Source organism: Treponema saccharophilum DSM 2985, assembly GCF_000255555.1.
Lineage (GTDB): Bacteria > Spirochaetota > Spirochaetia > Treponematales > Treponemataceae > Treponema_D > Treponema_D saccharophilum.
In genome coordinates, this window is the sequence record NZ_AGRW01000025.1 from 1 (window position 1) to 57,671 (window position 57,671).

The following is a 57,671-nucleotide window of genomic DNA, read 5'->3' on the forward strand; positions in this document are numbered from 1 at the left end:
AAAACCACGCGCGCTTGTCAACAAAGGGCGCACGTTTCCCGAACGTGCGCACAAAGCCGCTCCACTTCGCGGGAAAACATGTCCCGAAAACAATGCGGCTTTCAGTTCCCAAGCTGCTGCATCAGCTGGTTCCTCAGCCCCTTGTTTTTCGTGAGTTTTTTCATCATCAGCTTCGTCTTCTCGAACTGCTTTATGAGCTTGTTGACTTCGGCGACGCTCGTTCCGCTTCCGCGGGCGATTCTTTTCCGGCGGGAAGGCCCGATTATAAGGTGGTTCGCGCGCTCCTTTTTCGTCATCGCCTGGATGATTGCCTTCTGGCGTTTCATAGCGCCGAGGTCAATCTTGCTCTCGTCGATTTTTCCCGAAAGTCCCGGAATCATCTCCATGAGGGAGGAAATCGAGCCCATCTTCCCGACTCGCTCGAACTGGTCGAGCATATCGTTGAGGGAGAATTCGCCGCGGGACATCTTCTTTTCGAGGCGCTGCGCCTCCTCGATGTCGACAGTCTCCTGCGCTTTTTCGACGAGGGAGACGATGTCGCCCATTCCGAGAATCCTGCTTGCGATTCTCTCCGGATGGAACGGCTCGAAATCCTCGGTCTTCTCGCCCGTGCCGATAAAAAGAATCGGCTTGTTCGTTATCGTCTTGAGAGAAAGCGCCGCACCGCCCCTCGCATCGGAATCGAATTTCGTGAGGATTACGCCAGTAAGCCCGAGCTGCTCGTCAAAGCTTTTCGCGATGTCGACGGCATTCTGGCCGGTCATCGCGTCCGCGACGAGAATCGTCTCGACAGGGGCAACAGCCTTCTTCACATCGACGAGCTCAGCCATCATCGCCTCGTCAATCTGGAGGCGTCCGGCCGTATCGACAATCACCGTGTCGTATCCGTTCTTCTTCGCGAACGAAAGTCCGCCCTGCGCCACCTTCACGGCATTTTTCTCGCCGTCCTCAAAGTACACGGGAACGTTTATCTTCTCGCCGAGCTGGCGGAGCTGCTCCACGGCTGCCGGGCGAACGAGGTCGCAGGCGACGAGAAGCGGGCGACGGCCGTTTTTGACAAGGCGGGCGGCGAGCTTATGAGCCGCGGTCGTTTTTCCCGCACCCTGAAGGCCGAGAAGGAGGACGACAGACTGCGAATTCGGCTCCTTCAGCTGCAAATCGACCTTCGTGTCGCCGAGCATCTTCACGATTCTGTCGTAGATTATCTTGACGAACTGCTGCCCCGGGTCAACGGCGCGGAGGACTTTCTCGCCCTTCGCCTCCTCGATTGTCGCGTTCACGAACCTGCGCACGACGCGAAGGTTTACGTCAGCCTCAAGGAGCGCCATCTTTATCTGCTCGACGGTTTCCTCGATATTTTTCTCAGTTATTGTGGACTTTCCGCTGACAGTCCTCACGATGTCGCTGAAAGTGTTCGTTATTTTCTCAAGCATTATTCAAACTCCGCTAAATTTTCTCTTCCTGTGTCAAAAGTTCCCGAAGGAAATCCATCGGTTTTATTTCCTTGTTGAGGATTCTGTAAAGACCGTCGCATATGGTCAGCTTGAGACCATGGCTCTGCGCTATTTCATGCACGAATTTGCACGCGACGGCACCCTCGGAAAGATACCCGACTTCCGAGATTCTGCTGATGAGGTCATCAAGGTTCTCGAATTTGTCGAGGATGTCAGTCTTTATGATGTCCTGCCCGAACCGCCTGTTCCGCCCGTACTTGGAGCGGCATGTAACGTCGAGGTCCCCGACGCCGGCAATAGAAGTGAATGTCTCCGCATGGGTCGCGCCCATAGCGAACCCAATCTGCTGAATCTCGTTCAGACCGGCGGCGAGCAGAAGCGACTCCGCGTTGTCGCCGAACATGTCGGAATGCTCCGAAACGGCATCAAGGCTGCCGTAGACGACCGCGATGACGTTCTTCGCGGCAGCGCAAATCTGAACGCCGATGACATCCAAACTCGAGTACGCCATCAGCCCGGGAACGCGGAGAAGCTCCCTGAATTTTATGGAATTCTTAGGACTCTCGCTCGCCGCAATCAGACCGGTAATCTTCCCCATGGCGACTTCCTCGGCATGGCTCGGCCCGGCGATGTAAACGAGCGATTTCGCATAGCAAGGAGGAAGAACTTCCTCAAGGGTCTCAAGAATCAGGCGGGGCCCGGTCGAGGACTCAATAAATCCCTTTGTCAGGACACCGATGACGGTTTTTCCTTCCTTTATTGAAGGAATGTCGGCAATCTGACGCGCCGTAGAGGCAAGGTACAACGACGGGCTTGCGAGAATGAGGAATTCTTTCCCTGATGCGACCTCCTTTATGTCGAGCGACGCAGTCATGTTCTCCGAAAGCGGATATCCCGGAAGGTATCTCTTGTTCTCATGCTCCTTGTTGATACCTTCAACGACATCCGGCTCCCTTGCCCAGACCTGAACCTTGTGACCGCCGCGAGCCAGCGCCTGAGCCAAGCCTGACCCCCATGCTCCCGCACCGATTACACCTACACTCTTTGATTCCATTCTAGCCTCGATATGCTTTTCCATTGGTTTTTTATGCGCAACACGCGGATTCCGTTCAGAACCAGCAGGACGCGCTGTCCTCCCAGTCGAGAATCTCGCAGGGCTTGAAGAAAAGACCTATCTCACGTTCCGCGCTGGAATCGCTGTCCGAAGCATGGATTATGTTGTGGCTCGTATGGGAGCAGAAATCGCCCCGTATCGTTCCGGGCTGAGCCTCGCTCGGCTTCGTAGCTCCGACAACTTTCCTGACGAGCGATACGCAATCGTCCCCCTGCCAGACCATCGCGACGACGGGCGCGCTCGTTATGTACGAGACAAGCTCATCATAGAACGGCTTGCCTTTGTGCTCGGCATAATGCTGCGCGGCAAGCTCGGGGGTAATCTGCATCATCTTAAGCGCGACAAGCTTGAGCCCCTTGTTCTCAAGACGCGTAATGACCTGACCAACAAGCCGCCTGTTAAGAACTCCCGGCTTGCACATAGTAAAACATCTTTCTGCCATAGTTTTCCGATTATACTCCCAATAAATGTTTTTTACAAACGTATAGAACGAACGCGCTCACGCCTGCAAAACGGAGCGCGACACGAGGCACTCCTCGACCTCATCGATAACGTCGTCGGGCGTGCTCGCGCCAGCCGTCAGCCCGACGCATCCGAGCGAAAAGAATTCCGCTGGAATCTCCGCCTTCGACTCAATCAGCGCGGCATGGGCGCACCGTTCCGCGGCGACGGCGAGCAGCCTGTTCGTGTTCGCGCTGCTTCTGCCGCCGACGACGAGGATTCCGTCAGCGACGGAGCAGAGCCGCTCAAGCGCCGACTGCCTTTCATGCGTCGCGGGACAGATTGAGCTGACGATTTCCGCGTCAGGGACGATTTCCGAAAGACGCGCGCTGATTTTCCCGAACATCGTGATTCCAAAAGTCGTCTGGCTCAAAAGAACCGTCTTTTTCGAGGGGACGATTTTCCCCTGCGCGGCAAGCGAATCGACGTCGGAAACGTCGCGGACGAGAAGGAAATCGGGCGCGAAGCCGTTTTTCGCATACGACTCGACGGCGCACCCTTCGATTCCGACAACCTCGCCGTGGTTCGCGTCGCCTGCAAAGACGACCGTGAAACCGCGCGACGCGTAATCCGCCGCCCGCCTCTGGCTCTGCATCACGAGCGGGCATGTCGCGTTCACGATGCGGCACCCCGTTCCGGAAAGTTTTCCCACGATTTCCGGGGGAACGCCGTGCGCGCGGATGATTACGGTATCCTCCGCGCGCACGGAACCGATTCCGCCAGCGGAAAGGACGCGGAGCCCCCGCCGCGCAAATGCATCGAGGACAATGGGATTGTGTATCAGCGGCCCGAACGTGTAGACGGTCCCCCCCGAGGAGGAATCAAGCGCGTCCGACGCCGAATTCACGGCACGGCGCACACCAGAACAGAACCCGAGTATGTCGGCACGAACTACCTTCATCAAACTTCTCCTTAAAAAAGAAACAAAAACTCCCGGCGGACTGCCCGGAAGGCGGATTCAAAAAACGGGCGCCACTCAAGCAAAAGCAAAAAAAAGGCAGGAAATGAAAGCCATTCACTTCCTGCCGTAACGAACAGTCAGAAAATCAAGACTGCGGCTCGAATTTCGCCACGTGAGAGATGTCGACAGGCATCTTCGCCGGCTTCGCGAACCGGAAATTCCTGCGCGTGAACGAAATGAACGCGCCCGCGATGAAAATCGACGAGTAGCATCCGCTTATGAGACCGACCGTAAGCGAAAGCGCGAAGTCGTGTATCGTTCCCGTCGTGAAGAAGAACAGCGCGAGGACGGCGAAAAGCGTCGTCACCGTCGTGATTACCGAGCGGCCGAGAGTCGCGCTGAGGGCGGAGTTGAGGACATCGACGAACGAATCGGCCTCGACGACGCGGATATCGCTTCTCACGCGGTCGAGGATGACTACCGTCGCGTTTATCGAATATCCGATTATCGTAAGGATTGCCGCGAGCGTCGTCGTGCTGAATTCCATCTGGCTCCATGAAATGAACGAAATCATTATGAGCGCGTCATGGATGATTGCGATGACAGAAGCAAGCGCAAAATCCCACTTGAAGCGGATTGTCGCATAGATGAAGATAAGCACGAGCGTCGCAAGCACGAGCACGACGGAGCCGGATATGAGCGAGCGGCTGAACTGCGCGCCGATGAAATCGGACTTCACAACGACAACCTTGTCAGCGCCGAACGCATTGTAGAGCGCGTCTGTCGTAGCTGACTGGAGCGCCTTTCCTCCGGTCTCGCCGCTCGCGCCCATGCGGACCTGGAAACTTCTGTCGGCATCCGTCCCGACAGCTTTGACGTCGACATCGTCGAACGTCCTGAGCGCGTTCCTCACCTCATCCGCGGAAACGGCGCCCGCATTCCCCTGCGTGAACACTTTGAGGGGCGTCGTTCCGAGAGAAGACGACACGACGGAGCTCACAAAAAGCGCGTTCTCCGAAAGGGGAACATTCCTGACGACGCTCGCCGTAACGCCCTCTACAGCCGAAAGCCGCGACGCGAGGGAAGACACGTCGGACACTTCCGCATACGGAATGACGACCGTCTTGTTGTCCGCGCCGATTCCGCTCACGACGACCTGCACGTCGTCCGAATTCACCTCAAGCTTAACGGTCGCGCTTCCGCCGTAGCTGACGTCGAGAACGTTGTCAGCTATCTTTATTTCCTCGATAAGACCGGGCTTGAAATCGAGGCCGAAATTCACGCCGCGGACGATGACAGAGACAATGCCGGCAACAATCAGAACAGCGCTGAGCACGACGGCAGCCGAAAAGTATTTGCTGAACTTTATTATTTTTCTGGAAGCCATTACTTCACCCTCCAACTGATGCTCATGTTCTTCTTGCCGACGACGTCAGTCTGGAAGTCGAACATGAGGCGAGAAACGATGAGCGCCGTGAACACGGACGAGCAGACGCCGATGGAGAGGGAGACCGCGAACCCCTGGATGGAGCCGGTTCCGAGCTGCGTAAGGAATGCCGCCGCGATGAACGTCGTGATGTTCGAGTCCATGATTGCCCAGAACGCATTGTCAAAACCAGAGACGATTGCCGCCGCCCTGCTCTTTCCCGCGCGGAGCTCTTCCTTGATGCGCTCGAAGATGATTACGTTCGCATCGACCGACATACCGACGGTAAGAATCATACCCGCGATTGACGAGAGCGTAAGCGTAAGGTTGAACGCGCTGAGGACGGAGAACATGATGTACATGTTGAGAATCTGCGCGACGACAGCGTTCACGCCCGCGCCGAGATAGAACATGAGCATAAAGCCGAGGACGAGGAGAAGGCCGACGGCGAGCGCCATCATTCCCTGATGGATTGCCTGGTCTCCCAAAGACGCCCCGACAACCTGCTGGCTTTCGACCTCAAGCGGAACCTCAAGCCATGCCGTCTGGAGAATCTTCTGGATGTTCTGCGCCTCCTCGACGCTGAACCCGCCAGAAAGCGAGACGGAGCCGCCGTTTATTGCCTGGCGGATTGTCGCCGCGGACTTTATCTTGTCGTCGCTGACAATTGCGAGCCGCTTGCCGACATTCGCAGCCGTGAAAGTCGCGAAAATATCCGCGCCCTCAGAATCGAGGACGAAGTTGACTTCGGGCTGGTTCGTCGTCTGGTCGGCGGTGACGAGCGCTTTCGTAACGTGCTTTCCGTCGAGCGCGACGGCTTTCTTCACTGCGAGATATGCGATTCTCTCGTCGAGGCCGTAATCATCCTTCTGGTAGAGGCCCATGACCTCGCAATCCTCCGGAATGACGGACGGGTCGCGGAGCTTTCCGTCTGCCGTGAACGCATTCGCCGCGTTTGCCGCATAATACGAGTTGAAAGCGGCCGTGGCATCCTCGTCGACGAGGCGGAAATTGAGGATTCCCTTTCCCATGATTATCGTGTTGACGCTCTCGCTGTCGGCAGCGCCAGGAATCTCGATGTAGATGCGGTCCTCGCCCTGCTGCCTGATGACGGGAGATGTGAGGCCGAATTTGTCGATGCGCCCCGTCAAAGTCTCGATAGCCTGCGCCATCGCGTCCTTCTTGAACTGAGCCTCGTCGGTCACCTCGTCAGGATTCTGCGCCTTGAGCGCCGCGTCGAGGTCCGCGCGGACGATGATGTTCATACCGCCGCTCAAGTCGAGGCCGAGCTTGACCGAGCTGTTGTACCTTTTTTTCGCCTTGAGTATCTCGTCGCGGTATTTTCCCTCGATGACGGACTGTATGGCGCCGCTCGGGTCGTAGCTCATCGAGAACGAGTTGAGAACCGCGCTGACAGTCATCACGGACGGAACTGCAGGAGCCTCCTGTCCCGCAGACTTGTACACCTTGGCGGCTTCCTTATAGTTCTTCTTTGCCGCCTTTACCAAATAACCGTAAGAATCGTCGAGGACCGAGTCGGGATTCTCCTTCGCAAGAGAAATAAGCGCATCGACCTCCTCTTTCGCCTTGAGCGTCGTGTAGTCCTTGATTTTCTCAAGGGAGCCGAGAGCCAGGCTCTGCTGGTCCTTCGGTGTGCGGACATACCAGCTGATTGAAGGCCACAGGAACCAGAAGCACGCGGCAAGCACCGCAAGAACAAGAATGAAACGGGTTCGTTTTTTCATTTTCGCTTAAACCACCTTTTTACAATTTCCGAATTCATTAAACCCGCCCGGAAAACGCGCAGCTTCGGGCAGGCCGTTTTGAAATGCGACATCCGAAACCGCGCGTTCCCGGCAATCTCGGACTCGTCGGCTTGTTCGGCAACGAAGTTGCCAAGCAAGCCTATTTTCCTTCTGAATCAGAAGAGGATTCCGCGCCCTCAGCGCTTTCGGCAGTTTCCTTCGGCTCGTCCTGCTCTTCCTTCTCAAGCTTGACTTCCTTCTTAGAAGCCGCGTTCCTGTCGGACACGACGGCGGAAATTGCGGAGCGGTCGAACTCGATGCGAGAGCCGTCCTCGACCTTGAGGATGAACGTGCGCTCCTTCACCGAAGCAACCGTTCCGTGGACGCCGCCGATAGTGACAATCTTGTCGCCCTTCTGGATGGAATTGCGCATCTTCTCGGCTTCCTTCTGCTTCTTGTTCTGCGGACGAATCATGAAGAAATAGAAGATGACGATGATGAGAACGAACGGGAGCACGCTGAAAAGCATGCTCTGGCTGCCCTGTGCTCCAGCAGCACTGGCATCTTGCAACAACGGTATAAAAGACATTTTATCCTTCCTTGTGTATTTAAAGTGATTTGAGAGAATATCATTTTGAATCGCCTTTGAGAAGTAAGTCCAACGACGCGTTCAGAGAAAGCAGCTCCTCGTCGGTCGGGGAGAGCGCGACGACCTGCTTGAGGTAATACTGCGCCTTCCTGAATTCCTTCTTCCGGTAATAAATCTGGTAAAGCTTGAAAAGCGAGTCCTTGTTGCGCGGGTTCGAGGTGAGGCTGAGCCGCAGGTCGTTGAGAATCTGGTCCTCCGCCTTGTCGATGAAGCTTTTCTGATAATAGGCGAAGCTTTTCATCTTGGGAGAGCCTGAAGCAAGCAGTTTCCCGATGAGCTCGGTCGCCTCCGCGCGCTTTGACATCGCGACGAGGACGGTAAGGTAGGACTGGATATTATCCTCGTCGGACGGATTCTCCCCGTATATTTCCGTGACAAGATTCCACGCCTCGTCTGATTTTCCCAGCGCGAGGCAGATTTTTATATGGGCGAAGACATCGGCCTTCCCGCATTTTTCGCCCGAGACGATGGCAGCGCTCAACGGATAGGCATCGCTCCACATCCGCCGCTGCACGAAATCCCCGACCTGGATTCTCCGCGCGTCGGGGTCGTCCGGCCGCATGGACAGAATCATCGCGGCAAGGTCGCCCGCGGAAAGCCCGAGCACACGCCCTCCCGTATCTGACGCGAGGCGGGCAGCCGCGAGCATCACCTCGGGGTCGTCGGGATACAGCGCGAGCGCAGTCTCAATCGTCGTCGTCGCCGCCCTCACGTTGCGGTTCCAGTCCTTCTGTATTTTCGAGCGAAGGAGAAGGTAGTCGCGGGATTTCGAATCGGTGCGCGCATATACGTCGAGAATCGAAGCCGCGCGGATGTTGTCGCCCTTCTCCATCAGAATCCTCGCACGGAAAAGCATGTACGACGCGTTGTCAGGCTCCTGCTGGAGGACTTTCGCGACGAATTCCTCCGCGTCGTCGAGGTTCCCCAGCGCGAACGAATTCTCGGCGCACAGCTTGAGGACGTTCCTGTCGTACGGCTCCGACGAGACAAGCGCCGACGATATCTTCCACGCCTCATCGTACCGCCCAAGCCCGTACAGGCTCGACGCGAGCGCGAACGAAACCTCGAACGTCCCCGCCTTCTCCGCCTTCCTGAAAAACGCGACGGCATCCTCATCGCGCCCGGTGCGGCGGCAGAGAACGCCGTAAAGGTAGTTCGCGATTACGGAACCGGGAGATTTTTCAAGCGCGGCGGAAAGCGCGGACTCGGCATCGGCGTAGTAATCGTCGCGCGACGACGAGCCGGCGAGGACGAGCGACGGGAGGATGAACGAGAAGAAGTCGGAGACGCCCGCGCTCGTGTCGTAGACGCCGTCATACGCGAACATGACGGGGCCGACGTACGGATTCGCCTTGAGGTCGTCCACATTCACGGACGCGAACCCAGGAATCCGCTCGCGCTGCCAGCAGAGCTCGAAAAACGCCTCGATTATGTAGATGAGGACGCGCTCGGCATCGGAATACGCGCTGTTGTTCCGCCGTATGAGGGAATACGCCTCCCTGAGCGATTCGGGAGAGCCGTATTCGACGAGGGACATCACGCGGCTGTCAATCGAGCCGAAAAACGAGACGTTTTTCCGTTCGGGGAGCGCCAGCGTCACGACCTTCGGCGCGCTCTTCTCATTCTTCTTCTTTGCGGATAACGGAGCCTGTATTATCGAGAAAAACATTATCGCGGCGGCGACTTTCCGGAAGGCACGCCACCGCTCCATCAGGAACATGCTCCATCTTGCTCGGAATCAGCCTCGCCGCCATCGTACGGGAATTTGTTTCCCGGAGTCTGCTGGTAAAGGAAAATGGAGACAAGGATTCCCCCGAACACGATGAGCATCAGGGGCCACCATTTCGACATGAAATTGACGAACGGAATTTTCACGACATCGAACGAGAACAGGAGGCAGACGCCCCCGAACGCGAACAGGAACGCCCCCGGAAAAGCGTACACGCACCGGAGACGCCTGTACCGGAAGAGGCTCGTCAAAAAAAGGCTTACGGCGCACAGCACAAGCCCCGCCGGCCAAAGCCGGATGACCGAAATCCCGCCGGGAAACGCCGACACGACAAGCCACAGAACCCCGACAAGAAAAAGATATATCCCCGAGAAAAAAACAAACGCGTTATGCCTGAACGCAAGCGCGACATAAACGAGCGCCGCCCCCGCGACAGGAATCGCAGCGGACAGGAACCGCAGCTCGACATCATCGCCGCCGACAAACTGAAATGCGAAAAAAATACCCACAAGGATAAACACAACGCCTATCGCAAGCAGAAGGTTCAGTATTGATGACGGCAGCTTCTTCATGCCGTTCAGAATACATCAGAACCACCCCTAAAACAATACACCCCCGCACGTGCCGCGCGCGCACGCTCCAAGAAACAAACGACAAACGCGCGCTGAACAATGCGTCCCCCCCAAAAAAAATCCTCACATCACACATTTCTCCAAACGCTCTCAAAACAAAAACTTCCCTCCCCACATCCACCAAGACGCACACGTGCCACGCACGTGCTGCGCGCGCACGCTCCAAGAAACAAACGATAAACGCGCGTTGAACAATGCGTGCGCCCATTTGACAAGATAACTTTCAAGAGGGTACTATCAGAAAAAAAAATCGCTTAAGGAGGATTTCAGATGATTAGGAAAATAGTTACTTTGCTTGCGGCGCTCTCGATTACGACGGCTGCGGCGGGCGCGGAGGTCTGGGCAGGAGTGCGCGGCATAATGCAGCTCAGCGCGGGAAGCTCCGTCTCCGACGACATGAAGGACAGCACAATCAGCAAAATAAAGACTTCCAGCGAAATCAGCGGAGGCGGCGCGGCATACATACACGTGCCCATCGGCGAAAGCGGGCTCGCAATCCAGCCGGAAATCGGGTTCACGCACAACAAGACAGGGCTCGACTTCGACTGGCACGGGGGAAGCACGGACGGAAGCTTCGCGTTCAACACGATAAACATCCCGCTCCTCGTCGCGTACGATTTCGAGGCCTCTAGGTTCGCGACGCTCACGCCGTTCGCAGGCCCGCAAATCGGGTTCATCGTCGGGGACGCCACATACAAGATTGACGACGAGAAAACCGAGATGTCGCCCGACACATCGATTTTCTTCAGCCTTGTCTTCGGCCTCGCGTCGACGTTCAAAATCGACTTCACGAATTCGATTGTCGCCGACATCCGCTACAACCTCGGCATGAACGAGCTTGAGTACAAGGACAAGGGGCTCGTGACGTTCCGCGGGCTGCAGATTGGGCTAGCGTACCAGATAAAATTCTAGGAGAAAGAAGCGCATGACCTTTTCCGGCCATGCGTTTTTTTTGCCATGTCCGGATTTTCGTAGGACACATGATTCCCGGCGTCATTCCGAATCAAGTCATGACAAAACAAACCTTTTTTTCAGACAGAGCCGTTTTTTATGGCAGCAGTTTTTCCGGAAGCGGAAGCATTTTCAGTGCAAAACATCGCGATTTGTGATACGGTGGAAAAACCATGCTGAAAAAACTATCATGCGCACTATTCGCGGCCGCAATCGCAATCGCCCTCCCGTCGTGCGGGAATGCGGGCGCCGGCGACGGAAGCGAAATCGACAAACTGCTCGCGCTCCTCGACGGCGGCACGCTCTCGGAGCAGTCGAGGTACGCCGCGATGAACAAAATAGCGACGACGCTGCACGCGGACAACCCGGACGATATGGTCCTGTTCCTTACCGATTGGGTGGAGAAGAATCCCGGGGACACCTACAACGCGTACTGGCTTTTCATGGTCGCGCTCGAATACTACAAGCGGGAGGACTCGGGGCCGGTCGCGGAATACTACTTCGAGCGGATTCTGCGGAACTACCCCGACTTGATGGTCAACGGGCAGTCGATACATTTCGCGTGCCTGCAGAACCTCATAAAGATAAGCAAGAACACCGCGAACAGAATCAACTATTTCAACACGCTCATAAACAACTTCCCGAACAACGTCAGCATCACGGAGATGTACGTCAGGCTCGCGCTCGAATACGAGAACGAGGGCGAATGGAACCAGGCGCTCAAGGCGTACTCGCTCTTCCTCGAGCAGCCCGACGCCTCGACAATCCAGATTCCCGGAATCCCGGACGCGCACGCAAACGCGCGGAAGATGGTCGATTTCTCGCGCTCCCCGAAAAACTGGACGTTCGAAAGCCTCGGCGCGCTCGAGCGCGCGGTGAAGAACGCAATCTCGAACTACGACTGGAAATCGCTCGACTCGTACCGCTCGAAGGTCAACTTCTTCACGATGAGCTGGAAGACGAGCGAGTCCGACGCCAACGCGCGCGAGGAATTCTCGATGCGGAATTTCATGCGCGGGAACAGAATCCGCTACAACGCGGAGCTTGACGACACGACGAACCCGAACGAGGCATACCTGAGGACGACGGGCTGGAGCACGTACGTCAACGTCTGGTACCTGTATTTCCGCAAGGTGAATTTCCCCGTAGACCCGGAAATCCACGGAAGATGGGAATGGGCGGGAATCTACCTCGGCGAAAAAATGTAGGAAAACGGCAGAAGCAGGCGGAACGGGAACGGAAATAAAGCGACGCTTCCCGCACGCCGAATCAGCATATAAAAAAAATGGAAGGAACCTTTTTACGATGAACGCGACAATGAAGATTGCGGCGGTTCTCGCCGTCGCCATATCCGCATTTCCGGCGGCAGCGAAGAACGCAGACAGCGCGGCGGCAGATGCGGGGACGACGCAGGAGATTGATGCGGGCGCGAACCTCGAAAAGCTCGAGGCGCAGATTGAATCCGAGATAATCGAGGCGGAGAAGAACACGGAGCCGGGCGAAAAAACGGCCGCGGAAGAACCGATTCAGGCAGAGGCTGTCGCCGACGGCACAATCGACGTGCAGATTGAGGTCGTCGCAGAGGAAATCCCCGCGAAGAAGGACGACATCACGCACGTCGCGGGGCTTGACGTGGAGCAGACGGACTACGCGCAGTCGATGGTCAGAAAATACATGGCAATCTACACCTCGGAGAAAGGAAGCCGTACGCTCAGGGCAATCCTCAGGAACGGTGAGGAATACCGCATTTTCGTCAGGAAAAAGCTTGCGGAGGCGGGGCTTCCGCGCGCGCTCGAATACCTTCCCGTAGTCGAAAGCGAGTACACGATTGCCGCGACATCGAAAAGCGGCGCGAAGGGAATGTGGCAGTTCATGGAGAATTCGATAAAGCCGTACCTCAAGAAAAACGACTGGATTGACGAGCGGCTCGACCCGTGGAAGAGCACGGACGCGGCAATAAGGAAGCTCAAGGAGAACTACGACGTCTTCGGCGACTGGGCGCTCGCGCTCGCGGCATACAACTGCGGGGCGGGGGCGATGCTCAAGACGACGAGGGAAAACCCGGACAAATCGTTCTGGATTCTCGCCGAGCAGGGCTACCTCAAGAAGCAGACGGTGCATTACGTTCCAAAGCTCATCGCGATTGCGGAGCTTTCCGAGAACCCGGAAAAGTACGGGCTCGACCTTCCCGTCCTTGAGGACGACGCCGAAATAGCCCAATACGACTTCGTGAAGACGGGGCGGCCGGTCAGCCTCATGAAAATAGCGTCGGAGATGAACATCGGCGTCAAGACGCTCAAACGGCTGAACCCATCGCTCGTCCGGAACGTGACGCCGCCCATGCAGGGCTTCCCGCTCAGGGTTCCGCTCGGCACCGCGGAAATCGCGAAGAAGGCCGTCGAGAAGCTGCAGAAGGAATCGGGCGGAGCCTCGTCTTTCTACGTGGAGCACAAAATCATCTCGGGCGACACGCTCTGGGGGCTTTCGCGCACGTACGGATGCAAGGTCGACGACATCTGCGACCTGAACGGAATCTCGCAGAAGACAATCCTCAAGTTGGGGAAAGTCCTCTACATTCCGCTCAAATAATGCCGAAATTCAAAAGAGGTTCCCCAATCGGAACGGGGCCTTATCTTTTACCGAGGTTTTTATTTTGAAAAAATTCGCAACATTGAACGCCCTTCTGGCTTCGGCCCTCGTCATCGGCTTCGCCTTCCCGCTCGGGGCGCAGAGCACGTGGAACGCACAGGAGGGCGCGGAAATTCTCAGCGCCGGAAAGAAGAACACAATCACGTCGGAAAGCTCGATAGACTGGTCGAAGGCAAAATTCATATCGAACGTCAGCCTCGACACGGAAAAAGCGGGAATCGCGATGCCGTCCGGAAAAAAATCGGCGACGAACACCATAAACACCGAGCTTCCCGTCCTCATAAAAGACCCGCTCCTCTCGCTTTACGTCAACAACAGGCAGCAGCTCGGCGACCTCGTCATGGAGGACACCGTGACGCTCGAGCAGCTGACGCAGATAATCGACGACGGCGACAAGACCCCGGGCGTTTTCGCGAACGGGACGCTGACGCTCAAGACGACGCATTCGGTAAACCTCCTCGACATCGAGGCGCTGATGATAAAGCACCACGTACCGTACAAGAACGCGAAGCCGATAGAGCAGACGTCGTCGCGCATCTACACAGGAATCGTAATCGACGCGCGGGGAACGCTTCCCGTCCACGGCGAATTCGTCAAGGACAGCACATACCCCTGCTTCTTCCCCGAGATTTGGGACGAGAACATGAACCTCATCTACGAGCGCAACATGGGCGACCCGCAAATCGAGAAGGCAATCGGCATGATTCATTACGACTGGGAGGACGACGAGTCGAAATACCAGGACAGAATCGGGCTCGACCCGATGCACATCCGCGCGAGGAAAGTCTACGGCGAGCAGAGGACAGACCCCGTCATCTCGAGGAACGACGCGCTCAAAATCCTGACCGTGCCGGAAAACCTCAAGCTCCTCCGCGAAGGGAAAATCGTCATTCTCCTCGACAAGGAGAACCTCGTGCACTCGGTGAGCGCGCCCGTGAAGACGGAAAGCTACTACACCGCCCTCCGCGAGATAAAGCGCATTCTGAAAAACAACGACGAGGACGACGACGTAATCGACGGCTGGGAAGGACTCACCGTCCTGTCGAACCTCCAGTTCGTGGCGGACAGCGCGCGGCTGCTCGACAGCGAGCTTCCGAAACTCGCGAGCATTGCCGAATCGCTCAAGAAGCTCATAAAGACGGGGAACTACACGATTCTCGTCGAGGGGCACACCGCGGACGTGAACAAGCCGACGGGACAGCAGAAGCTTTCGGAGGAGCGCGCGAAGGCGATTGTCGACACGCTCGTCGGGAACGGGCTTCCGAGGAAAATCTTCACGTACAAGGGACACGGCGGAACGGAACCCGTCGCCACGAACGACACCGCGGAAGGAAGGGCCGCAAACAGGCGCGTCGTCATCACGGCGAAACCCACAGCCCGGACGTTCATACTCAAAAACTAGGCATTCATTCGCACGCCGTCAAAAAAAAACGCCCGGAAAAATTCCGGGCGTTTCTCATTCACAGGCAACGGTTTTCGGCAAAATCCCGCATCACTTCCCGAGGATTCCTGCCAAAGCGCAGACGCCCTCAACCATCGCCTCGTGCTCGAACGGCGCGATGCGCGCATACAGGGAATCGGGCGTGTCGCCCTCGACAACGGGAACCTTCTTCTGGACGAGAATCCGCCCCGTGTCGCATCCCGCATCGACGAGGTGGACGGTGCAGCCCGATTCCTTCTCCCCCGCCGCAAGGACAGCCTCGTGGACGTGGTGGCCCCACATGCCGACGCCGCCGAATTTCGGAAGGAGCGCCGGATGGAGGTTCACGATGCGCCCTGAAAATTCGTCGATTATCCGCCCCGAAAGAACCGTCAGCCAGCCGGCAAGCACGATTGCGTCCGCGCCCCGGGCCTTCGCCGCCTCCATCGCCGCATCGGAAACGGCGACGCGCTTCTCATCCTTCGTGGCGGACTTCGCGCGCTCCGCGCCCATCACGGAAAACGGCGAGCATATATCCGTGGGGATGCCGGCATTCCGCGCGCGTTCAAGGGCAAACGCGCTTTTTGTGTCGGCGACGACGGAGACGATTTTATAGGGGCATGACGGAACGGAGCGCTCGTAATCGATAAGTGCCTGAAGGTTTGTTCCGCCGCCGGAAACGAAAACTGAAATATTCATTGTTTTTTCCCGAATGTCATTCCATAAAAAAGACAGGAGGCACACGCCGAAAAAGCGATGCGCCTCCACAAAAAATCCCAAAAAGATGTCCTATTCAAGAATAGTCGCGTCATGCGAACCTTTCAGCTCGCCTCCGAGCACTTTCGCGCTCTTCTCGACGCCGCCGATGCGGTATGCCTTGAGGTCGGGAATTCCGAGCCGCTTGTGCACGTCCGTCGCCCATTTTCCGGCATTCGCGTTGATGTGCGCGACAATCTCGTCCGCCTTGTCCGCGCTGACGGCAAGGACAAGCCCGATTCCCATGTTGAACGTTCCCCACATTCCCTCGGCATCGGCACCGCGCCGCTCAAGCTCGGCGAAAATCGCGGGCTTCTCCCACGAATCCTTCTTTATGCGGGAGACGAGCTGCGTTCCCTTGGGATACATTCTCGGAACATTCTCGTAGAATCCGCCGCCCGTGATGTGCACCATTCCGTGGACGGCGCTTCCGAACGACTCGAGAACGTCCATCACGGGACGCACGTAGATGCGCGTCGGGGTGAGGAGCACGTCGCCAATCTTGCGCCCGCCGAAATCCTCATTGAAATCCGTGACGAGCTTCCTGACGAGCGAGTATCCGTTCGAGTGGCACCCTGTGGAGGAAAGACCGATGAGGACGTCACCCTCGCGGATGTCCTTTCCCGTAATCATAGAATCCTTCTCGCCGAAACCGACGCCGAACCCCGCGAGGTCGTACTTTCCGACATCGTAGAATCCCGGCATCTCCGCAGTCTCGCCGCCGAGAAGCGCGCATCCCGCATCGACGCAGCCGTCGGCAACGCCCTTCACGAGCTCGCCCGCCACTTTCGCGTCAAGCTTCCCGCATGCGACGTAATCGAGGAAGAACGACGTCCTGACGCCGGAGCAGAGTATATCGTTCACGCTCATCGCGACGCAGTCTATTCCGACGGTGTCGTACCTCCCCATCTGGAACGCGATGTCGAGCTTCGTGCCGACGCCGTCCGTTCCGCTGACCGCAACAGGATGCTTGAGCCCAGCCGGAATCTCGAACATGCCGTTGAAGCTTCCGAGCTCCGTAAGAAGCCCGGGGATAGCCGTACGCTTCGCATGGTTCTTGTATTCGTTAACAGCGTTGTATCCTTCCTCGACATCAACGCCCGAATCCTTGTAGTCCATCGTCTTTGAATTCTGTGCCATGATTTTCTCCATAATGAATGTCTCCGCAGGACCGCAGATGACAGATGTTCATCTTAATCGATTGCTTTATCTATTGCTAGTTCCCGGCTCGGGTTTTGTCGGAGCGACCGCGCCCGATTGCATTATCCGCCACTTTTTCCGGACTTTGCGCTGCCGGAGCGGATGGCCGACAAAACGGACAATGCCGCGACGAAAGCGAGGCTTCCGATTATTCCTCCGAGCGTGTCCGCGCACCAGTCGGGAACGGAGCTGGAGCGCCCCGGAGTAAACGACTGGTGGACCTCGTCGATTATGCCGTACGCGGAGACGAAGAGCGCGGGAATCCACGAAGAGCGGAGCGCATGCGCTTTCGCACCGAACGCCGCCCAGAACGCAAGCCCCGCGAAGCACACGGTATGGACGAGCTTGTCCGCGTTCCAGAACGAAGGCATCATCTCGATTCTCGGAAGCGACGAAAGATGCCAGCTGACGCAGACGATAGCGAAAGCCGGCACCCATCGAAGCGCCGCAAACAGGAACTTCGCGCGCATGGATTACGCCTTGTTCACCTCGCCCGGAACCGAAATCGGGTATTCACCCGAAAAGCATCCCGTGCAGAAGCCGAACGACTCGGGGCAGACGGAGCGGCACGCCTCAAGCAGCCCGTCGGGGCTCAAAAACGCGAGGCTGTCCGCGCCAATCATCGCGCAGATATCGTCGGCGTTGTGCGCCGAGGAAATAAGCTCGCCGCGCGTCGGCGTGTTTATCCCGAAGTAGCACGGGAATTTCACCGGCGGGGAAGAAATCCTGAAGTGGACCTCCTTCGCGCCCGCCCTCCTGAGAATCTGCACGAGCCTCCGCGATGTCGTTCCTCGGACAATCGAATCGTCTATGACAATCACGCGCTTTCCGCGGACGTCGCAGGGAACGGCGTTCAGCTTGACGAAAACCATGTTCTCGCGTTCCTTCTGCGTCGGAGCGATGAACGTGCGCCCGATGTACTTGTTCTTGACGATTCCCGTCGCAAACGGAACGCCCGACTCCTTCGAATATCCGAGCGCGGCGCCAATCCCGCTGTCGGGGACGCCCACGACGACATCGGCGGGAACCCCGCTCTCCCGGGCAAGCGCCGCCCCCATCGCGTACCTCGCCTCCTGGACGGCAATCCCGTCGATGACCGAATCGGGGCGCGCGAAGTAGACGTACTCGAATATGCACGTGCGCTTGCTCGTCCGCTCACCGAATTCGAACGAAAGGACGCCGTCGTCGTTTATGATGACAATCTCGCCCGGGCGTATGTCGCGGACGAACGAGCCGTTGACGGCATCGATGGCGCACGTCTCCGACGCGACTATCCATCCGTTGTCGAGCTTTCCGAGGCAGAGCGGGCGGATTCCGTTGGGGTCTCGCGCCGCAATCAACGCGTTCTCCGTCATGACGCAGAGCGCGAAGCTCCCCTTTATCATCTGAATCGTATCCGTCAGCGCGCGCTCAAGCCCTTTTTTGTACGAGCGCGCGATGAGCTTGACGATGACCTCGGTGTCGCTCGTCGAGTTGAACGTACATCCAGAGTCGTCAAGAAGCTCCCTGAGCTGCTCATAATTGACGAGCTGGCCGTTGTGCGCCACGGAAATCGTCCCGAATTTCGACGACTGGACCATCGGCTGCGCGTTCTCTATCGAGCAGCTTCCCGCGGTCGCGTACCTGACGTGCCCGAGCGCAATCCTTCCGCGCAGGCGCCCGAGCGATGCGGTGTCGAACGCCTCCGCGACGGAGCCGAGCGACTTGTGGACGTTCACCTCGCTTCCGTCGGAAACGGCGATTCCGGCGCTGTCCTGCCCCCTGTGCTGCAGCGAATAAAGCCCGTAGTACACTTTCTGGGCGGCGTTCATATCGGCGGCATCGTCCTTCTTCACGGCGTTAAGAAAAACGCCGAAAACGCCGCACTCGTCGCGAAGCTTGTCCTCCTCCGCGCAAAACCAACTGTTGTCTTCCATAGAAAAATCCCCTAAAACCCCAGGAACCTACAGCTCGATTCCGAGACCGCCGTTCTTCTCGACGTCGTCGGCAAGCTTCTTCCTGAAATCGGCAAGCTTGGCGCGAAGCTCCGGATATTTCACCGCGAGGATTTCGACCGCAAGATACGCCGCGTTCTTGGCGCTGTTGATTCCGACCGTGGCGACGGGAATCTGCGGCGGCATCTGGACAATCGAAAGGAGCGAGTCCATTCCCGCAAGGCCGTTGCTTTTTCCCGGGGAGACGCATTCGAGCGGGACTCCGATTACGGGAAGAACTGTTTCGGAAGCGATTACGCCCGGAAGAGCCGCCGCAAGACCCGCGCCCGCGATGATTACCTCGCAGCCGTCGGACTCAACCTGCCGAACCGTGCGCGCGAGAAGAGCGCCCGCCCTGTGCGCCGAAATAACGTATGCTTTGAAATCCACGCCGAATTCGCGCAGAACATCCGCGGCCTTCTTCATCTGCTCGGTATCCGACTTGGAACCGAAGAAAATCGCAACCTTCATGTGAAACCTCCAAAAAAATCCCGCCGAGACCGGAAGGGACGCCCCCATTCTACCGAAATCGACTTATCGTGAAAATTGCGCGAGCGCCGGCTTTTTTTTCAGCAAAAATTCAATTTTCAGTTGTAAAATGGTCTTATGTCTATCACATCAACTCTTTTGAACAACGAGAACACGAGAAATTTCATATTCCGCGACAAATCGATACTGCTCAAGGACGGAAAGCTTCCCGACGCCCCGACGCTCGGGCTGTGCCTGCAGCTCGACGCGGCATCGGACTGGCTTTCCGAGCCGGAGATGTCGATGTCGGCCCTTGAGCTTGAGGGCGGCGCCCCGAACCCCAAGGGATGCGAGGACATCCCGCTCAGGGAATTCTTCCACCGCTGCCACGAATCGGGAGACGAAGAGCTCGGCGCGCTTGCCGCACGGGCGAAGGGGCTTTTGAATTTCAAGGCGAGCAAGCGATTCTGCTCCGTATGCGGCGGGAATTTGCACGACGACGACAAATTCACCGCGAGAACGTGCGGAAAATGCGGAAGGCAGTTCTTCCCGCAGATTGAGCCTGCGATTATCGTCCTCGTGAGCCGCGGGGACGAATACCTCCTCGCGAAGCACGCGCAGCGCAACACGGACGTGTGGACGACGCTCGCCGGATTCGTGGAGCTCGGCGAGACAATCGAGGATGCCGTCCACCGCGAGATTTTCGAGGAGACGGGAATCCGCGTGAAGAACCTCAGGTACGTCGCGAGCCAGGCGTGGCCGTTCCCCGACCAGCTGATGCTTGCGTTCCGCGCGGAATACGAGTCGGGGGAAATCCGCGTGCAGGAAAGCGAAATCAAGGCGGCGCGTTGGTTCAGGAAAGACGACCTTCCCGCAATCCCGCCGGCAGGCTCCGTGGCGCACAACCTCATAACGGGCGTTTTCGGCTGAAAATGCGTTCCCCACGGTGCGCTTCCGGCAGCATTTCCGCCCCTTTATCAATTCCCAAAAAAAAGCTATCCTATCGAATCTATAAGAACTTTTTTTAGGAGCAAAACATGGAGAACATGGAAAACTTGGACTTCTCAGCTGCATTGAAGTCATTTCAGATAGGGGAATCAGTTGAGGGAACAGTAGTCCAGATAACCGACGACACCGTATTCATCGACGTCGGCGCAAAAAGCGAAGGTTTCATCGACAAGGCGGAATTCACAGATAAAGACGGCGCGGTCTCGGTAAAAGAGGGCGACACGGTAAAGGCTTTCTACATGCCGTCACAGAAGCGCCGCGACGAGCTCCGCTTCACCACGAAGCTCGGCACCTCGAAGGGCGACGCTGACGCTGCGGGCGATGCGGCGCGCGACATGCTCGAGAACGCGTTCAACGCGGGAATGAAGGTCGAGGGAAAGGTAAAGGGCGAGATAAAGGGCGGCTACGAGGTCGAAGTTTCCGGAATGCGCGCGTTCTGCCCGTACTCGATGATGGGATTCATGACGAAGGCGGAGCCTGCCGAGTACATCGGCCGCACGCTTGAATTCGTCATCACCGAATTCAAGAACGGCGGAAAGAACATCGTCGTCTCGAACAGGAAGGTCCTCGAGGCAGAGGCGAACGAGAAGCTCGCCGAAATCGCGACGGTCGGAACTACGGTCAAGGCTGTCGTCAAGTCGCTCAAGAACTACGGCGCGTTCGTCGAAATCGCGGGAACGGGCTTTCAGGCGCTCCTCCCCGTCAGCGAAATCTCCCACCAGCGCGTGAACGACGTCGCGGACGTCCTCAGCGAGGGACAGGAAATCGAGGCGAAAATCATCAAGGCTGAATTCGAGGAAGGAAAGAAGCCGCGCGTCTCCGTCAGCATGAAGGAACTCGAGAAAGACCCGTGGGAAGGCGTCGCGGAGAAATACCCCGCAGGAACAAAGCTCACCGCGAAAATCGCCCGCACCGCAACGTTCGGTCTTTTCATCAACCTTGAGCCGGGACTCGACGGCCTCGTCCACATCTCGACGCTCGGCCTCAAGCAGGGAACGAACCTCAGCAAGAAGTTCAACATCGGCGACGACTTCGACGTCGTTGTCGACAAAGTTGACGAGGCTGAGCACAGGATTTCACTCCGCCCGGCGACAAGCGTCGCTCAGGACACGAGCGCGAACGACTACTTCTCCGCACACAAGAGCGACAACTCCGGCGAGACGTACAACCCGTTCAAGGCTCTCCTGAGCAAATAATTCTGACTGTCATTGAGAAATGACGGCACGACGGCGGTTTGTTTTACCGCCGTTTTTTTTTGCCGGTTCATCAAAACGAACCTATATTTTTTAATCATGAGCAAAATCATATCCCCGATAGAAAAAGCGATACGCGAGAACATATCGAATCCCTCGTCCGTCTTCGTGTTCCCGACACAGACAGCCGCGGACATGTGGGCGGAAAAGATAACGGAAGACGAGCAGCACCGCTCCGTCGCGATGGAGCAGTTCGCGGCATGGGACGACTTCAAGGGCAGGTCGATAAAAAGCCGCAACCAGGACAAGACGTCCATACCGTCCCTCATGAGGCAGGTTTTCGCGGCGAACCTGATTCAGCAGAACGCGCAGAATCCGTTCCTCGCCTCGATAATACAGCCGGACTTCGCGTCCGACGCGTCCGGATTCACGAAATGGGTGGCGAAGCTGCTGCCTTCGCTGCGGGCGTGGAAGGAAATGTCGCCCGACGAATCGGAATGGGACGAGGAAGACCGGGATTTTTCGAACATATACGGCAGGTACAAGGAATTCCTCGACGCGCACGGGCTGTTCGACCCGGCATGGGAAACGCCGCCGTTCGAGGACGACGGGCACGAGTATTTCATAATCTACCCGGAAGTCCTCATGGATTATTCCGAGTACAAGGGAATCCTCGAATCGTCGCCAAAAATCCACCTCGTCAGCACGAAATCGATTGAGAAAACGGAAAAAATCCGCGCGAAATTCTACGAGAACTCGCGCGTGGAGCTTCGGGAGACGGCGCTGCTGATACGGAACCTGCACGACAAGGACGGAATCCCGTGGGCAAGAATCGCGCTGAGCGTGCCCGACTTGGAGACGTTCGCGCCGTACATCGAGCGGGAGCTTTCCCTCTACTCCGTGCCGTTTTCGATGAGGACGGGGCGGAACCTTTCGGAGACGGCGGCGGGCAGCTTCTTCGTGCAGGCGCAGGAATGCGTCCAGAACGATTTCTCGCTCGAATCGGTGCGGAACCTTCTCATGAACAACGCGCTCCCGTGGAAGGACCAGAAACTCAACGAGCGGCTCGTCGAATTCGGCAAGGACAAAAGCTGCATCTGCTCGTACAGGTACGGCGGAAAGCACGTGGACGTCTGGGAGGAATCGTTCGAGGGCTGGCTGTGGCGCGCGCGGAAGCTTTCGGAATTGTACAACGGGCTCGGAGCCGACGTCCCCGACGGGGAGGCCATCGGGCGGGAGGATTTCACACGCGCGTTCGGCATCGTTTCAGGCGACGAGGAAAAATGGAAGAAAGTCGTCGAATTCTTCGACGGATGCCACCATCCCCTTCCGGAAGGAATCGGCGCGGAGGAATTCGCGTCGCACAACGAGAAATACGCGAAGCTCGACGAGAAGGAGCTGCGGCGCCTTTACGAGACGCTCCGGTTCATGCTTCAGGGAAAAGTCGGGCGCGGAACGTTCGAGGAAATATACGCGAATTCGTTCAGCGCGCACCGCACGGAAATCGAGTCGTTCCTCGCGGAAAAGGGCGTTCCGATAGGAAAAAACGCGGACGGACGGGAATTCTCCGAGGCGGCGCTCAAGGCGTTCCGGAAAGACGAGAAATCGGCGCGCGAATTCTTCGCCGGAATCGGGCAGGAAATTCCGCAGGGGCTTGTCACGGCGGATTCGTTCGCGGAGATAAACAAATCGTACTTCCGGTTCAAGAGCTATTTCTTCGACATGAACAAATGCGACGGAAAAAGCGACAGAATCATCAGCCGCTGCATAAAGGAGCTCGGCACGCTCGGCGAGCTTGAGCAGGCCTTTCCCGACTGCCCCGTCCCGAACCCGTTCCAGTTCTTCACGTCGCACCTCTCAGAGACGCCCTACGTAATGAAATCGGAGACGAGCGGCGTGCAGGTTTTCGCGTACCGGGCGGCTGTCGCATCCCCGTTCGACGCGCAGATTGTCATCGACGCGAGCCAGGACTCTGTGTCGGTGTCGTCGCTCTACAAGCGGATGTCGTTCCTCAACGAAATGAAGCGCAGCAGGCTCGGCATCGAGGACATAGACCCGACGGAGGATTTTCTGCGGATTTACGGGATGTCGGAGAAGGCGGAAAGCTCGTTCTCGGCGTCGGCAAAGACGTTCGGCGGATACGCATTTCTGCACGGGATGCTCGAGCCGGAAAACCTCATCCCCGAACCGTCGAAGGGAATCATCCCGGAGATGGGCTACGACATCTACGGCGAGGAAAAGGACGCGCTCCTGCAGACTGACGAACGGGATTTCGTCCTGTACAGGCGGAAAAGCGCGGGAATCGGAAAGCCGTCATACCCCGCATTTCTGTTCGGAGAGATGGGGCGCGGCTTCAGCACATGGAAAAATGCCGCGGAAAAAATCGACGGCGGCGCGTCCAAGGAAAAAATCCGCGCGGCCGTCATGGCAAAACTGTGGGACGACGAGCGAAAACGGATAAAAGTCTCGCAGTCGGCGCTCAAGCTGTTCTTCAAATGCCCGCGCCTCTGGCTCTACAGGGCGATACTGAACCTGGAAGCCCCCGACAACGAAGCACTCCTCATCGAGCGGTTCACCATGGGAAACGTCTACCACCAGATTCTCGACACGTTCTGCCAGAAGCTCAAAAACAAAACGGAGAACGGCGTAAAGGGAATCCCGCTCCGCACGGAAAACGGCGCGCTCGACCAGACGCGGCTTGCGCTGCTGATGGACAGCATCGACGAGACGCTCAAGACGTTCCGGGCGAACCACATCCCGAAAATGCTTCTTCTGACGGACAGGGCGGCGATAACGGAGCAGATGGTGAAAACGGTCACGGAATTCTCGAAGGAATTCGAAGGGCTTTTCATTGCGGAGACGGAGCAGACATACGATTACATGCCCGAGGGAAAAAACTATTTCCTCAGCGGAAAAATCGACTGCCTTCTTTTCGACAAAACGAGCGGGGACTTCACGCTCATCGACTACAAATCGACCGCCGGCTCCATCCCCGCGAAGAACCTTTACGCGGACGGTCCAGACTCCGTTCCCGACCCGCAGATTCCGATGTACAAGACAATCCTCGAAAACCAGGGGAACGGGACGGCGGAGAAAGTCACCGCGGCGGCGTTCTACAACATCAAGGACGCGAAGGCGACATTCGTTTTCGGAAACGACAGCAAAAAAACGCCGGACGATTTCGGCGCGACGATAGAGCGGTTCATCGATATGGCGGACGAATACGCGGAGAGAATCGCCGCCTGCGACTTCGGGATAACGGACGAGGCGCAGACGTACCAGACATGCGCCGCAAGCGACTGCAGCGACTACCGCGCCATATGCAGGCGGTTCTTCAACGTAAACAGGAAATAGGAGCGAACATGGCAAAGAAACTCGACGAATACCAGGACAACGCCGTAAAGATGATGAGCAACGTTGTCGTAAGCGCGGGAGCCGGCTCCGGAAAGACGACCGTCCTCGCGAAAAGGGCGGCGCATCTCGTCACGGAGGAGAAATTCAAGATTGACGAGCTTCTCGTCCTGACGTTCACGAAAAAGGCTACCGTCGAAATGAAGTCGCGCATATTCAGCACGATTCGAGAGGAAGCGGAGAACGGAAACCCGTTCGCCCAGACAGCCGTCAGGAATTTCGACGCGGCGCAGATAAAAACGCTAGACAGCTACTGCTCCGAAATCGCACGGCAGGGCGCGCATTTCTACGGGATAACGCCAGGATTCTCGCAGGACAACGACGAGGCGGAGCGAACCATACGGAACATGGCAATTCCGTTCCTCCTCGAGCACAGGGACGACGAGGCTGTCCAGTCGCTCGCGCGCATGATGGACTTCAACAGGATTGCCGAGGACTTCTTCGTGAAATCGATTCTCGACAACTCGACGATAGCGGAGCCGGTAGACTTCGAGGGCGACGCGGAAAGGCAGGCGGACGAGCTTGCGAAAGCGTGGCAGGCGGAATCGGAGAAGGCGGAATCGCTCATCGCGGAAATAGGGAAGCTTTTTGCCGAAGTCGAGAACAGGAGCAAGGCTCCGGCGCCGGCAATCGAGGCGGCGCTCGCCTCGAGGAGCACGGAGGCGGCGCGCATCACGGCGGACGAGATACGGGCGGCGGACAGCAGGAAAATCGACGGAATCGTGCAGTACGCGCGCTCGTTCGCGCCGTTCACGTCGTTCAACAAACCGAGGAAGAACGCCGCCGATATTATGATGGCGGAAATCGGCGTGAAGCTGACGGAGCTGTACGACGTGATAGACAACATAAAGGCGCTCGCAAACGGCATTTTCGGCTACAGGATGTCGGCAAAAGCGGCGCGCCTTCTTTCGGCATTCCAGGAAAAAGCGAACAGGTCGAAGCGAATTTCTGGAACGCTCACCTTCGCGGACGTCGCTTCCCTCGCGCTCAAAACGCTCCGCGAGCATCCCGAAATCCGGCGGCTGGAGAAAAAAAAGTACCGCGCGATAATGATTGACGAATTCCAGGACAACAACGAGATGCAGAAGGACCTCCTTTTCATGCTCGCGGAAAAAGAGGAGCGCGAGGAGAAAGGCGTCCCCGACTACGCGGACGTGGACGGGCGGAAGCTTTTCTTCGTCGGCGACGAGAAGCAGAGCATCTACAAGTTCCGGGGAGCGGACGTCTCCGTTTTCAGGAGCCTCAAGGACACGGTGGGGGGAGCCGACGGCAAGGGAAACCTTGACCTACGGACGAACTACCGCTCGAAGCCCGAGCTTATCGCAGCGTTCAACACGCTGTTCGGCGGGCTTCCCTACCCGCCGGAAAAAGGCGGCGAGGCAGGCGACGCGCCGTCGATTTTCATGACGCGGAAACGGTTCGGCGACATTCCGAAATACGAGGCGGAATACAGCGAAGTGCTCATTCCGGAGGCAAAGCTTCAAGAAGCGGATTTCAGCAAGAAGCGGATGCACGTCGCCCTTTTTGTTGACGAGAAGGACGGCGACGAAAAAGCGCTGACGCCGATAGAGACGGAAGCATCGTTCGTCGCCGACAAAATCAGAATGCTTATCGACACGGGCATCGGCGGAAGGAAATACCGCGCGGGCGAAATCGCAATCCTCCTGAAGCGGACATCGAACCAGCCCGTCTTCGAGCGGATGCTGCTTGCGGCCGGCATTCCCTACTCCACCGAAATCTACAAGGGACTCTTCGGGGACGGCCCCGTAAACGACATCGTGTCGTTCCTCGCACTGTGCGCGTATCCCGAAGACGACAACGCGCTTTCCGTCCTTCTTCCGTCGCCGTTCATCAACGTGTCCGTCGACGATGCCGCGGAATTCATGGCGGCGAAGCGGGAAATCGAAGCGAAGCGCATGGAGAGCGTTCCCCCGTTCGACGAGGAGACAATCGGGCAGGCGGGAATCTCGGAGGAGGCGAAGGCGCGGATTCGGGAAACTGCCGCGCTGTACGAAAAAATCCGCGAATCCGCGAAAACGGAGCCGATTGCGCAGACGATAAGCTCGCTGTGGTACGGGCTTGGATACCGGTACGAGACGATGTGGAACCGCAGCGTGAGCATGTACGCGACGCTCTACGACATACTGTTCGAGATGGCGCGGAAAGCGGACGACAAGGCGCAGAGTCTTGCGGGGTTCGTCGACGAGATGAGGACGTACGCGGGCGAGCAGGAGAATGTCGAGAACCTTGACATCCCGTTCGAGGCGCGCGACGCCGTGAAGATAATGACAATCCACAAAAGCAAGGGGCTGGAATTCCCCGTCGTCTTCGTCGCGGAGGTAAACGGCGGCAAGTCGCTCGACAAGAACGACACGCCCGTTTTCGTGACGAAGGAGAACGGAGCCGTAATAAACACGCCGCCGTGCAAGGCGGTGGAAGAAGTCCGCTCGAAGGGGCACAGCTCAACAAGAAAGAACGTGAACTACTTCTACGACAAACTAAAGAAAGAGAACGACGCGAAGTCGGGCGCGGAACTGCGGAGGCTCGCCTACGTCGCGTTCACGAGGGCGGAGGAGCAGCTTTTCCTTACCGGAAGCTACGACGGGGATCCCGGAAAAAACGGGAGCACGTACCTTCCCGGAAGCTACGACGGAAACGAAACGGGAAAAGTCCCGCAGTCGATATACAACATCATCCAGCCGTTCCTCACGATGGAAAACATGCCGTTCACGTTCGAAAATATAGAAAAGAAGGAGCGAGCGCAATCGTCGCCGGAAAAGACGGCACGGAGCGATTTGCGGGAGAACAGCGACGGCGAGAAAGCGGAGCTGATTTCCGCGCTCGAAAAGACGTATTCCACGGCAAAAAAAATCGAGCCGGAGATTGACCCGAGCCCGTACATCGCGCCGAGCAAAATCGCGGCGGAAGGCGACGATCCGGAAAGCGACACGAAGACGGTCTTCCACGCCGAGTCACCGTTCCAGGAAATCAACGAAATCGTCCGCGATTCGATTCCCCAGGAAACGAACGAAAACGGGGAAGCGCTCGAGCCCGAATTCGGCTTCAGCGACTTCGGTTCCGTGGCGCACGCGTTCATGGAGGCGGCGTTCACGCCCGGAAAGCAGGAGCCGGCGGGAGTCGGCAAGTTCATCGCAGCCCTTCACGGAAACAAGACGAAAATCGACGCCGTTTTCGGCGCGTGCAGGAAGATGCGGGACGTTTTCCTCTCGTCCGAATACGGCAAGCGCGCGAAAGATGCAGACTGGCGGCGGAGCGAATTCAATTTCAGGAGCAGGATTCCGACCGCGAAAAAGGGCGACAGGATTGTGCGCGGAACTATGGACCTCGTTTTCGAGAACGGCGACGGGACGATGACGATTGTCGATTTCAAGACGAACCAAATCGTCGAGCCAAAAATGTACGAGGGGCAGCTCGCGCTGTACCGGCACGCGCTCGCGCAGATAAAGGGCGTTCCCGAAGAAAAGATACGATGCGTCCTGCATTATCTCAGGCACGGAAAATCGGTCGACATAACGGAGAGCTGCGCGCGGATTTCCGTCGAGGCGCTCGCGCTCGGATAAGGAGGCAGAAAAAAGGCGCCCCGGGGAGTTTCCGGGACGCCGCTCTATTTTCAGCTGGATAAAATCACTTGACAATCATTTTCCACTTCCTTTTACGGACGATTCCTTGACGCGGTTGTCGAAATAACCGCCGTCCTCAAGGTAACGCCGCCTTGTTCGTATCAGCTGGATAAGCTCCTGATACATATTGAAATCAATCTCAATGGCCATCGGGAGAAGATAGCATTCGGTCTCATCACAATACCGCTCGATGAATTTCGGGTCCGTGACGAAACCGAGGGAAATCATATTGGAAATCCGGTCGGCGCATTTGAGTATTTTCGCCTTAGGGCTTCCGTTCCTGATTATGCGCTTGAGGAACTGCTGCTTGTCCTCGTCATCGCGCCGCGTGACCTCCAGGACGAGGTCGAGGACTTTCTGCCCTTCTGCATCGGCATTCACAATCTGGTTCCTGTCAAAATTGGGAATATCCTCCACCGTGTCGTGAACGATTGAAGCCTTCAGCAGGACGGAATCGATATACCCGTAATCGATGAGAATCCCCAGCGTGTCCATCTGGTGGCGGAACATATTCCCGCCGGCATGGCGCACTTTTCCAATAAGCCCCGTCGCAATCTGCATGTAAGGAGCCATGAAAATCTCCTTGAGCTGCTGCATCTGCTCCGCTTCCATTTGCATGGGCTTTTCCGTCCGCATTTCGGGCATCTCCATTTTTCTCTGCGTATCTGTCCCCGAATCAGATTCCGCCACGCACGACTTGTTTTCGCACTTGTCACCCATAATAAACCTCCACTGTATATCCAACTGAAAATAAATATCTGGAGAACATCCCGAAAACATGAGTTCTCGGAACCGTTTTTGAAGCGGCAGCCGCAAGACGCCGCCCCAAAACAAACGCCCGCGCGTTCACCGCATTTTCGGGCGGAGCGAAAAAAAACCACGGAGCCACCGTTCCGCCATACGACGAAGAACCATCAGCTCCGTGGTCTTGTACGACTTACAATTCCTTTATGTATGAAGAAAGCTTCTCAATCCTGCGCTTCGTTTCCTCAAGCTTGTCGCGCTCAGCCTGAACGACTTCGGCGGGAGCGTGCTCGACGAATTTGCCGCAGAGCTTCGCCTCGGTGCGCTGCGCATCGGACTGGGCCTTCATCAAGTCCTTCTCAAAATGCTTGCGGAGCGTCTCCTTGTCGATGCTGTCGTCGAGGAGGATGAACGCCTCGAATCCCGTTCCGACCGTTCCAATCGATGACGAAGGCTTCTCGCCGACGAACTCGACATTCGAAAGACCCGCGAGGAGCTTTATCATGTCGACTTTCTCGCGGCAGACCTCGGCATCGCTTCCCGGCACGACGTGTATCGCGATGTTCACCTTGAACGCGGGGTCGATTCCGCATTCGTTGCGAAGGCCGCGCACGTTGCGGATAAGCTCCTGAAGGACGTTGAAGCGGCTCATCACCTTCTCGTCGCGCCGCTCGTCCCTGACTCTCGGGAACGGAGCCGTCGTGAGCATGTCGGAATACAGCTCGTCCGCGAGGATTTTCTGCCCGCCGGCAGCCTTCCTGTTCCCGACGATTTCCGCGAGCGGAAGCTTGGAATAGATTTCCTCCGTGACGAACGGGATGAACGGATGGAGAAGTCGGAGCGATTCCTCAAGGATGTTGAGGAGAACGGAAACCTGCCTGTCCTTCTCGTGCTCGTCGCCGTTCCTGAACGAAAGCTTCGTCGCCTCGACGTACCAGTCGCAGAATTTGTACCAGAAGAATTCGTATACCGCGGAAGCCGCGTCGTTGTAGCGGTATCCCTCAAGGGCGTCGCGCTCCGTCCTGCAGCAGGCGTCGAGCTCGGCGTAAATCCACTTGTCGAGCTCGGTAAGCTCGCCGTCGGATACGGGGATAAGGTTCCTTCCCTCGAGGTTTCCGAGGATGTAGCGGCTTGCGTTCCACACCTTGTTGCAGAATTTCGAGCCCATCTCGAACGTCTTGTTGTCGATGAGAACGTCCTGCCCCTGCGCGCAGAGGAACGACAGCGTGAATTTGAGCGCGTCAGAGCCGTACTGCTCGATTATCTCAAGCGGGTCGATTCCGTTCCCGAGGGATTTCGACATCTTGCGGCCCTGCTTGTCGCGGACAAGACCGTGGATGTAGATATCGTGGAACGGCGATTTTCCGGTGAATTCGAGCCCGGCCATTATCATGCGGCTGACCCAGAAGAATATGATGTCGTATGCCGTGACGAGCGCCGTCGTCGGGTAGAATTTCTGGAGGTCCGCCGTATTTTCCGGCCATCCCAGCGTAGAGAACGGCCACAGCCACGAGCTGAACCACGTGTCGAGGACGTCGGAATCCTGCCTGAGCTTGGACGCGTCGGCGCCGCATTTCGGGCAGCACTTCGGATCCTCGCGGGAGACGATTGTCTCGCCGCATTCGCAATACCACGCAGGAATCCTGTGTCCCCACCAAATCTGGCGGCTCACGCACCAGTCGCGGATGTTTTCCATCCAGTGGCGGTATGTGTTCTCCCATTTTCTCGGATAGAAGACGATGTCGCCGTCCTGCCATGCCTTGAGCGCCTTCTCGGCGAGCGGCTTCATCCTGACGAACCACTGGTATGAGAGATACGGCTCGACGACGGTCTTGCAGCGGTAGCAGTGCCCGACAGAGTGCGTCATCTTCTCCTCGTTCTTGAAGAATCCCGCCTCTGTCAAATCCTCGATGACGAGTTTCCGCGCCTGCTCGCACTTCATTCCGCGGTATTTTTCGGGAACGTTGTCGTTGAGCGTGCCGTCGGGATTGAGGAGGTTGATTATTTCGAGGTTGTGCCTCTTTCCGACTTCCCAGTCGTTCGGGTCGTGGGCGGGCGTAATCTTCACCATGCCCGTCCCGAATTCCTTGTCGACGTAGCTGTCGGCGATTATCGGGATTTCCTTGTTGATGAGGGGAAGGACGACCTTCTTTCCGACAAGATTCTTGTACCGCTCGTCATCGGGATTGACGGCGACGGCAGTATCGCCGAAGAACGTCTCCGGGCGCGTCGTGGCGACCTCGATTCTTCCCGAACCGTCGGCAAAATCATAATAAATATGGTACATCGCACCCTGCGTGTCGATGTGGTCGACCTCGTCGTCCGCAAGCGCCGTACCGCAGCGGGGACACCAGTTCACGAGATACTGCCCCTTGTACATAAGCCCGCGCTCGTACAGCGTGACGAAAACATCGCGGACAGCCTTCGAAAGCCCCTCGTCGTAGGTAAAGCGCTCGCGCGACCAGTCCACGGAATTCCCGAGCTTCTTCTGCTGCCTGACAATCGTGTCGTGATGCTCGTGCGTCACTTCCCACGTCCGTTCTATGAACTTCTCGCGCCCGAGGTCGTTCCGTCCCTTGCCTTCCTTCTTGAGCGCGCGCTCGACGACGTTCTGCGTCGCGATTCCGGCGTGGTCCGTTCCCGGAATCCAGAGCGTGTTGTCGCCCTTCATGCGGTGATAGCGGACGACGACATCCTGAAGCGTGTTGTTCAGCCCGTGACCCATATGAAGGACGCCCGTCACGTTCGGCGGCGGAATGACGACGGTGTAGTTTATGTTCTTCGCCTCGCGGAGAGCGCGAACGGGGTTGTCGCCGTCGGAATACGGCTTGAAATATCCCTTCTCGACCCATTCCGAGTAGATTCTGTCCTCGAATTCCTTAGGGTTGTATGCCTTCTCTAGTTCGATAGCTTTCATGTACTGCTCCAAGAATTTTTTTTTCAGCGCCGCCGCATTTTGTCCGACAAGAAAAAAGGAATTGGAGAAGAACTCGTTCCCCAATTCCCTTTATAGACTCGCATCGAAACTTCCGGAAACGCAATGCGCGCAAGCGGCTCTCCGCTGTGCTGACGGAAGTACCTTTATTATTGTTTTTTTCAAAAGTCCGTCAATGACTTTTTCTGATTTTTACCGATTTTTCCTGAAAAGTTTGCTCATCAAATCGAGCCGCCGTATCTTGGAGACAGCGGAATCAGCCTCGGCGTTCGTGCCGATGTACTCCTTTATGTCCGCCTCGGTTCCCGCGACGAGGAGATGCTGCCCCGTGATGAGCGCGAAATCGGCGGAGCGGACGAGAGAAAGCTCCGTGCCCTCGCCCGTCCTGTACGCGATTACGTTCAGCCGGTATTTCTTCCTGAATTCGACGTCGGCGAGCGTCTTTCCGGAAAGCTCCGGCTTCACGCTGACCTCCGCCATCGAGAAAAGCGACGAGACCTGAAGGAAATCGTAGACGGAGGACGAGACCAAAAGCTGCACGATTTTCTGCGCCGCGTCCAAATCGGGGAGGACGACCTGCGTCGCGCCGACAAGCTTGAGGATTTCGGCGTTCGTGTCGCCCTGCGACTTCACGATTATGTTCTCGATGTTCATCTTGTGGAGATAATTCGTCACGAGAATCGCCGCCTCGGTGTTGTCGTGCCCCATGTCGACAATCGCGTGCGTCGTGTCCTCCGGCACAATCTTCCGCAAAAGGTCGAAGTTGATGACGTCCAGAATCTGCGCGTCCTTCACCTTGTCGCGGTACTGCTCTATTTTCACGCGGTCCTTGTCGGCAACGAAAACCTCGGTCCTGTCGAGCGCGTAAAGCTCGTCAATTATCCTGCACGCGAAATTCCCCAGCCCTATTATCGAAATCGTACCCATAAACTATTCCTCCTTCTGCAAAGCGCGAAAAAATCATCCGACAAGGATTTCCTCGCGCGGGTAATCGACGAAACGCTTGACGTACTGCGAGCGCATCGGAATCGACAGCGAGAGCGTCATCACGCCCGTGCGCCCGCCGTACATCGCGACGATGAGAATCAGCTTGCCGAGAGGGCTGAGCGACGACGTTATCCCGCGCGTCAGCCCCGCCGTCCCGATTGCGCTTATCGCTTCGAACGAAAGGTCGCCCGCGCTCATAACGCCTGCGGAAATCGAAGAGCGCTCGCTCAAAAGAAGCGCGAAGAGGATGACGCTGATGAAAATCATCGCCTTGACGAAAACGGCGGACGCCTTGTCGGTGTCGTCGTACGACACGTCGCGGTGGAAAATCGAAAGGTAGCGCAAATCAGAGCTCGTCCTGAACGCCTGGCACATCACGAGGAAAATCGTCGTCGTCTTGATTCCGCCAGCCATCGAGCCGGGATTCCCGCCGATTGCCATGAGGAGCTCCGTGATGAACGTTCCCGCGGGGGAGAAGCTCCCCTCGCCCACAAGCTCGAACCCCGCCGTCCTGCATGTCACGCTCTGGAACAGGGCGTTCAGCATTTTCGTCCGCACGCCCATCCCGGAAAACGCGCCGTCCCATTCGAGGACTAGATAGACGGCGCTCGGGACGACAATCAGTATGACGGTCATGAGGAAGACTATTTTCGAATGGAGGGAGATGTTGTGCATTTTTCCCTTCCCGGTGATTTTTCTGCGTATGCGCGTCGAGCAGAACGAGATGACGTCCTGCATCACGGTGAACCCCAGCCCGCCGAAGACAATCAGGAACATGATGACGGAGACGAACGGGGCGTTCCCGCTCAGATGGTGAAGGCTGTCGCCCCAGGGCGCGAACCCCGCGTTGCAGAACGCCGACACGGAAAGGAAGAACCCGAAAAACGCGCAGTTGCCCTCGCCGCAGTCGCCCAATATGAGCGCGAGGACAATCCCGCCGAGAACCTGGATGGCAAGGCTGTACACGACAATCCGCTTCACGATGCTCCGGTGGTCCGTCTCGACGTCGGCTACGAAGAAATCCTTCACGACCTGCCTGCTGACGAGCGACAGATGCCGCGCGGGAAGCGCAAGGTATATCGTGAAGAACGCTATGAGCCCCAGCCCGCCAAGCTCGATTATAAGCATGAGGAACGAAAGCCCCGCGATGTTGAACCGCTCGATGTCCATCGGGCAGAGCCCCGTGACGCAAAGCGCCGAAACGGTTGTGAAAAGCGTGTCGATGTAGCTTGCCGGCCTGAAATCCTTGTAGAAGAACGGAATCTGAAGAAAACCGGAACCGACGACGGCTATGACGACAAAATAAGTGAAGATGTTGACGGAAGCCGGAGAAAACGAATTCCGTATGTTGAGGCTCTCGTCGAGGAGTTTCTTTACGCTGCCGTTCATGTCACTCCAGCCCCAAGCTCCGCGCCTTGTCCAGCAGCTTCCTGAACGCGCTGTCGTTCTTCTTCAGTTCGCGAGAGCCCCTCGTTATCTTGCAGAGCGACATGTGGTACTTGTTCGCAATCTCCCGCTGCGTCGTACCCTTGTCAATCTCGCGCACGAGAAGCCATCTCGTGGCGAAATCGCGCAGCTCCGACGCCGTGAAAAGGCATCCGAAGAAATCCGTTATGACTTTCTGGTCGTCGATTTTCGAAAGGAGGAAGCACATCTCGTCGAGGGCTCCGCGCTGCTCTCCCCCGAGGGAATCTTTTTCGGCGGCAGGCTTCTGCCATTCCGTTTCGTTTCTATCCATAGAGTCATATTCTACAGCCCTTGCCGGAATCATTCAATTAAAACGCGCTCCGGAACCGAAATCAGAGGAGATGGCAGCGCACCTTGTGGTTCCCGTCGTACTTCCACGGGGGAAGCTCCGAAAGGCAGACGGAAGACGAGTGCGGGCAGCGGTGCGCGAACGGGCATCCGGAAACGACGCCCGTGATGCTCCTCGCCTCGCCCGCCTTCGCGCCAAATGAATTTCCCGCGCCGCCGAAGAGCATCCTCGAATACGGATGGAGCGCCGTCCTGTACAAGTCGGCGGCGGGCGCCTCCTCGACGAGGAAGCCGCAATACATGACGCCGATTGTGTCGCAGAAATAGCAGCTCACGCGCAAATCGTGCGCGATGAAGAGGAGCGAAAGCCCGCGCGATTCCTTTATGTCCTGCAGAAGGTTCAGAATCTGCCCCTGAACAGACACGTCGAGCGCGGAGACAATCTCGTCGCAGACAAGGACGTCCGGCTTCATTATAAGGCCGCGCGCAATCGATATTCTCTGACGCTGCCCGCCGGAGAATTCGGACGGGTGGCGGTCGGCATCCTCGGGCGAAAGCCCCACCTCGCTCAGGACATCGCGCGCCTCGTCGCCTGCCGCGCGCCTTCCCGGATACACCGACGAATACCGGTACGAATCGGTGATGATGTCGCCCACCGAAAGGCGCGGGTTCAGCGAATGAGCGGGGTCCTGAAAAATGTATTTCACCTTCTCGCGGAAAAGCCTCAGCTTCCGGCGCCCGAGCGACGACACGTCGACCCCGTCCGACGAAGAATCCGGCTTGTACGAGATTGTCCCCGCGTCGGGGCGATGGAGCCCGACAATCATCCGCGCCGTCGTCGTCTTCCCGCATCCGGACTCGCCGACAATCCCGTACGTGCTTCCGCGCCGTATCCCGAACGAGACATCGTTCACCGCGTAGACGCGCCTGTTCCCGCCCGCAAAGAAACCCGCCTCGAGCGGAAACGATTTTGAGACATTCGAAACCTCAACAACGAAATCAGACATCCTGAATCCTCCAGCATTTTGCTTCCGCGCCCGCTTCGCCGCATTTTCCGCACGAAAACGCGCACCTCGGGGAGAACGGGCATCCGGGAACGGGGGACGCCGGGTCAAAAACGCGCCCCGGAATCGGATTCAGCCGCCCCGCCGTGTAATGGGAGCCGAACGAGGGCGTCGCCGACAGAAGCGCGCGCGAATAGGGAGAAAGCGAGCCGTCGCCGGCAGCGCCCGTCCCGCGTATCTTTTCCGCGGGGAACCTGTCCATGACGACTCCGCCGTACATCACTATCACATCGTCGCAGAAATCGGCAACAAGGTGTATGTCATGGCTTATGAATATGACCGAAAGCCCGCGCGTCTCGTTCAGCCGCCTGAGAAGGGAGACAATCTGCGCCTGAATCGTAACGTCCAGCGCCGTCGTAGGCTCGTCGGCGATGAGGAGGCTGCACCCCTGCGCCAGCGCGAGCGCGATGGATATCCGCTGAAGCTGCCCGCCCGAAAACTGGTGCGGGAAATTCCCGAGCCGTTTTTCCGGTTCGGGAAGCCCCACCTCGCGCAGAAGCTCGGACGCGCGGGAATCCGAGTCGGCGCGGGAAATTGTTCCGCAAGCGTTCCTGAACGTCTCGAAAAACGCGCTTCCGATGCTCTGGAGCGGGTCGAAGCTCCTCGACGGCTCCTGAAATATCATCCCGATTTTTCGTCCGCGGAATTCCCGGACTTTTTTTTCGCCGAGACGCAACATGTCGACGATTTTTTCCCCGTCGTCGAACAGGATGCGCCCTGAAACGGACGCGTTCGGACCGTGGAGCGCGGTAACCGCCATCGTCGCGACGGTTTTTCCGCTTCCCGACTCACCGACGATGCCGAGAATCCCGCCACGCCGCACCGAAAAGCTCACGCCGCGGACAGAACGGACTTCCACGCGCTCCATCCCGCGCACAATCGAGAACGACACGCGGAGATTCTCCACGCGGAGGATATCGCCGCCAGAGGAAACGCCGTTTTCCCCGCCGAGGCTGATTCCGCCTGCCGCCTGCCGCCTTCTTCCGAAAACACGGAAGAACGATTCCCGCCAGCCGGGAACGAACGTGTGGTACGGGTCGAAATAATCGCGGAGCGCGTCGCCCACGAAATTGAACGCCATGGTCACGGAAAGGAGGAGGAACACGGGGATGAGGAGCCACGGGAAATTCCGCAGGTTCGACAGCGTCGATATGTCGCGGTTGATGAGCGAGCCCCACGAGACCGCGGGGTCGGCAATTCCCAGCCCCAGATACGACAAAGTCGTCTCGCTCATTATGAAGCCCGGAATCGCGAGCGTCGTGCTGACGATGAGGAGGCTCGAAACCTGCGGGATGATGTGCCTGAATATCACGGCAATTCCCGGAACGCCTTCAAGAACGGCATCCTCCACGAATTCCTCGCGCTTTATGGCGTGCACCATTCCGCGGAGCGTGCGGGCGCTTCCCGGCCACCCGACGAGGGCGAGCATCACCGTGATAATCATGTAGCTTGTCCCGCTGTCCATGACGTTGTTCAGAAGCGAGCGGAGGAAGAGAATCAGGTAGAGGCCGGGGATGAGCATGAAGAACTCGCTCGCCCGCATTATCGTCCAGTCAGCCGCGCCGCCGTAGAATCCCGCCGCGCCGCCGAGGACAATCGCGAGAAGGAGCGAGACCGCGCTCGCCACGAACCCGATTGTGAGAGAAATCCTGCTTCCGTGGACGATTCTGCTGAAAAGGTCTCGCCCCAAATTGTCCGCGCCGAACAGGAAGACGGGATACGCGTTCCCGCTCTCATCAGGCTCGACGCCGAAAAGATGGCGGGAGAAGCGCATCCCCAAAAACGAGTATGGCTCCCCCTTCGCGAAAAACGTTATCTTGTGGTGGAATTCCTCGCCCCGGACTTTCGCGTAGAGGCATTTCGAAGGCTCAAGGACACGGCACTCGCGCGCGACAAGACCGTGCCGCGTCAGCTCGACGTTTCCCGGATGGAACGATGACGAGCCGAACGACGTCGTCGGGGAATACGGGGCAACGAACGGCGCCGCTATCATCGCCGCATACAGGAAAGCGAGCAGGCAGACGGACAAAGCCGCAAGCGGCCTACGGAAAAGGTATCCAAAAATCTTCTTCATTTTCATTCAGTTCTTACCATAACGTATGCGCGGGTCCGCCAGCGCGAGAAGGATGTCGGATATGACCATCCCGAAAAGGACGAGCGCGCCGATGAACATCGAATTCGCGAGGACGAGGTTCACGTCCTGCTGGAGGACCGCCTCGTACATGAGCCGCCCGATTCCGGGATAGGAGAAAATGACCTCAAGCACGAGGGAGCCGGAAAAAAGGCTTGCGAGGAGGTTCGCGCTTCCGGTGATGTACGGGTTGAGCGTGTTCCTGAACGCGTGCGCGAGGTAAATCCGCCGCTCGCTTATTCCGCGCGCGCGAAGCGCGACGATGTACGGCATTCCCATCTGGTCGAGGACGGTCGAGCGCACCATGCGCATCGTCGAGCCGACGCCGCCCAGGAACGACGCGAGGAGCGGGAGGAAAATGTGGTGCGCGAACGAGAAAACGAATTTCCCCGGATTCTCGCGGAACGGGAATTCAGGATACGCGGTAACGGGAAAAAGCCCCGTCGCCGAGGCGAAGAGCTGGAGGAGAATCAGAAGGAGGATTCCCGGAAACGCGTGGAAGAACAGCGCGAAAAACGTCGCAGCGACGTCGATTCCCGTCCCCGCCTTGCTCGAAAAATAAATTCCGAGGAGGAACGAGAAGAACGTTATGAAAACCAGCGAGATTATGTTCAGGAGAAGCGAGTTCGCGATTCTGCTCCTTATGAGGAACGAGACGGGCGCGCGCGAAATAAGGCTCACGCCCAAGTCCCCGCGAAAGACGCGCCCGAGCCAGTCGAGATACTGCATAGTGAACGGCTTGTCCAGCCCCAGCTCGGCGCGGGTACGGGCAAGCTGCTCGTCGGAATAGGCGCCGCCGTCGTTTCCGGCAGATGTCGGCGCGGAAGCCTGCTCCATAAGCTTCTGCGACACAAGCTGGTCAACGATGTCGCCGGGAGCGAGCGCCATAAGCGCGAACATCGCCCACCCGAGAAGAAGGAGGACGGCCGCCATCGTGACGAGACGCGACGAGACGAACGCCGCAAGCGGAAAATTCCGCCGGAACGCCCGCCACGGGTACGAAACACGCGAGAAAAAGGCGGCCCCGAAAAGATTCATTCGCCGAGCGGAGCGCATACAATCTTCTCCACGCGCGCGGGAATCTCCGCCATCTGCTCCTTCGTCAAACCGGCCGTCTCAATCGGATCGTGTATTATCATGCGGACGCTCGCGCTCTGGAGGCGGTTCTTCTCCTCGTAGATGCGCCACGTCCCGTCAATCGTGACCGGAACAATCGGCGCGTTCGACTTGAACGCCAGCTTGAAGCTTCCCGCCTTGAATTCGTGGTGCTTTCCGCCGCGGCTGCGCGTTCCCTCCGGGAAAATCACCTGCGAATATCCCTTGGAGACGTTCGCGGCAGCGTCGAGGATTGCCTGCACGGATGCGCGGGGGCTTTTCCGGTCGATGAACGTGCACTGGAGCATTTTCATCCACGCGGAAAGGACGGGAATCTTGGAAAGCTCGATTTTCGCCACGAACGCCATCGGTTTTCCCGTGTAGCCGAAGAGGAGCGGGATGTCCATCTCCCCCTGGTGGTTCGCGATGAAAACGACGGCGCGGCCGGCCGGAAGCTTCTCAAGCCCCTCGACAGTCACGTCCGATTTCGTCACCTCGAAGACGTACCTCGCCCATGCCGGCACGATTTCGTTGACAATCCTGTCGCGCTCGGCGATGTTTCCCTCCCTGTCGAGCCTGCGAACGAGGCGCAGTTTCGGATTCTGCCTCACCATATAGAACGCGATTCTGATGAACGCCCAAATCGTCCTTATCATATATTTCAACTCCTTACGAAATTTGATTCCGAAAAATCACTGCGCGATGAACACGTGCGAAAGCTCCGCTCCGTGAACATTGTCGAACGTCACGTTCTCCATGTCCCACCTGTTCTGCAGCGCGAAGAAACTCCGCGGGCGGACGAGATAGATGAGCGGGCACTCCTCAAGGAATATCCGCTGGTACTCGCTCCAGAGCGGGAACGCCTCGTCCTTGTCGACGGTGCACGACGCCTTCCGGAAAAGCTCGTCGACGCGCGCCTCCCATTTTGTCGCGGGCGTCTTCTGCAGCGGATTCCACAGATGGAGGTTCCCGGACGAAAGCCAGACGTTGCTTCCCTGCGTCGGGAAATATCCCCCGCTGAAGCCGATTATGACGGACTGCCAGTCGTATTTCGACATCAGCTGCCCTATCAGGCTCTGGAAATCCACCTGCCGCACGTTCACCGTAACGCCCGCCTTCCTGCATTCGTCGGCGATTATCTGCGCGATGTCGCTTACCACCGTCCCCGTCGACTGAATCGAAAGGTCGAACTCGACTTTCACGCCCTGCTCGTCGCGGAGGATTCCATCATCGCCCAAAGAAAAGCCGCACGACGCGAGAAGGTTCCGCGCGCGGTCAACATCATACGTGTAGTCGAGGACGGCATCTTTGTCGAAGAACGCCGTCGCCTCCGAGAAGAACGTGAGTTTCGGGGAGGCAAGCCCCCGGTACGTCTGGGAAATTATCCTGTCGCGGTTGAGGAGGCAGCTCATAGCCTGGCGGAATTCCTTTTTGCAGAACCAGCGGTAGAACGGCTTGTCCTTGTTCACGGGATTCTCGTTGAACGACCAGAACGACGCGGAAAGAGCCCCCTCGGAATTGAAGACGGTGTACCCGTCGCGCGCGCCCGTGGCGTTCCCGTAGAAGTCGAACGCGTTTTGCGCTCCGTCCACAAGCCCGCCGACTTTTTCCGGCGACGGGACGAAACTCTCAAGCTCGCCGTTCCTGAACATCATCATCTCGGTGTTCGCGTCCCCCACGATGCGGACGACGCGCGTCTGCGGGTACGCCACCGAAACGCCGTTCGAGTCGCGCTCCCAATAATCGGGGTTCCGCTCGTAGACGAGGCGCTGCCCCGGAATGTATTCCGCGATGAAATAGCGACCCATGCTCGGTATGGTCCGGGGGTCGCATCCGATGTTGAACAGCGCCTTGACGCCCTTCGCGCCGCCCTCGTCCTTCGCCTTCTTGTAGATGAACGCCGGCCCGAAGCTCATGTTCGTGAGGAGAAGCGGCTCGGAGAATATGCGCGGGATGTGGAAGACGAACGAGCGGTCGTCGATTTTCTCGATTGAGATTCGCTCGAACGACCCGTCGTCCATCTCCATGAACTGGGAATTGTACCGCGACGAGCCGATGTCCTCGGCGCACAGAATCTCGTCGTACCAGAAGACGACGTCGTCGCTCGTAATTTTGACTTTCTCGCCGGAGCCGTAAAAACTCCACCACAAATCGTCGCGGAGGGTGTACGTCACGTCCATCGTACCCGCATCGGAATCGACGGAGACGGAGAACGATGCCGCGCGCGCGTACCACGACTGCGTTATGACATCGTACCCGATAAGCGAATCGTAAAGCGGGTCGATGAACGCGGACGTGTCGCCGTCCGTTTCCGCGATGATGATGTTGAAGCTTTTGGGGTCGCTCATCATCGTCGTTCGCCAGACGCCGCCCGGGCGCCCCGGAGCGAACCCGCTTTTTTCCTTGGGACGCGAGACAGTCCGCTCAACAAGCGAATTCCTGTTCTCCTCGCGCCACCGGGAAATCTCGTCGAGCGTCATCTCGGGAACGCGGGCGCATCCGGAAACGAAAAGGGAAACGAGCGCCGCGGCAGGAAAAAAAAGGCGTGCCAAAATCAGCGCCCCTTCATGTAATCCTGGACAATCCTGACGTTCGACTTGAACGAGAATTCGGGAAGCTCGAGCGAGATTATCTTCCACGCCTTCTCGACTTCCGCATAGGAACTTGCGACGCCGTTCAGGACGACGGTCTGCCCCTCCACCGTCACTCGGAAATCGTCAATCTTCACGTCGTACGTGAAGACGAGCATGTTCGCGATTTTCTGCCCGAGAAGGAGCATGTTCAGCCGCTCCTGCCCCGCCTTCTCGACTTCCGGGGTGATTTTCTCGCGCGCGTACGACGCGATTGCCGACGCCGCCGCATCGACGCCGCAGTTTCCGGAATTGATTATCATGTCATAGAGGAAATTGTCGTGTATCCTGAAATTGAAGAAGCTTCTGTGGAACCCGTACTGATGGCGGTCGGCGCCCCGCAAAACCTTGAGCGCGATTTTCTCGTCCATCTCGGGGCTGCTTCTCATAATACGCGCCGCACGCAGTTTTCTTTCTTCTATTATTCTGAACGAGACGCAGCTTTCTATATCCTTCAGCACGAGGAACGCCCCCCGCCCCGCAATCACGCAGTCGCCGTCCTCCGACTCGGAAAGAATCGCCGTGCGCAGATAGTAGAGATACTCGTCCTTGTCGCGCGACAGGCTCGCAAAAAAACCGGGTTTGAGCCCGTCGTACTTCGCGATGACGCTTTCCGGGCATCCCAGACTCCGCATCCGCTCCCTCAGGATTTTTTTCCCCACCAGGCGGAAACCGAATTTTTCGGAAAGCCTGACACATATGTCATCACCCGCAGACCCGAACTGCCGAGAAACAGTCACAATCGCCATAAAACCTCCGCCGAAAGGAAAAATTGGATTTGCCCCGGAAACATCCGGCACGCCCGCCCTTCCGCACCAGAAATTTACCAAAAATCCCCCCCTTCGGAAACCCTGCCGCCCCATCCCGACCATGAGAACTTTCACATCTCCACGTTCCGCACGCGCTTGTGCCGACAAATCCGAACAGGAAACGCAGCATTTTCCTCAAGCGCCGAACTCAGAACTCGTCTCGCCCATCAATCCGCGCACGCAAAAAAAGGGCGGAACCACGTTCCGCACGCGCTTGTGCCGACAAATCCGAACTTGGAACGCAGCATTCCCCCTCAAGCGCCTGAATCTATGATAAAATACATTCATGCACGACTTTGAAGAACCGCTCGAATTCGACGTATCATGCGAAATCATGATGCTTCTCTACGACCTGCTCACGCCGACAATAATGAAGGGAATCGACAGGGAATTCAGGAGGCAGAACAAGAACAACGCGAGCAACGACATACCAAAAGCAAAAATACTCCAGAAGATGCTTTCCATTAACATGGACAGAATCGAGGAGGACATGTACATAACCCCGGGCGAAAACGGAAGGACGTACCTCACCGGGGAATGGCTCCTCCGCCCGCTCCTGTTCCGCGGGAAGATGATGCCCACGATATACGCGCTCAAAATCGCATTCGCCGAAAACGAGAACCTCAGGGACAAGGAAATCGTATTCATCCCGAAAATGACGGGGCTCGAATTCAGGAAGACAAGATGGCGGGGAAAAACGTCCCTCCACACATCCTACAACCTCCCGACAAGCGCGCTTGTCCGCGACCCGCTGAAGGATGACAACATCGAGCACGGAAAAAGGCAGAAATTCGGGCCGCCGCCGCTCATCATGTTTTTGTTCCGCATGATTTTCTTCGTACGGTCGATTCCCGAGCGAATGAAGGCCCCCCGAGACAAAAAGCACGGCCAGTAGAGAAAATCCGTCATGCCCGTAGTGCCGGGAACAAGTCCGACGACATTCCGCCCCGGGCATTTTTTGCCGCGAAGCCCCGGCAGTGCAAAAACCCGCCGTTTTATCTCCGCCCGTTTTCCGATAGAATACGCATTGCATCTATCGGTGCAATTGAGTATCTTTCCGTTTACGGAAATCATTACCCACTTTTCTAATAGGCAATCTTGAAATCACATTCAAATTCGGAGGCACGACAATGAGTCTTTTGGACGTAAATACACTTTCTGTTGACATATCGCTCGGCGATGGGAACAAGCGCGTTCTCGACGGCGTGAGCCTTTCTGTAAATCCAGGGGAGACGCACGTCCTCATGGGGCCGAACGGCGCCGGAAAATCGACGCTCGGATACACGCTCATGGGGAACCCGCGCTACACGGTCGCAGGCGGAAGCATCGTCTTCGACGGGGAAGACATCACGGCATTGGGCGCCGACAAGCGGGCGGCGAAAGGGCTTTTCCTCAGCTTCCAGCAGCCGCTTGAGGTTCCGGGCATCTCGCTCGAATCGTTCATCAGGAATTCGCTCCAGCAGCGGACGGGCGAGCGCGTCAAGCTCTTCCAGTTCCAGAAGGAGCTGAAGGCGACGATGCAGCTCCTGAACATGGACGAAAGCTACGCCGGACGCGACCTCAACGTGGGGTTCTCCGGCGGCGAGCGGAAGAAGAGCGAGATTCTCCAGCTCCTCATGCTCAAGCCGAAGCTCGCGATTCTGGACGAGACGGACTCGGGGCTTGACGTGGACGCGGTGCGCACCGTGTCGAAGGGAATCGAGGAGTACCAGAAGCGGCAGAACGGCGCGCTCATCATCATCACGCACTCGACGAAAATCCTTGAGAGCCTCCATGTCGACAAAACGCATGTCCTCGTGAAAGGAAAAATCATCAAGGAAGGCGACGGCTCGCTCGTGGAGAGCATAAACGAGAGCGGCTTCGAGCAGTTCCTGGACGCGTGAGAGGGGAACACTATGGCAGAAAAGCAGGACATAAAGAGCATGGCGGACTCTCCCTACGACTTCCGCTATGAGGAGAAGGGATTCTACAGGAACGAGGCGGGCTTGACGGCGGAAATCGTCGCGAAGCTCTCCGACGACAAGAACGACCCGGAATGGATGAGGGAATTCCGCCAGAACGCGCTCAAAATCTACAACGAGCTGAAAGTTCCCGAGTGGGGGCCGGACATTTCGGGCCTGAACATCGAGGAAATCGCGACGTATGTGCGCCCGAACACGAAGATGCAGGGAAAGTGGGAGGACGTCCCCGACGACATAAAGGAGACGTTCGAGAAGCTCGGCATTCCCGAGGCGGAGCGGACAAGCCTTGCGGGCGTGGGCGCGCAGTACGACTCGGAGCTCGTCTACCACAACCTTCAGGACGAGGTGGCAAAACAGGGCGTCATCTACACGGATTTTGAAAGCTCCCTCCGCGGAGAGTACGCCGACATGGTGAGGGAGCACTTCATGCAGCTCGTCAAGCCGGACGACCACAAGTTCGCGGCGCTGCACGGGGCGGTCTGGTCGGGCGGCTCGTTCGTCTACGTCCCCAAGGGCGTGAAGGTGGAGGTTCCGCTCCAGTCGTACTTCCGCCTGAACGCCAAGGGCGCGGGACAGTTCGAGCACACGCTCATCATCGTCGACGAGGGCGCGGACGTGCACTTCATCGAGGGATGCTCGGCGCCGAAGTACAACGTCGCGAACCTTCACGCCGGCTGCGTGGAGCTGTATGTGAAGAAGAACGCCCACCTTCGGTATTCCACGGTGGAGAACTGGTCGAAGAACATGTACAACCTCAACACGAAGAGGGCGCGCGTGGAGGAAGGCGGCTCAATCGAATGGGTCTCAGGCTCTTTCGGAAGCCACATCTCCTACCTCTACCCCCAAAGCGACCTCATCGGGCGCGGTGCGCGGGCGGAATTCACGGGGGTCACGTTCGCCGGCGAGGGGCAGAACCTCGACACGGGCGCGAAGATGGTGCACATCGCCCCGAACACGACGAGCGTCATCACCACAAAGTCGCTCTCGAAGTCGGGCGGAGTCTCCACCTACCGGAGCGCGATATATATCGGGAAGGAGGCTAAGGGAAGCCGCGCGAGCGTGTCCTGCGAAAGCCTCATGCTCGACAACATCTCCCGGAGCGACACCGTTCCAGCAATGGACATCCACACGGACGACTGCGACGTGGGCCACGAGGCGAAAATCGGGCGCATCTCCAACGACGCGGTGTTCTACCTCATGAGCCGCGGAATCTCGGAGGAGGAGGCGCGGGCGATGATTGTCTCGGGCTTCGCGAACCCCGTCTCCAAGGAGCTTCCCCTCGAATATGCGGTCGAGATGAACAACCTCATCAGGCTTGAAATGAAGGGAGGTCTTTGATGAAAAACGACAGATGGGTATTCCACGACGAAGCGAAGGCGGCGGACGGCGGCGAAGGCGTCACGAGGCGCGTCCTCGCGTACAGCGACAGCCTCATGTGCGTCGAGAACACGTTCGAGGCGGGCGCAATCGGAAAGCTCCACAGCCATCCGCACACGCAGATAACGTACGTCGTCAGCGGCGCGTTCGAGTTCGAAATCGGCGGCGTGAAAAAAACGGTACGCGCGGGCGACTCGATGCTCAAAACGGACGGCGTCGTCCACGGATGCAGATGTCTCGAGGCGGGAATCCTGCTCGACATATTCAATCCGTACAGGAACGATTTCGTCGAGGACTGACGCTCCAACAAGGAAAGAAAAATGAGGGAAAAACTTACATTCAACGAGATAAACAAAAGCCCGTGCCTCACATGGAACTGGCTCAAGATGAACCGCGCCTCGCTTGAAGTGGAGGCGGACGCCGAGGCGGAAGGCGGGAAACGGGAAATAAAGGCGACGAAGAAAGGCGAGACGGTGCGGATTCCGCTTGCGTTCGATGACGGAAAGAGATACGAGCACGAGCAGGTCGTCACGGCGGAGGAGAATTCCGAAATAACCGTCATAATCGACTACACGTCCGACGCGGGCGCGGGCGGATTCTCATCCGTAAAAACGCGGCTCGTGGCAAAGCCGTACTCGAAAATCCACCTGGTGAAGGTCAACATGCTCGGGCAGGGATTCGTGCAGATTGACGACACGGACGGAGAGTGCGCCGACAACGCGGAAATCAGCGTCACGCAGATTGAGCTCGGCGGCGCGAAAACATACGCGCAGGTCAAGAACGAGCTGAAAGGCTTCGCATCCTCGTTCAAAAGCAGCACGGCGTACATCACCGCAGGGACGCAGCTGCTCGACATGAACTACGTCGTGAACCACACGGGGCACAAAACCGACACAAAAATGGTCGTCAAGGGAACAGTGTCCGGCGCGGCGCAGAAAACATACCGCGGCACCATCGACTTCAAGCGCGGATGCGCGGAGGCAACCGGCGACGAACAGGAGGAGACGCTCCTCCTCTCCCCGGCAGCCGTCAACAAGTCGATTCCGATGATTCTCTGCGACGAGGAGAACGTCTCGGGAACTCACGGAGCGACGCTCGGAAAAATCGGCGCGGAGGAGCTTTTCTACTTCCAGAGCCGCGGAATCAGCGCGGAGACAGCGGAGAAAATCCTCTCCTGCGCGAAGGTCATGAGCGTCGCCTCGGAAATCCCGGACGAGGAGCTGAGGAGCAGAATCGGCGCGTTCATCGGCGCGGACGAAGAGAGCGGACGATGAGGACGGGCGCGCTGGCGGCGGTTCTCGTGACGCTCGTCGCATTCGAGGGGGTGCGGGCCGCCCGCTCCGCTTCGGAACGCAAGAGCGAGACGGAAAAAATCGACTTCACCGTTCGGCGCGGCACGGACGGATGGACCGACTGCGGGAAATTCACCGCCGCCGAAAAATTGACGAGCATAAGCGCGAAAGGGCTTCCCGAAGGCGCGGAAATCTCGCTGGCGAAAGACGGCGGCGCGAAGGCCGAGAAAATTCAGGAAGTTCCGGGAAAAAGCGCGATTTTCAGGACGGACGCGGGCGAAGAATACACCGTCTCCGTCCGAATCCCCGTACCCGAGACATCGGACAGGGGCATTTCCATCAAGGCATACCGCGCAAAAAAATCCGACGGCACGGGCGCCGGTTCATGAATAAACTTGTTCGGAACATTCAGTTTCCGAACAGGACCAATGATGTTCCGGGCAGCCCCGGAAAAAGAAAAATCCCCCGGCAGCCGGTTCTCTCGACCATCGGGGGATTTTTTCACGGAAAGGCTACCGCCGTCTTCCGAAAATCAGGTTGACTATAAAAATCACGATGCACGCGCCGATAAGGTCGAAGACGAGCGCCATCACAAGCCCGCCGCTCATGCCGAGTTTCTGCGCGATGAAGCCGCCGAGCGCCGAGCCGACGATTCCGCACGCTATGCACCCGAGAAGCGACATGCTCCTCCCCATTATGATTCCTGCCACCGCGCCGACGACGGCGCCAATAACGATTACGATAAGAATTCCTGTCACCATAAAACAATCCCCTCACATAAAATGGGCTATATCGGAAAGAGCCTTCCGCGGGGGCTTCTTCGCCTCCCCGTCCCGGACTCCGACGGAAATCACGGCACACACTTCCTCGTCCGCGGGAATGCAGAGCGATTTCCTGAGCGCAGCTGAATCGCGGAGCCCCATGATAAGCGTGTCCAGACCGGCATCGCGCGCCTTCAGAAGAAGAAGCGAGTCGGAAAGCCCCAAATCATACGCGCCCCAGCAGTTTCCGAGCTCGTTGTCGGCGACTTTCTTCCCGTCAACGTCGCTGAACCCGGACGTATCCTTCACGAACGCGCTCACGATAAGGGCAACGGCGTTGTCGCACTTGGGACGGTTCCGCTCCACGAGGGAATCGCGCACCTCCGCGATTTTCTCCGCGGAAACGGCAACGTAATACCGGTGCGTCTGCGAATTTTTCCAGCTCGGCGCGCTCTCGCCCACGAAACCGATGATTTCCTCAAGCTTCGCGCGGACATCATCAGCGGAAAGCGCCGAATCCGCGTAATGGCGGACGCTGCGCCTCATTCCGGCGACTTCATCCAATGTCATGTTTTCCTCCTCATTTTGAACCATCAAAAAAAGCTGCTTGAATAGTAGCAGAATTCAAAAGAATTTTCCTCGAAAAAAAATCAGCACATTGTCTGCATATTCTGAATGCCGAATTTTTTATTTTTAGGCTATGTCCGTAAAAACGGTTGATTTAAATTTTGTCATATGAAAATCGGATTTATCATCCCGCGTTTTCATTCAAAAGAGATTCCGTTAGGAATCTCAAATCCGTGTGACAATCTCTAAAAATGTCGACAGAAACATGTATCCACCGAAAATCCGGACAGAGCCTATTTTTATTGGACCGCTCTGTCTATGGATGGCGGAAAACGGTCATTGAGCTTGTCGGAATGGCAGTTTGCCTCTTTTTATGAATGTTTTCGCCTGCGCTCAACCGCCTTATTCCGATGATGAACCACAGAATGCCCGAACCCCGACATTCGGGCCACATATATTTCCGGAAGATTTTCGGGCACAGCCTGCTTTGCTCTCCTCACAGAGTCAGCATCGTTCCTGGTGCAGGCACTATGCCGAATTTGATGCCGTCCAGCTCGGCTTTTCCCGTCTGAACGAACGCGCGGAATGCGGAGGCGAACGCGGCAACATCGCAAAAACCGCGTGGAACGAAGGCGACGGCGGCTTTTTCGTCGTCGATTTTGTAGCGGACGCGGAAGCTTTCAAGCCCCCTGCCGACGAAGCCTTTTTCTGAAAAATCTTCAAGAAGCTCGGAAAGCAGCGCCCCGATTCCGGCTGCCTCGACATCGAGGATTTTCATCGTCCTCGCATACTCAAACTGCATTTTTTTACGAAGCTCGTCCCACGGAATTATTTTCGACGCGAAAAGGCAATCGACGAACGGAGCTGTTTTCGTTTTCAGCGCAAAAATGAAACGCGCGATTTTTTCAGGCTCGGGAGGAAGTTTAAAGACGCTGTAATAGGGAGAGCTCGGCTCGTCAAGAAAATCAGCCAAACGAGATTTCTCCTTTCCGAATATGAGAAACCGGACATAAAATTTTGCATAACTGCTAAAATCGGCGCAGAACGAGACGTTGAATTTTTGCGAAGACGAGATTTGCTCCGAAAAGTATTTCGGCAGAGCAACGTCCTCATCGCTGATTTTCTCCAGCCCCGGAAGAAGCCCGAGCGGTTTCGAAAAACCGAGGACGGAATTGTAGCGCCCGACGCTTTTTTCAAAGGCTCCTCCGGCGAAGTCGGACGGAATCCCGTTCTCGGCGGCAGTTTCAGAAAGGAAACCGTGCATTGCTTCCCTGATTTCGAACATTGCGCCGCGCCTCGCAATCCTCCGCTTTGACCTCAAAGCGGAGGACGCAGAAATCCATGGACTGTCTTCGCTCATATTCATCTTTCTTTCCGGCAAAGTCAGGTCGGCTGTACTGAAATACAAATATTTTCTGTCTTCGCTCATATTCATCTTCCTTTTCGACAAAGCCGAATTCAGCTCCGTCCAGTTCGGATTTTCCATTCAGGATGAATTCCGTGAATTTTTCAGAGAACGGCACGAAACCGGAATGCAGATTCTAAATTCGCTGATTCCGCACTCGACCTTGACTTTTCGACCGATGTCCGAGGCGATTCTTTCAGGACGGCACGCATTCCCGCGCGCCAACAAGCCGGGCGGCATATTTCTCTCCAAGAGAATGCAAAAATTCCGCCCTGCCGTCCAGTTTTTCATCACGGAGGCAAGGCGGAGCCGACGTTTTTATTCGAAGTCCTTCACGCCGTCAAGGTCGAGCGTGGCGAAAAGGTCGTCGATTGTCTCGCGGCGGCGAATCTGCTTCACGCTTCCGTCGGCGCGGAGCAGAAGCTCTCCGGCGCGGAGCTTTCCGTTGTAGTTGAATCCCATCGCGCGGCCGTGCGCTCCCGCGTCGTGCACGATGATAAGGTCGCCGACGTCGATTTTCGGAAGCTCGCGCTGCACGGCGAATTTGTCGCAGTTCTCGCAGAGGCTTCCGACGACATCGTAGACATGGTCGCGCGGGGCGTCTTCCTTTCCGCTCACCGTGACCTCGTGGTACGCGCCGTACATTCCGGGCCTCATCAAATCCGCCATGCTCGCGTCAACGCCGACATACTCGCGGTAGATGTGCTTCTCGTGGATTGCGCGCGTGACGAGATATCCGAACGGGCCCGTAATCGGCCGTCCGCACTCGAAGCAGATTCTCATCGGGTCGAGACCTGCGGGGACGACCTTCTCGTCGTAGAGTTTCTTGATTCCGCGCGCGACGTAATCCAAATCGACAGCCTTCTGCCCGGGCTTGTACGGAATTCCGATGCCGCCGCCCAAATCGACGAACGAAATCGACACGCCCGCCTTCTCCTTCAGCTCGACAGCCAAATCGAAGACGAGTTTTGCCGTGTCGATGAAGAAATCCGGGTTCAGCTCGTTCGAGGCAACCATCGTGTGAAGCCCGAATTTTTTCACGCCGTTCTCGCGGCATATTCTGTACGCGTCGACGAGCTGCTCGCGCGTGCATCCGTACTTCGCCTCCTCGGGGCTTCCGATTATCGAGTTGCAGCCGTGCTTCGCCTGCCCGGGGTTGTAGCGGAAGCAGATTGTCTCGGGAAGCTTCCCGAGCGTCTTCTTCAGGTATTCGATGTGCGTGATGTCGTCGAGGTTGATGATGTCTCCCTCGGCCGCCGCGTACTCGTACTCGCTCGCGGGCGTCTCGTTCGAGGTGAACATGACAAATTCGCCCTTCATCCCGACCATTTTCGAGAGCATCAGCTCGGGAAGCGAGGAGCAGTCGGCGCCGCAGCCTTCCTCCGCGAGGATTTTGAGGATGTACGGGTTCGGGCACGCCTTGACGGCGAAATACTCGCGGAACTCGGGGAAAATCGAGAACGCCTTGTGGAAATAGCGGACGTATTCGCGGATTGCCTTCTCGTCGTAAATGTAGAACGGCGTGGGGAATCTCTTCGTCAAATCCTCAAGCGCTTCGTGCGGAAGGGGGAAATTCTTGCTCATCTTTCACCTCGGAAACAATTGTTTTTTTTCGGAACCGCCATATATATTATGGAAAATTCCTTTTGTTGCCGTATTCTAACTTTTTGCGCGGTGCGTGAAAAGCCAGCATGCCATTTTCAGAGCATAAGCGGAATTGCATTTCACTTTTTGCCGAAACGGATTTATAATATTTAAAGATATTTAAATACGACATATCAAATTATCATTTCAGGAACTGCCACGGAGATTCTTTTTTCCGCGGCACTTCCTGTTATTTTTTTATGGAGATGCTAAATGATTTTACGAAGCTTGAAATTCAAACTGATGTCTCTTGTGCTGGCTGTTGCCGTCGTTTCGAACGTTGCGATGGCACTCATCGCGAGGAATCTTGCCTCGAACACTGTCGACGACACTGTCCACCTGCTTCTCGACTCCGTGACGAACAACGTCGCGGGAACGATACGGGACGAAATCGCACTGCAATACCGGCTTCTTGAGGGTCTGGCCTCCTTCGAATTCCTTCAGGACGATTCAATCCCCTACCACGCCAAGGCGGCGCAAATACAGGAGACGTCAAAAGTCGGAAACGAATACGAGAATATCGGTTTCTACGACCCGCAGGGAAACACGGTCACGGCGGACGGAAGGCTGGTGAACCTTGCGGAACGCGAATACTTCAGGACGGCAATAGGCGGAAACCGCTATGTATCCGACCCGTATTTCAGCACTGTCGTCAACAAGATGTTCCAGACGTTCTCCGTTCCCGTAAAGAATAAGTCGGGAAAAGCCGTCGGGATAATATCGTGCAACATATACGGCGACACGCTCTCAAAAAAAATCGAGAACATAAACAAGAAAAAAGACGCGCAAATCGTAGTCGCCAACAGAAAGACGGGAATAATCGTCGCGACGACAAGCCCCGAATACATCAAGACGGGCGAGAAAATCTCCGATGCCCCGACCCCGCCCGAAATCAAGCCGATTATCGACAATATGCTGAAAGGAGGCATCGGAGGAGGCTCGTTCACGGATCCGGCATCAGGCTACCTCAACACGGCGGCATACCGTCCCGTGGAGGGAGTCGACTGGTCCGTTCTCTACATCTGCCCGTACACGGACTTCTTCCAGGGGCTTACGGCTATGATTCGCATGATGACGATTACGCTTTCGATAATCCTCATCGTCGCATTCGCCGCGAGCTATTTTACGGCGCATTTCACCATACAGCCGCTCATCGCGGTAAAGGGCGCCGTCCTCGACATTGCGTCCGGGGACGCAAACCTGACGAAACGGATTGCGTCCGCCACGAAAGACGAGATTGGCGACGTCGTGCGGGGATTCAACGCGTTCACGGAAAAGCTTCAGGAAATAATCTCGCAGGTCAAGAAATCGAAAAGCTCGCTCGGAATGGCGGGCGGCGACCTTGAGGCGAGCACGGAGGACACGACGGCGTCGATATCGCAAATTCTCGCGAGCATCGACAGCGTGCACGACCACGTGACGAAGCAGGGGCAGAGCGTCCACGAGACCGCGGGCGCCGTCAACCAAATCGCGTCGAACATAGAAAGCCTCGAGCGCATGATAGAGAAGCAGTCGAACGGCGTCGCGGAGGCAAGCGCGGCAGTCGAGGAGATGATAGGGAACATCAGGAGCGTCAACAAATCGGTCGAGAAGATGTCGTCGTCGTTCGAGCAGCTTTCAGAGAACGCGCAGAGCGGAACAGAAGTCCAGCGGAACGTGAACGAGCGCGTAGAGGAGATAAAGAGCCTGAGCGAGACGTTGCAGGAGGCGAACTCCGCAATCGCAGCAATCGCCGAGCAGACGAACCTCCTTGCGATGAACGCCGCCATAGAGGCTGCTCACGCGGGCGAGGCGGGAAAAGGATTCTCCGTCGTCGCCGACGAAATCAGGAAGCTTTCAGAGACATCATCGGAGCAGTCGAAAACCATCGGCGAGCAGCTGACGAACATACAGAACGCAATCTCAAGCGTCGTCATGGCATCAGGGCAGTCGAGCGACGCGTTCCAGAGCGTGACGGAAAAAATCCGCGAGACGGACGAGCTCGTGCGGCAGATTAAGGCGGCGATGCAGGAGCAGGACGAAGGCTCGAAGCAGATAAGCACCGTCCTCCACACGATGAACGACAGCTCCATCGAGGTGCGCAACGCCGGAAAGGAGATGATGGAAGGAAACAGGGCGATATTGTCCGAGGTGCAGAATCTGCAGGAGGCGACGGGAAGAATCCAGACGAGCATGGACGACATGAGCGCGGGCGCCCGGAAAATCAGCGAGACGGGAGACGCGCTGCGCGGAATTTCCGTACAGGTGAAGCAGTCAATCGACGATATCGGGCAGCAGATAGACAAATTCATCGTCTAAAGCAAAAAATCCGCCGGGAACGCTTTTTCCGGCGGATTTTTTTTCGCCATTCCTATTTCCTACCAAACAAGTAGCTATTCAAAAAAAACGAAAATCGCTAGAATAGGGCGCATGAACAAATACAGAAAAGATTTTCCGCTTTTTAAAGCGATAGATGAGCACAACTCAACGGAGAACAACGGCCTTGTCTACATGGACACGGCGGCGACGGCGCAGAGACCATACATCGTCCTGAACGCCATGACGCATTTCTACTCGACGCAGAACGCGAATCCGCTCCGGGGGCTTTACAGCCTGAGCGAGCGCGCGACGAAAGCATACGAGGACGCGAGGGACGTCGTCGCACGCTTCGTCGGGGCGACCGATTCCCGCGAGATTGTCTTCACGCGGAACACGTCGGAATCGCTCAACCTCGTCGCGAACACGTGGGGAATGGAGAACGTCAAGGAAGGCGACGAAATCGTGATTTCGATAATGGAGCACCACTCGAACATCCTTCCGTGGCAGTTCGTCTGCGAGAAGAAAAACGCGACCCTCAAATTCATGTACGTCGACAAGGAGACGGGCGAGATTCCGGAAAGCGAGTTCGAAAAAATCACGCCCAAAACTAAAATCGTCTCGATAACGCACGTGTCGAACGTCCTCGGCACGACGAATCCCGTGCGGAAAATCGCGGACATCGCCCACAAGAACGGCGCGATTGTCGTCGTCGACGGCGCCCAGTCGTCCCCGCACATGAAAATCGACGTCCACGAGTTGGGGGCGGATTTCTTCTGCATGAGCGGCCACAAACTCTGCGGCCCGATGGGAATCGGCGCGCTGTGGGGAAGATACGAGCTTCTCGACGCGATGCCGCCGTTCCTCCGCGGGGGCGAGATGATTGAGTACGTCACCGAGACGGGAGCCACATGGGCGGACGTCCCGCACAAATTCGAGGCGGGAACGGTAAGCGCGGGCGACGCTGTCGGCATGGCGGCGGCAATCCGGTACATCCAGTCGATAGGGCTCGACACGATAGAAGAGAACGACGCGAACCTTGCCGAGATGCTCGCCGAGGGAATCAAGAAGATTCCGCACGTCAACATAATCGGCGGAAAAGACGGAAGGAAACGGTGCGGAATCATCACGTTCACGGTCGACGGCGTTCATCCCCACGACATAGCGACCCTCCTTTCCGACGAGAACATTGCGATACGCGCGGGACACCACTGCGCTCAGCCGCTCGGCGCGTATCTGGGAGAGACGGCAACGGCGCGCGCGAGCCTCTATTTCTACAACACCGAGCAGGAAGTCGAATACCTTCTCAAAAAACTCGCGCAAATACGGAAATGGTCCGGATTCAAGGATTAGGAAAGCGGAAAGCGGAGAGTTGAAAGTGGAGAGTTGAGAGTTGAAAGTTGAGAGTGAAAGCTGAAAAGTGAGAGTTGGGGAGGGGAAAAAGGGGCGCGGGGCGTTTTTTTTTCGGGATGATTTTCTTTGCCACAAAGAATTCCCGTGCTGATTAAAAAGACGCATTATGCTACAATTCGCCATTCTCAAAACGAGGTTTTCAAGATGAAAGAGATTTCTAAACTCATCGACTACAGGGCGGACATCAAGGTGGTGGACGCGACACTTAGGGACGGCGGTCTTGTAAACGACTTCTATTTCCCGGATGGGTTCGCAAAGGCGCTCTACGAGGCGAACGTTAGGGCTGGCGTCGATTACATGGAATTCGGCTACAAAGCCGCGAAGGACATGTTCGACGAGAGCAAGTTCGGGCCGAGCAAGTTCTCGAACGACGACTACATCCGCTCGATTGTCGGCGACAACAACACCGACCTCAAGATTGCGGTCATGGCCGACGTCGGTCGCACGAACTTCAAGACGGACATCCTGCCGAAGAGCGAATCTCCCGTCGATTTGATACGAGTCGCGACGTATCTCCATCAGATTCCCGGCGCCATCGAGATGATTGAGGACGCGCACAACAAGGGATACGAGACGAGCTGCAACATCATGGCGATTTCAACCGCGCAGGACGGGGACGTCAAGGCGGCGCTCGACATCATCGGAAAATCTCCGGTCGACGTAATCTACATCGTCGATTCGTACGGCTCAATCTATCCGGAGCAGATGCAGAGAATCGCGAAGCTCTACTGCGAATACGGCCATAAATACGGAAAGAAAATCGGAATCCACGCGCACAACAACCAGCAGCTCGCGTTCGCGAACACGATTGAGGCATGCGGCGACGGGGTCGACTACCTCGACGCGACATACGCCGAGATGGGACGCGGCGCCGGAAACTGCGCGATGGAGCTTCTCCTCGGATTCCTCAAGAACCCGAAGTACAACATCTACCCCGCGCTCGACTTCATCGAAAAGTACATGAGGCCGCTCCGCGACTCCGGAACGAAATGGGGATACGACATCCAGTATCTTCTTACGGGGCTGTTCAACCAGCATCCCCGCACGGCAATCGCGTTCACGAAGGACGGGAGAAAGGACTACACGGAATACTTCAAGGAAATAACTGCCCAGGAGTAGGACGCGTACGGCTTTTCCGAACGCTGTCAAAAGCAAAACGGACATGACGGGGCGAAAAACGCGGCATGTCCGATACATTCGCCATCGCCCAGAACGACGAGTTCAAAACCGTACGCCAAGCGCGATTCTGAGCATCGCATTTCAATGCAACCTGTTCGTAGGCTGAGGTTTCCGAACAGGTTTATTCTTTTCGGGAGGAAAAATGGAAGTCAAGGAACTTTACAGGGAAATACTGAACGAGCACAACGTAAACCCGGCGCACAAAAAGGCAATCGAGGGCGCGACGCTCGAGCTGAACGGCGTGAACCCGAGCTGCGGAGACAACATAACGCTTTTCCTCAAAACGGACGGCGACACAATCCTCGACGGCGGGTTCACCGGCTCCGGATGCGCGATATCGCAGGCAAGCGTCGACATGATGCTCGACCTCATAATAGGAAGGAAAAAGGACGAAGCCCTCCATCTCGCCGAAACATTCATGAACATGATACGCGGAAGCGCGAGCGACGAGGAGATTGAGGAGCTTGACGAGGCAGGGCTTTTGCGGGACATCTCGCACATGCCATCCCGCGTAAAATGCGCCCAACTCGGCTGGCGCACGATGAGGGAACTTTTCTCGAAACCATCCGCCGGCACCATCACCGCAAAAGCCGACTCCCCCCACGAATCCTGCCCCGCACACTAACCCACCCCCACAAACAGTGCGCCCCCGCATCGGCGCACGCTTGCTCCCACCAAGCCGAACTCGGAACACGCAACGTCTCGGGCACACATCGCCCCCCCAGCATGGAAGATGCGCCCCGCGCATCGGCGCACGCTTGCTCCAAGCAAGCCGAACTCGGAACGCGCAACTGTTCTAGCATTCG

At 57.0% G+C, this 57,671-nt stretch carries 47 protein-coding genes; 18 read left to right on the forward strand and 29 right to left on the reverse strand.

Annotation, left to right across the window (positions count from 1 at the left end; genetic code table 11):
* Window positions 1-101 precede the first annotated feature (101 nt).
* The 9 genes from ffh to TRESADRAFT_RS00815 all read right to left on the reverse strand — a co-directional run bounded on the left by ffh (window position 102) and on the right by TRESADRAFT_RS00815 (window position 10,091).
* Window positions 102-1,433 carry a signal recognition particle protein gene (ffh, locus tag TRESADRAFT_RS00775; protein ID WP_002701900.1) on the reverse strand — a complete coding sequence of 444 codons (1,332 nt, stop codon included), beginning with the start codon at window positions 1,431-1,433 and terminating at the stop codon, window positions 102-104.
* A 13-nt stretch (window positions 1,434-1,446) separates the two neighbouring features.
* A complete protein-coding gene (locus tag TRESADRAFT_RS00780; protein ID WP_002701902.1) occupies window positions 1,447-2,508 on the reverse strand; it encodes an NAD(P)H-dependent glycerol-3-phosphate dehydrogenase in 1,062 nt (353 codons plus the stop codon).
* 55 nt (window positions 2,509-2,563) lie between these two features.
* Window positions 2,564-3,010 (reverse strand): nucleoside-diphosphate kinase, encoded by a 447-nt coding sequence (ndk, locus tag TRESADRAFT_RS00785; protein ID WP_002701904.1) that lies wholly within the window; start codon window positions 3,008-3,010, stop codon window positions 2,564-2,566.
* A gap of 57 nt (window positions 3,011-3,067) precedes the next feature.
* Window positions 3,068-3,970 carry a 4-hydroxy-3-methylbut-2-enyl diphosphate reductase gene (gene ispH, locus TRESADRAFT_RS00790; protein ID WP_002701906.1) on the reverse strand — a complete coding sequence of 301 codons (903 nt, stop codon included), beginning with the start codon at window positions 3,968-3,970 and terminating at the stop codon, window positions 3,068-3,070.
* Between the two features lie 145 nt (window positions 3,971-4,115).
* Window positions 4,116-5,357 (reverse strand): protein translocase subunit SecF, encoded by a 1,242-nt coding sequence (secF, locus tag TRESADRAFT_RS00795; RefSeq protein ID WP_002701908.1) that lies wholly within the window; start codon window positions 5,355-5,357, stop codon window positions 4,116-4,118.
* On the reverse strand, window positions 5,357-7,141 hold the full coding sequence (secD, locus tag TRESADRAFT_RS00800; protein WP_002701910.1) for a protein translocase subunit SecD: 1,785 nt from the start codon (window positions 7,139-7,141) through the stop codon (window positions 5,357-5,359). The genes secF and secD overlap by 1 nt, the downstream gene beginning before the upstream one ends.
* 160 nt (window positions 7,142-7,301) lie before the next feature.
* Window positions 7,302-7,730: a preprotein translocase subunit YajC gene (gene yajC / locus TRESADRAFT_RS00805; protein ID WP_002701912.1), complete on the reverse strand. Its 429-nt coding sequence runs from the start codon at window positions 7,728-7,730 to the stop codon at window positions 7,302-7,304.
* Between the two features lie 40 nt (window positions 7,731-7,770).
* Window positions 7,771-9,501 (reverse strand): tetratricopeptide repeat protein, encoded by a 1,731-nt coding sequence (locus TRESADRAFT_RS00810; protein WP_002701913.1) that lies wholly within the window; start codon window positions 9,499-9,501, stop codon window positions 7,771-7,773.
* Entirely contained in the window at window positions 9,501-10,091 is a 591-nt protein-coding gene (locus TRESADRAFT_RS00815) for a hypothetical protein (protein ID WP_002701914.1), read from the reverse strand. The genes TRESADRAFT_RS00810 and TRESADRAFT_RS00815 overlap by 1 nt, the downstream gene beginning before the upstream one ends.
* Before the next feature lie 330 nt (window positions 10,092-10,421).
* Here TRESADRAFT_RS00815 and TRESADRAFT_RS00820 point away from each other — a divergent pair, with 330 nt between their 5' ends.
* The 4 genes from TRESADRAFT_RS00820 (at window position 10,422) to TRESADRAFT_RS00835 (ending at window position 15,153) form a co-directional block, all read left to right on the forward strand.
* A complete protein-coding gene (locus TRESADRAFT_RS00820) occupies window positions 10,422-11,063 on the forward strand; it encodes an outer membrane beta-barrel protein (protein ID WP_002701915.1) in 642 nt (213 codons plus the stop codon).
* A gap of 212 nt (window positions 11,064-11,275) precedes the next feature.
* On the forward strand, window positions 11,276-12,310 hold the full coding sequence (locus tag TRESADRAFT_RS00825) for a tol-pal system YbgF family protein (protein WP_002701917.1): 1,035 nt from the start codon (window positions 11,276-11,278) through the stop codon (window positions 12,308-12,310).
* Window positions 12,311-12,407: 97 nt separating this feature from the next.
* Entirely contained in the window at window positions 12,408-13,691 is a 1,284-nt protein-coding gene (locus TRESADRAFT_RS00830) for a lytic transglycosylase domain-containing protein (RefSeq protein WP_002701919.1), read from the forward strand.
* A gap of 64 nt (window positions 13,692-13,755) precedes the next feature.
* A complete protein-coding gene (locus TRESADRAFT_RS00835) occupies window positions 13,756-15,153 on the forward strand; it encodes an OmpA family protein (protein WP_002701922.1) in 1,398 nt (465 codons plus the stop codon).
* A gap of 90 nt (window positions 15,154-15,243) precedes the next feature.
* On the opposite strand, the gene purN is transcribed toward TRESADRAFT_RS00835, so the two are convergent.
* From purN to purE, 5 genes are all read right to left on the reverse strand, one after another.
* Complete coding sequence (gene purN / locus TRESADRAFT_RS00840; RefSeq protein WP_040841940.1) at window positions 15,244-15,870, reverse strand: phosphoribosylglycinamide formyltransferase; 627 nt, start codon at window positions 15,868-15,870, stop codon at window positions 15,244-15,246.
* A gap of 90 nt (window positions 15,871-15,960) precedes the next feature.
* Window positions 15,961-17,067: a phosphoribosylformylglycinamidine cyclo-ligase gene (gene purM, locus TRESADRAFT_RS00845; protein WP_141607034.1), complete on the reverse strand. Its 1,107-nt coding sequence runs from the start codon at window positions 17,065-17,067 to the stop codon at window positions 15,961-15,963.
* A gap of 122 nt (window positions 17,068-17,189) precedes the next feature.
* Window positions 17,190-17,597 carry a VanZ family protein gene (locus TRESADRAFT_RS00850; protein ID WP_002701928.1) on the reverse strand — a complete coding sequence of 136 codons (408 nt, stop codon included), beginning with the start codon at window positions 17,595-17,597 and terminating at the stop codon, window positions 17,190-17,192.
* A 3-nt stretch (window positions 17,598-17,600) separates the two neighbouring features.
* Window positions 17,601-19,043 (reverse strand): amidophosphoribosyltransferase, encoded by a 1,443-nt coding sequence (gene purF, locus TRESADRAFT_RS00855; RefSeq protein WP_002701930.1) that lies wholly within the window; start codon window positions 19,041-19,043, stop codon window positions 17,601-17,603.
* Between the two features lie 27 nt (window positions 19,044-19,070).
* Window positions 19,071-19,571 (reverse strand): 5-(carboxyamino)imidazole ribonucleotide mutase, encoded by a 501-nt coding sequence (gene purE / locus TRESADRAFT_RS00860; RefSeq protein WP_002701933.1) that lies wholly within the window; start codon window positions 19,569-19,571, stop codon window positions 19,071-19,073.
* Window positions 19,572-19,706: 135 nt separating this feature from the next.
* Here purE and nudC point away from each other — a divergent pair, with 135 nt between their 5' ends.
* The 4 genes from nudC to TRESADRAFT_RS00880 all read left to right on the forward strand — a co-directional run bounded on the left by nudC (window position 19,707) and on the right by TRESADRAFT_RS00880 (window position 28,761).
* Window positions 19,707-20,498: an NAD(+) diphosphatase gene (gene nudC / locus TRESADRAFT_RS00865; protein WP_002701934.1), complete on the forward strand. Its 792-nt coding sequence runs from the start codon at window positions 19,707-19,709 to the stop codon at window positions 20,496-20,498.
* A gap of 107 nt (window positions 20,499-20,605) precedes the next feature.
* A complete protein-coding gene (locus tag TRESADRAFT_RS00870; RefSeq protein WP_002701935.1) occupies window positions 20,606-21,772 on the forward strand; it encodes a 30S ribosomal protein S1 in 1,167 nt (388 codons plus the stop codon).
* 96 nt (window positions 21,773-21,868) lie between these two features.
* Window positions 21,869-25,123, forward strand: coding sequence for a PD-(D/E)XK nuclease family protein (locus tag TRESADRAFT_RS00875; RefSeq protein WP_002701936.1), 3,255 nt, complete (start codon window positions 21,869-21,871; stop codon window positions 25,121-25,123).
* An 8-nt stretch (window positions 25,124-25,131) separates the two neighbouring features.
* A complete protein-coding gene (locus TRESADRAFT_RS00880) occupies window positions 25,132-28,761 on the forward strand; it encodes a UvrD-helicase domain-containing protein (protein WP_002701938.1) in 3,630 nt (1,209 codons plus the stop codon).
* Window positions 28,762-28,836: 75 nt separating this feature from the next.
* Here the strand turns inward: TRESADRAFT_RS00880 and TRESADRAFT_RS00885 are convergent, their stop codons facing one another.
* From TRESADRAFT_RS00885 to TRESADRAFT_RS00935, 11 genes are all read right to left on the reverse strand, one after another.
* Complete coding sequence (locus TRESADRAFT_RS00885; RefSeq protein ID WP_245534312.1) at window positions 28,837-29,457, reverse strand: hypothetical protein; 621 nt, start codon at window positions 29,455-29,457, stop codon at window positions 28,837-28,839.
* A gap of 301 nt (window positions 29,458-29,758) precedes the next feature.
* Window positions 29,759-32,482 carry a valine--tRNA ligase gene (locus TRESADRAFT_RS00890; RefSeq protein WP_002701942.1) on the reverse strand — a complete coding sequence of 908 codons (2,724 nt, stop codon included), beginning with the start codon at window positions 32,480-32,482 and terminating at the stop codon, window positions 29,759-29,761.
* A 210-nt stretch (window positions 32,483-32,692) separates the two neighbouring features.
* The gene (locus TRESADRAFT_RS00895; RefSeq protein ID WP_002701944.1) at window positions 32,693-33,427 is read right to left on the reverse strand and encodes a potassium channel family protein; all 735 of its coding nucleotides are present in this window, start codon (window positions 33,425-33,427) and stop codon (window positions 32,693-32,695) included.
* 33 nt (window positions 33,428-33,460) lie between these two features.
* Window positions 33,461-34,876: a TrkH family potassium uptake protein gene (locus TRESADRAFT_RS00900; protein ID WP_002701946.1), complete on the reverse strand. Its 1,416-nt coding sequence runs from the start codon at window positions 34,874-34,876 to the stop codon at window positions 33,461-33,463.
* A 1-nt stretch (window position 34,877) separates the two neighbouring features.
* Complete coding sequence (locus TRESADRAFT_RS00905; RefSeq protein ID WP_002701948.1) at window positions 34,878-35,225, reverse strand: Trp family transcriptional regulator; 348 nt, start codon at window positions 35,223-35,225, stop codon at window positions 34,878-34,880.
* A gap of 61 nt (window positions 35,226-35,286) precedes the next feature.
* On the reverse strand, window positions 35,287-36,249 hold the full coding sequence (locus TRESADRAFT_RS00910) for an oligopeptide/dipeptide ABC transporter ATP-binding protein (protein ID WP_002701949.1): 963 nt from the start codon (window positions 36,247-36,249) through the stop codon (window positions 35,287-35,289).
* Window positions 36,242-38,380, reverse strand: coding sequence for a dipeptide/oligopeptide/nickel ABC transporter permease/ATP-binding protein (locus tag TRESADRAFT_RS00915; RefSeq protein WP_002701952.1), 2,139 nt, complete (start codon window positions 38,378-38,380; stop codon window positions 36,242-36,244). The genes TRESADRAFT_RS00910 and TRESADRAFT_RS00915 overlap by 8 nt, the downstream gene beginning before the upstream one ends.
* Before the next feature lie 6 nt (window positions 38,381-38,386).
* Window positions 38,387-39,475, reverse strand: a complete 1,089-nt coding sequence (locus TRESADRAFT_RS00920; protein WP_002701953.1) for an ABC transporter permease — start codon at window positions 39,473-39,475, stop codon at window positions 38,387-38,389.
* Window positions 39,472-40,188 (reverse strand): lysophospholipid acyltransferase family protein, encoded by a 717-nt coding sequence (locus TRESADRAFT_RS00925; RefSeq protein ID WP_002701955.1) that lies wholly within the window; start codon window positions 40,186-40,188, stop codon window positions 39,472-39,474. The genes TRESADRAFT_RS00920 and TRESADRAFT_RS00925 overlap by 4 nt, the downstream gene beginning before the upstream one ends.
* Window positions 40,189-40,224: 36 nt before the next feature.
* Window positions 40,225-42,084 carry an ABC transporter substrate-binding protein gene (locus TRESADRAFT_RS00930; protein ID WP_002701957.1) on the reverse strand — a complete coding sequence of 620 codons (1,860 nt, stop codon included), beginning with the start codon at window positions 42,082-42,084 and terminating at the stop codon, window positions 40,225-40,227.
* Window positions 42,085-42,086: 2 nt separating this feature from the next.
* The gene (locus TRESADRAFT_RS00935) at window positions 42,087-42,911 is read right to left on the reverse strand and encodes a cytidylate kinase family protein (protein ID WP_002701959.1); all 825 of its coding nucleotides are present in this window, start codon (window positions 42,909-42,911) and stop codon (window positions 42,087-42,089) included.
* A 346-nt stretch (window positions 42,912-43,257) separates the two neighbouring features.
* Here TRESADRAFT_RS00935 and TRESADRAFT_RS00940 point away from each other — a divergent pair, with 346 nt between their 5' ends.
* The 6 genes from TRESADRAFT_RS00940 (at window position 43,258) to TRESADRAFT_RS00965 (ending at window position 47,990) form a co-directional block, all read left to right on the forward strand.
* A complete protein-coding gene (locus TRESADRAFT_RS00940) occupies window positions 43,258-43,866 on the forward strand; it encodes a hypothetical protein (protein ID WP_002701961.1) in 609 nt (202 codons plus the stop codon).
* Between the two features lie 235 nt (window positions 43,867-44,101).
* A complete protein-coding gene (gene sufC / locus TRESADRAFT_RS00945; protein ID WP_002701965.1) occupies window positions 44,102-44,854 on the forward strand; it encodes a Fe-S cluster assembly ATPase SufC in 753 nt (250 codons plus the stop codon).
* A 12-nt stretch (window positions 44,855-44,866) separates the two neighbouring features.
* A complete protein-coding gene (gene sufB, locus TRESADRAFT_RS00950) occupies window positions 44,867-46,270 on the forward strand; it encodes a Fe-S cluster assembly protein SufB (protein ID WP_002701967.1) in 1,404 nt (467 codons plus the stop codon).
* Window positions 46,270-46,608 (forward strand): cupin domain-containing protein, encoded by a 339-nt coding sequence (locus tag TRESADRAFT_RS00955; RefSeq protein WP_002701968.1) that lies wholly within the window; start codon window positions 46,270-46,272, stop codon window positions 46,606-46,608. The genes sufB and TRESADRAFT_RS00955 overlap by 1 nt, the downstream gene beginning before the upstream one ends.
* 21 nt (window positions 46,609-46,629) lie before the next feature.
* A complete protein-coding gene (locus TRESADRAFT_RS00960; protein WP_002701969.1) occupies window positions 46,630-47,583 on the forward strand; it encodes a SufB/SufD family protein in 954 nt (317 codons plus the stop codon).
* Window positions 47,580-47,990 (forward strand): hypothetical protein, encoded by a 411-nt coding sequence (locus tag TRESADRAFT_RS00965; RefSeq protein ID WP_002701970.1) that lies wholly within the window; start codon window positions 47,580-47,582, stop codon window positions 47,988-47,990. Before TRESADRAFT_RS00960 ends, TRESADRAFT_RS00965 begins: the two co-directional genes overlap by 4 nt.
* Before the next feature lie 123 nt (window positions 47,991-48,113).
* On the opposite strand, the gene TRESADRAFT_RS00970 is transcribed toward TRESADRAFT_RS00965, so the two are convergent.
* From TRESADRAFT_RS00970 to lysA, 4 genes are all read right to left on the reverse strand, one after another.
* Window positions 48,114-48,362 (reverse strand): GlsB/YeaQ/YmgE family stress response membrane protein, encoded by a 249-nt coding sequence (locus TRESADRAFT_RS00970; RefSeq protein WP_002701971.1) that lies wholly within the window; start codon window positions 48,360-48,362, stop codon window positions 48,114-48,116.
* Between the two features lie 12 nt (window positions 48,363-48,374).
* A complete protein-coding gene (locus TRESADRAFT_RS00975) occupies window positions 48,375-48,932 on the reverse strand; it encodes a nitroreductase family protein (RefSeq protein ID WP_002701972.1) in 558 nt (185 codons plus the stop codon).
* A 493-nt stretch (window positions 48,933-49,425) separates the two neighbouring features.
* Window positions 49,426-50,358, reverse strand: a complete 933-nt coding sequence (locus TRESADRAFT_RS00980) for a hypothetical protein (RefSeq protein WP_141607041.1) — start codon at window positions 50,356-50,358, stop codon at window positions 49,426-49,428.
* 294 nt (window positions 50,359-50,652) lie between these two features.
* Entirely contained in the window at window positions 50,653-51,918 is a 1,266-nt protein-coding gene (gene lysA, locus TRESADRAFT_RS00985) for a diaminopimelate decarboxylase (RefSeq protein ID WP_002701974.1), read from the reverse strand.
* Between the two features lie 273 nt (window positions 51,919-52,191).
* Here lysA and TRESADRAFT_RS00990 point away from each other — a divergent pair, with 273 nt between their 5' ends.
* The 4 genes from TRESADRAFT_RS00990 to sufU all read left to right on the forward strand — a co-directional run bounded on the left by TRESADRAFT_RS00990 (window position 52,192) and on the right by sufU (window position 57,490).
* On the forward strand, window positions 52,192-54,276 hold the full coding sequence (locus TRESADRAFT_RS00990) for a methyl-accepting chemotaxis protein (protein WP_002701975.1): 2,085 nt from the start codon (window positions 52,192-52,194) through the stop codon (window positions 54,274-54,276).
* 111 nt (window positions 54,277-54,387) lie between these two features.
* Window positions 54,388-55,626: an aminotransferase class V-fold PLP-dependent enzyme gene (locus TRESADRAFT_RS00995; RefSeq protein WP_002701976.1), complete on the forward strand. Its 1,239-nt coding sequence runs from the start codon at window positions 54,388-54,390 to the stop codon at window positions 55,624-55,626.
* A gap of 204 nt (window positions 55,627-55,830) precedes the next feature.
* Complete coding sequence (locus TRESADRAFT_RS01000) at window positions 55,831-56,805, forward strand: aldolase catalytic domain-containing protein (protein WP_002701978.1); 975 nt, start codon at window positions 55,831-55,833, stop codon at window positions 56,803-56,805.
* A 202-nt stretch (window positions 56,806-57,007) separates the two neighbouring features.
* On the forward strand, window positions 57,008-57,490 hold the full coding sequence (sufU, locus tag TRESADRAFT_RS01005) for a Fe-S cluster assembly sulfur transfer protein SufU (RefSeq protein WP_002701980.1): 483 nt from the start codon (window positions 57,008-57,010) through the stop codon (window positions 57,488-57,490).
* The last annotated feature ends 181 nt before the right edge of the window (window positions 57,491-57,671 follow it).

Coding starts and splice junctions, on each gene's coding strand:
- TRESADRAFT_RS00975 (WP_002701972.1), bottom strand. CDS start 48,932: ATGACATTGGATGAAGTCGCCGGAATGAGGCGCAGCGTCCGCCATTAC.
- TRESADRAFT_RS00875 (WP_002701936.1), top strand. CDS start 21,869: ATGAGCAAAATCATATCCCCGATAGAAAAAGCGATACGCGAGAACATA.
- TRESADRAFT_RS00820 (WP_002701915.1), top strand. CDS start 10,422: ATGATTAGGAAAATAGTTACTTTGCTTGCGGCGCTCTCGATTACGACG.
- TRESADRAFT_RS00935 (WP_002701959.1), bottom strand. CDS start 42,911: ATGGCGATTGTGACTGTTTCTCGGCAGTTCGGGTCTGCGGGTGATGAC.
- ndk (WP_002701904.1), bottom strand. CDS start 3,010: ATGGCAGAAAGATGTTTTACTATGTGCAAGCCGGGAGTTCTTAACAGG.
- sufU (WP_002701980.1), top strand. CDS start 57,008: ATGGAAGTCAAGGAACTTTACAGGGAAATACTGAACGAGCACAACGTA.
- TRESADRAFT_RS00880 (WP_002701938.1), top strand. CDS start 25,132: ATGGCAAAGAAACTCGACGAATACCAGGACAACGCCGTAAAGATGATG.
- nudC (WP_002701934.1), top strand. CDS start 19,707: ATGTCTATCACATCAACTCTTTTGAACAACGAGAACACGAGAAATTTC.
- TRESADRAFT_RS00900 (WP_002701946.1), bottom strand. CDS start 34,876: ATGAACGGCAGCGTAAAGAAACTCCTCGACGAGAGCCTCAACATACGG.
- TRESADRAFT_RS00825 (WP_002701917.1), top strand. CDS start 11,276: ATGCTGAAAAAACTATCATGCGCACTATTCGCGGCCGCAATCGCAATC.
- TRESADRAFT_RS00890 (WP_002701942.1), bottom strand. CDS start 32,482: ATGAAAGCTATCGAACTAGAGAAGGCATACAACCCTAAGGAATTCGAG.
- secF (WP_002701908.1), bottom strand. CDS start 5,357: ATGGCTTCCAGAAAAATAATAAAGTTCAGCAAATACTTTTCGGCTGCC.
- TRESADRAFT_RS00895 (WP_002701944.1), bottom strand. CDS start 33,427: ATGGGTACGATTTCGATAATAGGGCTGGGGAATTTCGCGTGCAGGATA.
- TRESADRAFT_RS00990 (WP_002701975.1), top strand. CDS start 52,192: ATGATTTTACGAAGCTTGAAATTCAAACTGATGTCTCTTGTGCTGGCT.
- TRESADRAFT_RS00810 (WP_002701913.1), bottom strand. CDS start 9,501: ATGGAGCGGTGGCGTGCCTTCCGGAAAGTCGCCGCCGCGATAATGTTT.
- ispH (WP_002701906.1), bottom strand. CDS start 3,970: ATGAAGGTAGTTCGTGCCGACATACTCGGGTTCTGTTCTGGTGTGCGC.
- TRESADRAFT_RS00980 (WP_141607041.1), bottom strand. CDS start 50,358: ATGAGCGAAGACAGAAAATATTTGTATTTCAGTACAGCCGACCTGACT.
- TRESADRAFT_RS00910 (WP_002701949.1), bottom strand. CDS start 36,249: ATGTCTGATTTCGTTGTTGAGGTTTCGAATGTCTCAAAATCGTTTCCG.
- secD (WP_002701910.1), bottom strand. CDS start 7,141: ATGAAAAAACGAACCCGTTTCATTCTTGTTCTTGCGGTGCTTGCCGCG.
- TRESADRAFT_RS00870 (WP_002701935.1), top strand. CDS start 20,606: ATGGAGAACATGGAAAACTTGGACTTCTCAGCTGCATTGAAGTCATTT.
- purN (WP_040841940.1), bottom strand. CDS start 15,870: ATGAATATTTCAGTTTTCGTTTCCGGCGGCGGAACAAACCTTCAGGCA.
- TRESADRAFT_RS00965 (WP_002701970.1), top strand. CDS start 47,580: ATGAGGACGGGCGCGCTGGCGGCGGTTCTCGTGACGCTCGTCGCATTC.
- lysA (WP_002701974.1), bottom strand. CDS start 51,918: ATGAGCAAGAATTTCCCCCTTCCGCACGAAGCGCTTGAGGATTTGACG.
- TRESADRAFT_RS00925 (WP_002701955.1), bottom strand. CDS start 40,188: ATGATAAGGACGATTTGGGCGTTCATCAGAATCGCGTTCTATATGGTG.
- TRESADRAFT_RS00920 (WP_002701953.1), bottom strand. CDS start 39,475: ATGAATCTTTTCGGGGCCGCCTTTTTCTCGCGTGTTTCGTACCCGTGG.
- TRESADRAFT_RS00905 (WP_002701948.1), bottom strand. CDS start 35,225: ATGGATAGAAACGAAACGGAATGGCAGAAGCCTGCCGCCGAAAAAGAT.
- yajC (WP_002701912.1), bottom strand. CDS start 7,730: ATGTCTTTTATACCGTTGTTGCAAGATGCCAGTGCTGCTGGAGCACAG.
- TRESADRAFT_RS00960 (WP_002701969.1), top strand. CDS start 46,630: ATGAGGGAAAAACTTACATTCAACGAGATAAACAAAAGCCCGTGCCTC.
- TRESADRAFT_RS00995 (WP_002701976.1), top strand. CDS start 54,388: ATGAACAAATACAGAAAAGATTTTCCGCTTTTTAAAGCGATAGATGAG.
- TRESADRAFT_RS01000 (WP_002701978.1), top strand. CDS start 55,831: ATGAAAGAGATTTCTAAACTCATCGACTACAGGGCGGACATCAAGGTG.
- TRESADRAFT_RS00940 (WP_002701961.1), top strand. CDS start 43,258: ATGCACGACTTTGAAGAACCGCTCGAATTCGACGTATCATGCGAAATC.
- TRESADRAFT_RS00885 (WP_245534312.1), bottom strand. CDS start 29,457: ATGCGGACGGAAAAGCCCATGCAAATGGAAGCGGAGCAGATGCAGCAG.
- TRESADRAFT_RS00830 (WP_002701919.1), top strand. CDS start 12,408: ATGAACGCGACAATGAAGATTGCGGCGGTTCTCGCCGTCGCCATATCC.
- purE (WP_002701933.1), bottom strand. CDS start 19,571: ATGAAGGTTGCGATTTTCTTCGGTTCCAAGTCGGATACCGAGCAGATG.
- TRESADRAFT_RS00955 (WP_002701968.1), top strand. CDS start 46,270: ATGAAAAACGACAGATGGGTATTCCACGACGAAGCGAAGGCGGCGGAC.
- TRESADRAFT_RS00915 (WP_002701952.1), bottom strand. CDS start 38,380: ATGAAGAAGATTTTTGGATACCTTTTCCGTAGGCCGCTTGCGGCTTTG.
- TRESADRAFT_RS00850 (WP_002701928.1), bottom strand. CDS start 17,597: ATGCGCGCGAAGTTCCTGTTTGCGGCGCTTCGATGGGTGCCGGCTTTC.
- purF (WP_002701930.1), bottom strand. CDS start 19,043: ATGGAAGACAACAGTTGGTTTTGCGCGGAGGAGGACAAGCTTCGCGAC.
- TRESADRAFT_RS00815 (WP_002701914.1), bottom strand. CDS start 10,091: ATGAAGAAGCTGCCGTCATCAATACTGAACCTTCTGCTTGCGATAGGC.
- TRESADRAFT_RS00970 (WP_002701971.1), bottom strand. CDS start 48,362: ATGGTGACAGGAATTCTTATCGTAATCGTTATTGGCGCCGTCGTCGGC.
- TRESADRAFT_RS00780 (WP_002701902.1), bottom strand. CDS start 2,508: ATGGAATCAAAGAGTGTAGGTGTAATCGGTGCGGGAGCATGGGGGTCA.
- sufC (WP_002701965.1), top strand. CDS start 44,102: ATGAGTCTTTTGGACGTAAATACACTTTCTGTTGACATATCGCTCGGC.
- purM (WP_141607034.1), bottom strand. CDS start 17,067: ATGGCACAGAATTCAAAGACGATGGACTACAAGGATTCGGGCGTTGAT.
- ffh (WP_002701900.1), bottom strand. CDS start 1,433: ATGCTTGAGAAAATAACGAACACTTTCAGCGACATCGTGAGGACTGTC.
- sufB (WP_002701967.1), top strand. CDS start 44,867: ATGGCAGAAAAGCAGGACATAAAGAGCATGGCGGACTCTCCCTACGAC.